Origin of the sequence: Streptomyces sp. NPDC048636, assembly GCF_040650655.1 — a bacterium.
In the GTDB taxonomy this organism is placed as follows: Bacteria; Actinomycetota; Actinomycetes; order Streptomycetales; family Streptomycetaceae; genus Streptomyces.
This window is the reverse complement of record NZ_JBEZHR010000016.1, coordinates 56,565-113,784: the sequence shown is the minus strand read 5'-3', so window position 1 is coordinate 113,784 and position 57,220 is coordinate 56,565. Positions and strand designations below refer to the sequence as shown.

General features: G+C 71.6%; 50 protein-coding genes, 1 pseudogene and 1 riboswitch (2 of these 52 only partly in view). Of the genes and pseudogenes, 35 read left to right on the top strand and 16 right to left on the bottom strand.

Annotated features, from left to right (window positions below):
- The 6 genes from AB0C66_RS31185 to AB0C66_RS31160 all read left to right on the top strand — a co-directional run.
- Positions 1–50: the 3' end of a phosphatase PAP2 family protein gene (locus tag AB0C66_RS31185; RefSeq protein WP_362446120.1), read on the top strand. Its footprint begins 1,510 nt before the window's first position; the window shows 50 of its 1,560 coding nt (coding positions 1,511–1,560); the start codon falls outside the window, past its left edge; its stop codon occupies positions 48–50.
- Positions 51–148: 98 nt separating this feature from the next.
- Positions 149–1,336, top strand: coding sequence for a DMT family transporter (locus AB0C66_RS31180; RefSeq protein ID WP_362446117.1), 1,188 nt, complete (start codon positions 149–151; stop codon positions 1,334–1,336).
- Positions 1,337–1,501: 165 nt separating this feature from the next.
- On the top strand, positions 1,502–3,004 hold the full coding sequence (locus tag AB0C66_RS31175; protein ID WP_362446114.1) for a ricin-type beta-trefoil lectin domain protein: 1,503 nt from the start codon (positions 1,502–1,504) through the stop codon (positions 3,002–3,004).
- A 188-nt stretch (positions 3,005–3,192) separates the two neighbouring features.
- Positions 3,193–4,533, top strand: a complete 1,341-nt coding sequence (locus tag AB0C66_RS31170; protein ID WP_362446111.1) for an MFS transporter — start codon at positions 3,193–3,195, stop codon at positions 4,531–4,533.
- A gap of 30 nt (positions 4,534–4,563) precedes the next feature.
- Complete coding sequence (locus AB0C66_RS31165) at positions 4,564–5,244, top strand: response regulator transcription factor (protein ID WP_362446108.1); 681 nt, start codon at positions 4,564–4,566, stop codon at positions 5,242–5,244.
- On the top strand, positions 5,226–6,647 hold the full coding sequence (locus AB0C66_RS31160; RefSeq protein ID WP_362446105.1) for a HAMP domain-containing sensor histidine kinase: 1,422 nt from the start codon (positions 5,226–5,228) through the stop codon (positions 6,645–6,647). Before AB0C66_RS31165 ends, AB0C66_RS31160 begins: the two co-directional genes overlap by 19 nt.
- Here AB0C66_RS31160 and AB0C66_RS31155 read toward each other — a convergent pair.
- Positions 6,626–7,561, bottom strand: coding sequence for a TAXI family TRAP transporter solute-binding subunit (locus AB0C66_RS31155; RefSeq protein WP_362446102.1), 936 nt, complete (start codon positions 7,559–7,561; stop codon positions 6,626–6,628). The two genes, AB0C66_RS31160 and AB0C66_RS31155, sit on opposite strands and share 22 nt — an antisense overlap.
- Before the next feature lie 79 nt (positions 7,562–7,640).
- Positions 7,641–8,063, bottom strand: coding sequence for an ATP-binding protein (locus tag AB0C66_RS31150; RefSeq protein ID WP_362446099.1), 423 nt, complete (start codon positions 8,061–8,063; stop codon positions 7,641–7,643).
- A 251-nt stretch (positions 8,064–8,314) separates the two neighbouring features.
- On the opposite strand from AB0C66_RS31150, the gene AB0C66_RS31145 reads away from it, so the two are divergent.
- The 3 genes from AB0C66_RS31145 to AB0C66_RS31135 are packed head-to-tail and all read left to right on the top strand — an operon-like array spanning position 8,315 to position 10,312.
- Positions 8,315–9,172, top strand: a complete 858-nt coding sequence (locus AB0C66_RS31145; RefSeq protein ID WP_362446096.1) for a helix-turn-helix transcriptional regulator — start codon at positions 8,315–8,317, stop codon at positions 9,170–9,172.
- 32 nt (positions 9,173–9,204) lie between these two features.
- Positions 9,205–9,477 carry a DUF397 domain-containing protein gene (locus AB0C66_RS31140; protein ID WP_362446228.1) on the top strand — a complete coding sequence of 91 codons (273 nt, stop codon included), beginning with the start codon at positions 9,205–9,207 and terminating at the stop codon, positions 9,475–9,477.
- Between the two features lie 46 nt (positions 9,478–9,523).
- Entirely contained in the window at positions 9,524–10,312 is a 789-nt protein-coding gene (locus AB0C66_RS31135) for an SAM-dependent methyltransferase (RefSeq protein ID WP_362446093.1), read from the top strand.
- 34 nt (positions 10,313–10,346) lie between these two features.
- On the opposite strand, the gene AB0C66_RS31130 is transcribed toward AB0C66_RS31135, so the two are convergent.
- Both AB0C66_RS31130 and AB0C66_RS31125 read right to left on the bottom strand, forming a co-directional pair.
- Positions 10,347–11,762: a HAMP domain-containing sensor histidine kinase gene (locus tag AB0C66_RS31130; RefSeq protein ID WP_362446090.1), complete on the bottom strand. Its 1,416-nt coding sequence runs from the start codon at positions 11,760–11,762 to the stop codon at positions 10,347–10,349.
- Positions 11,763–11,767: 5 nt separating this feature from the next.
- The gene (locus tag AB0C66_RS31125; RefSeq protein WP_362446088.1) at positions 11,768–12,469 is read right to left on the bottom strand and encodes a response regulator transcription factor; all 702 of its coding nucleotides are present in this window, start codon (positions 12,467–12,469) and stop codon (positions 11,768–11,770) included.
- 176 nt (positions 12,470–12,645) lie between these two features.
- On the opposite strand from AB0C66_RS31125, the gene AB0C66_RS31120 reads away from it, so the two are divergent.
- On the top strand, positions 12,646–13,902 hold the full coding sequence (locus AB0C66_RS31120; RefSeq protein ID WP_362446085.1) for a glycosyltransferase family 4 protein: 1,257 nt from the start codon (positions 12,646–12,648) through the stop codon (positions 13,900–13,902).
- Positions 13,903–13,930: 28 nt separating this feature from the next.
- On the opposite strand, the gene AB0C66_RS31115 is transcribed toward AB0C66_RS31120, so the two are convergent.
- Positions 13,931–15,472 (bottom strand): SDR family NAD(P)-dependent oxidoreductase, encoded by a 1,542-nt coding sequence (locus AB0C66_RS31115; RefSeq protein WP_362446082.1) that lies wholly within the window; start codon positions 15,470–15,472, stop codon positions 13,931–13,933.
- 257 nt (positions 15,473–15,729) lie between these two features.
- Here AB0C66_RS31115 and AB0C66_RS31110 point away from each other — a divergent pair, with 257 nt between their 5' ends.
- The 5 genes from AB0C66_RS31110 (at position 15,730) to AB0C66_RS31090 (ending at position 22,116) form a co-directional block, all read left to right on the top strand.
- On the top strand, positions 15,730–17,103 hold the full coding sequence (locus AB0C66_RS31110; protein ID WP_362446079.1) for a glutamine synthetase family protein: 1,374 nt from the start codon (positions 15,730–15,732) through the stop codon (positions 17,101–17,103).
- 3 nt (positions 17,104–17,106) lie between these two features.
- Complete coding sequence (locus tag AB0C66_RS31105) at positions 17,107–18,312, top strand: amidohydrolase family protein (RefSeq protein WP_362446076.1); 1,206 nt, start codon at positions 17,107–17,109, stop codon at positions 18,310–18,312.
- A 149-nt stretch (positions 18,313–18,461) separates the two neighbouring features.
- Complete coding sequence (locus AB0C66_RS31100) at positions 18,462–19,253, top strand: SDR family NAD(P)-dependent oxidoreductase (RefSeq protein WP_362446073.1); 792 nt, start codon at positions 18,462–18,464, stop codon at positions 19,251–19,253.
- 91 nt (positions 19,254–19,344) lie between these two features.
- Entirely contained in the window at positions 19,345–20,406 is a 1,062-nt protein-coding gene (locus AB0C66_RS31095; RefSeq protein ID WP_362446070.1) for a zinc-dependent alcohol dehydrogenase family protein, read from the top strand.
- A gap of 171 nt (positions 20,407–20,577) precedes the next feature.
- Positions 20,578–22,116 carry an MFS transporter gene (locus AB0C66_RS31090; protein WP_362446068.1) on the top strand — a complete coding sequence of 513 codons (1,539 nt, stop codon included), beginning with the start codon at positions 20,578–20,580 and terminating at the stop codon, positions 22,114–22,116.
- A 130-nt stretch (positions 22,117–22,246) separates the two neighbouring features.
- Here AB0C66_RS31090 and AB0C66_RS31085 read toward each other — a convergent pair whose 3' ends face one another.
- From AB0C66_RS31085 to AB0C66_RS31075, 3 genes are all read right to left on the bottom strand, one after another.
- Entirely contained in the window at positions 22,247–22,735 is a 489-nt protein-coding gene (locus AB0C66_RS31085; RefSeq protein WP_362446065.1) for a glutathione peroxidase, read from the bottom strand.
- Between the two features lie 84 nt (positions 22,736–22,819).
- Positions 22,820–23,620 carry a cache domain-containing protein gene (locus tag AB0C66_RS31080; protein ID WP_362446062.1) on the bottom strand — a complete coding sequence of 267 codons (801 nt, stop codon included), beginning with the start codon at positions 23,618–23,620 and terminating at the stop codon, positions 22,820–22,822.
- 10 nt (positions 23,621–23,630) lie between these two features.
- Positions 23,631–24,392 carry a GntR family transcriptional regulator gene (locus tag AB0C66_RS31075; protein ID WP_362446059.1) on the bottom strand — a complete coding sequence of 254 codons (762 nt, stop codon included), beginning with the start codon at positions 24,390–24,392 and terminating at the stop codon, positions 23,631–23,633.
- A 116-nt stretch (positions 24,393–24,508) separates the two neighbouring features.
- Here AB0C66_RS31075 and AB0C66_RS31070 point away from each other — a divergent pair, with 116 nt between their 5' ends.
- The 9 genes from AB0C66_RS31070 to fxsT all read left to right on the top strand — a co-directional run bounded on the left by AB0C66_RS31070 (position 24,509) and on the right by fxsT (position 37,616).
- Complete coding sequence (locus AB0C66_RS31070; RefSeq protein ID WP_362446056.1) at positions 24,509–25,546, top strand: ABC transporter ATP-binding protein; 1,038 nt, start codon at positions 24,509–24,511, stop codon at positions 25,544–25,546.
- Positions 25,547–25,618: 72 nt separating this feature from the next.
- Positions 25,619–26,818 (top strand): ABC transporter substrate-binding protein, encoded by a 1,200-nt coding sequence (locus AB0C66_RS31065; protein WP_362446225.1) that lies wholly within the window; start codon positions 25,619–25,621, stop codon positions 26,816–26,818.
- Between the two features lie 7 nt (positions 26,819–26,825).
- Entirely contained in the window at positions 26,826–27,710 is an 885-nt protein-coding gene (locus tag AB0C66_RS31060) for an ABC transporter permease (RefSeq protein ID WP_362446053.1), read from the top strand.
- 25 nt (positions 27,711–27,735) lie between these two features.
- Positions 27,736–28,551 (top strand): ABC transporter permease, encoded by an 816-nt coding sequence (locus tag AB0C66_RS31055; RefSeq protein ID WP_362446050.1) that lies wholly within the window; start codon positions 27,736–27,738, stop codon positions 28,549–28,551.
- A 51-nt stretch (positions 28,552–28,602) separates the two neighbouring features.
- Positions 28,603–29,160: a hypothetical protein gene (locus AB0C66_RS31050; RefSeq protein WP_362446047.1), complete on the top strand. Its 558-nt coding sequence runs from the start codon at positions 28,603–28,605 to the stop codon at positions 29,158–29,160.
- A gap of 80 nt (positions 29,161–29,240) precedes the next feature.
- The gene (locus AB0C66_RS31045) at positions 29,241–30,368 is read left to right on the top strand and encodes a hypothetical protein (RefSeq protein WP_362446044.1); all 1,128 of its coding nucleotides are present in this window, start codon (positions 29,241–29,243) and stop codon (positions 30,366–30,368) included.
- Between the two features lie 179 nt (positions 30,369–30,547).
- Positions 30,548–32,038, top strand: a complete 1,491-nt coding sequence (locus AB0C66_RS31040; protein ID WP_362446041.1) for a hypothetical protein — start codon at positions 30,548–30,550, stop codon at positions 32,036–32,038.
- Positions 32,035–33,213 (top strand): MoxR family ATPase, encoded by a 1,179-nt coding sequence (locus AB0C66_RS31035; protein ID WP_362446038.1) that lies wholly within the window; start codon positions 32,035–32,037, stop codon positions 33,211–33,213. The genes AB0C66_RS31040 and AB0C66_RS31035 overlap by 4 nt, the downstream gene beginning before the upstream one ends.
- On the top strand, positions 33,210–37,616 hold the full coding sequence (gene fxsT / locus AB0C66_RS31030; RefSeq protein ID WP_362446035.1) for an FxSxx-COOH system tetratricopeptide repeat protein: 4,407 nt from the start codon (positions 33,210–33,212) through the stop codon (positions 37,614–37,616). Before AB0C66_RS31035 ends, fxsT begins: the two co-directional genes overlap by 4 nt.
- A gap of 13 nt (positions 37,617–37,629) precedes the next feature.
- Here the strand turns inward: fxsT and AB0C66_RS31025 are convergent, their stop codons facing one another.
- Together AB0C66_RS31025 and AB0C66_RS31020 are read right to left on the bottom strand one after the other, a co-directional pair.
- Positions 37,630–39,372 carry an HEXXH motif domain-containing protein gene (locus tag AB0C66_RS31025; protein ID WP_362446032.1) on the bottom strand — a complete coding sequence of 581 codons (1,743 nt, stop codon included), beginning with the start codon at positions 39,370–39,372 and terminating at the stop codon, positions 37,630–37,632.
- A 478-nt stretch (positions 39,373–39,850) separates the two neighbouring features.
- Positions 39,851–40,474: a DUF4232 domain-containing protein gene (locus tag AB0C66_RS31020; RefSeq protein WP_362446029.1), complete on the bottom strand. Its 624-nt coding sequence runs from the start codon at positions 40,472–40,474 to the stop codon at positions 39,851–39,853.
- Between the two features lie 496 nt (positions 40,475–40,970).
- Positions 40,971–41,148, top strand: a riboswitch (cyclic di-AMP (ydaO/yuaA leader).
- Between the two features lie 5 nt (positions 41,149–41,153).
- On the opposite strand from AB0C66_RS31020, the gene AB0C66_RS31015 reads away from it, so the two are divergent.
- Entirely contained in the window at positions 41,154–42,371 is a 1,218-nt protein-coding gene (locus tag AB0C66_RS31015; RefSeq protein ID WP_362446026.1) for a transglycosylase family protein, read from the top strand.
- Between the two features lie 156 nt (positions 42,372–42,527).
- Here the strand turns inward: AB0C66_RS31015 and AB0C66_RS31010 are convergent, their stop codons facing one another.
- A complete protein-coding gene (locus AB0C66_RS31010) occupies positions 42,528–42,797 on the bottom strand; it encodes a DUF1876 domain-containing protein (protein WP_362446023.1) in 270 nt (89 codons plus the stop codon).
- Between the two features lie 59 nt (positions 42,798–42,856).
- Positions 42,857–43,477 (bottom strand): annotated as a pseudogene (locus tag AB0C66_RS31005) (phosphoribosyltransferase family protein); the annotation flags it as partial.
- Positions 43,478–43,600: 123 nt separating this feature from the next.
- Between AB0C66_RS31005 and AB0C66_RS31000 the strand changes: the two are divergent.
- Both AB0C66_RS31000 and AB0C66_RS30995 read left to right on the top strand, forming a co-directional pair.
- Positions 43,601–43,840 carry a hypothetical protein gene (locus AB0C66_RS31000; protein WP_362446020.1) on the top strand — a complete coding sequence of 80 codons (240 nt, stop codon included), beginning with the start codon at positions 43,601–43,603 and terminating at the stop codon, positions 43,838–43,840.
- The gene (locus AB0C66_RS30995; RefSeq protein WP_362446018.1) at positions 43,837–44,607 is read left to right on the top strand and encodes a DUF72 domain-containing protein; all 771 of its coding nucleotides are present in this window, start codon (positions 43,837–43,839) and stop codon (positions 44,605–44,607) included. The genes AB0C66_RS31000 and AB0C66_RS30995 overlap by 4 nt, the downstream gene beginning before the upstream one ends.
- 6 nt (positions 44,608–44,613) lie before the next feature.
- On the opposite strand, the gene AB0C66_RS30990 is transcribed toward AB0C66_RS30995, so the two are convergent.
- The 4 genes from AB0C66_RS30990 to AB0C66_RS30975 are packed head-to-tail and all read right to left on the bottom strand — an operon-like array spanning position 44,614 to position 48,928.
- On the bottom strand, positions 44,614–45,438 hold the full coding sequence (locus AB0C66_RS30990) for a carbohydrate ABC transporter permease (RefSeq protein ID WP_362446015.1): 825 nt from the start codon (positions 45,436–45,438) through the stop codon (positions 44,614–44,616).
- Positions 45,435–46,349 carry a sugar ABC transporter permease gene (locus tag AB0C66_RS30985; RefSeq protein WP_362446012.1) on the bottom strand — a complete coding sequence of 305 codons (915 nt, stop codon included), beginning with the start codon at positions 46,347–46,349 and terminating at the stop codon, positions 45,435–45,437. The genes AB0C66_RS30990 and AB0C66_RS30985 overlap by 4 nt, the downstream gene beginning before the upstream one ends.
- A complete protein-coding gene (locus AB0C66_RS30980) occupies positions 46,346–47,776 on the bottom strand; it encodes an extracellular solute-binding protein (protein ID WP_362446009.1) in 1,431 nt (476 codons plus the stop codon). Before AB0C66_RS30980 ends, AB0C66_RS30985 begins: the two co-directional genes overlap by 4 nt.
- 39 nt (positions 47,777–47,815) lie before the next feature.
- The gene (locus AB0C66_RS30975) at positions 47,816–48,928 is read right to left on the bottom strand and encodes a PfkB family carbohydrate kinase (protein WP_362446006.1); all 1,113 of its coding nucleotides are present in this window, start codon (positions 48,926–48,928) and stop codon (positions 47,816–47,818) included.
- A 181-nt stretch (positions 48,929–49,109) separates the two neighbouring features.
- Here AB0C66_RS30975 and AB0C66_RS30970 point away from each other — a divergent pair, with 181 nt between their 5' ends.
- The 8 genes from AB0C66_RS30970 to AB0C66_RS30935 form a co-directional block, all read left to right on the top strand.
- Positions 49,110–49,871: a DeoR/GlpR family DNA-binding transcription regulator gene (locus AB0C66_RS30970; protein ID WP_362446004.1), complete on the top strand. Its 762-nt coding sequence runs from the start codon at positions 49,110–49,112 to the stop codon at positions 49,869–49,871.
- Positions 49,868–51,229 carry a 6-phospho-beta-glucosidase gene (locus tag AB0C66_RS30965; RefSeq protein ID WP_362446001.1) on the top strand — a complete coding sequence of 454 codons (1,362 nt, stop codon included), beginning with the start codon at positions 49,868–49,870 and terminating at the stop codon, positions 51,227–51,229. Before AB0C66_RS30970 ends, AB0C66_RS30965 begins: the two co-directional genes overlap by 4 nt.
- Before the next feature lie 279 nt (positions 51,230–51,508).
- Entirely contained in the window at positions 51,509–52,270 is a 762-nt protein-coding gene (locus tag AB0C66_RS30960; RefSeq protein ID WP_362445998.1) for a DeoR/GlpR family DNA-binding transcription regulator, read from the top strand.
- 76 nt (positions 52,271–52,346) lie between these two features.
- The gene (locus tag AB0C66_RS30955; RefSeq protein ID WP_362445995.1) at positions 52,347–53,702 is read left to right on the top strand and encodes a sugar ABC transporter substrate-binding protein; all 1,356 of its coding nucleotides are present in this window, start codon (positions 52,347–52,349) and stop codon (positions 53,700–53,702) included.
- Entirely contained in the window at positions 53,695–54,660 is a 966-nt protein-coding gene (locus tag AB0C66_RS30950; protein WP_362445992.1) for a sugar ABC transporter permease, read from the top strand. The genes AB0C66_RS30955 and AB0C66_RS30950 overlap by 8 nt, the downstream gene beginning before the upstream one ends.
- Positions 54,657–55,535 (top strand): carbohydrate ABC transporter permease, encoded by an 879-nt coding sequence (locus AB0C66_RS30945; RefSeq protein WP_362445989.1) that lies wholly within the window; start codon positions 54,657–54,659, stop codon positions 55,533–55,535. Before AB0C66_RS30950 ends, AB0C66_RS30945 begins: the two co-directional genes overlap by 4 nt.
- Positions 55,532–56,521, top strand: a complete 990-nt coding sequence (locus AB0C66_RS30940) for a zinc-dependent alcohol dehydrogenase family protein (RefSeq protein ID WP_362445986.1) — start codon at positions 55,532–55,534, stop codon at positions 56,519–56,521. Before AB0C66_RS30945 ends, AB0C66_RS30940 begins: the two co-directional genes overlap by 4 nt.
- Positions 56,522–56,648: 127 nt before the next feature.
- On the top strand, positions 56,649–57,220 hold the start of the coding sequence (locus AB0C66_RS30935) for an FAD-binding protein (RefSeq protein ID WP_362445983.1). The gene runs 805 nt beyond the window's last position; 572 of the gene's 1,377 nt are visible here — the first part of the coding sequence; its start codon is at positions 56,649–56,651; its stop codon lies beyond the right edge, outside the window.

Below are 57,220 nucleotides of genomic sequence, written 5' to 3'. Positions count from 1 at the left end.
CCGCTGCCGCCCGGGCCCCCCATTGGTGGCGGTCCGTACTACGCAGGTAGTACACGGAAGTCTGTGCTCAAGGACGACGACGGGAGCCGCCTCCACCCGCCAAGGTGGAGGGTATGGACGACGACCGATCAGCCCGGGGGGTCACGACGTGACCTCCCTCGCGCTGTCTGTGCTGCTGGCCCTGGCCTCCGCGGTGTGTTACGCCGCCGGAGCCATACTCCAGGAGCATGTCGCGGCCACGACGCCGCGTTTCCCCTCCGCGCCGCTGCGGCGCGGGAGCTGGTGGGCCGCGGTGACCCTGAACGGGACGGGCGCGGTCCTCCATGTGATCGCCCTGGCCTACGGGCCGTTGAGCGTGGTGCAGCCGCTGGGCGCCCTCACCATCGTCTTCGCGCTGCCGATGGCGGCGCTGTTCGTACGCCGCCGGGTGGGCGCGGCGGGGTGGCGGGGCGCGGTGCTGGCCACCGCCGGACTGGCCGGACTGCTCTCGCTGACCGGTCGGACGCGGGCGGAGGCGCTGACCGATCACGAGCGGATCGTGGTGACCGTGGTGACGGTCGGCGCCATCGCGCTGCTGGCCGGGGCCGCACGGCTGATCAGGCTGCCCGGTGTCCGGAGTGTGCTGCTGGCCACGGCGGCGGGCACGGCCTTCGGCATCTCGTCGGTGTTCACCAAGAACGTGGCGGTGGAGTGGAACTGGGACGCGCTGGGCGAAGCGCTGCCCAGCTTCGCCATGATCGGTCTGCTGGCGTCGGGCGGGGTGCTGCTGTCGCAGGCGTCCTACCGCGGCGCCGGGCTGGCCTCACCGCTGGCGACGGCGACCGTGGTCAACCCGGTGGTCGCCACGGTCGTGGGAATGGCCGCGCTGGGTGAGCACTTCCGGTTCGGCACTCCGGGCACCCTGCTGGCCCTGACGGCGGCCGTGGTCGCGAGCGCCGGCCTGGTGATGCTGACGGTGCACGGGGCGGAGGCGGAGGCGAAGCGGACCGAAGCGGCTGGTGCGGTCGTGGCGGTCGACGTGGCCAAGGCGGCTGACGTGGCCAAGGCGGCTGACGTGGCTGACGTGGCTGACGTGGCCGGGGAGTTGGCGGAAGCCGAGCGGACGGGCCCGGCGGTGGCGGACAAGCCCGCCGGAGCCATCGGGACGGCCGGGGTGGCCCGGCCTGTCGACACGGCCGCGGAGACCGGGGCGATCAGGACCACCGGGGCGGCCGGGACCACCGATGTCCCGCTCCGGCTCTCGCGCCAGATCCCCCGTCAGTCCCCGGCCGGGCAGCAGGGCGAGCCGCCGAGTCTGCCGGACTGCGGTGAGGCGATGCTCCAGCCGCACGGCTGAGACGGCGGACGGGGCGGTCCGGACCGATGGGGATGGTCTGGTCCGGCCCTGTCGTATCCCGCGCAATTTCCGGCGTTACCTACAGACACACTGTTGGCCTCCCTGACGATCGATCACGATGGGGTCGCTTACCCTGCCCGTGATCGATGTATCCGGTGATCCCCCTTGTCCCCTGCTGAACAACCCCCCGCCTACGACGAGTTGTCCGACGCACGGCTCGTCGAGTTCATCAGGGCCGGTGCGCCCTCGCCCCATCCGGCGGCGCAGGAGCTCCGCCGCCGCCATCTGCCCCGGGTGCTGGACTACGCCCGGCTCTGCTGCCGTGACGCGTGGTCGGCCGACCAGCTCGCCGCGGGCGCCTTCTCCTCGGCGTTAACCCAGATCTTCCGGACCGAGGAACCCGACGCCCCCTGGCGCCACCGGATGCTGACCCTGGTCCACGAGGCGGCCCGCGACTGGGCCACCGGCGGCTCCCGCGACCGGCTCGACACGGCGTACGCGACCCACCTCGACGAGGGCCGCGACGGCGACCCGTCCCGTCTCCCCCTGGTGCGGGCCTTCGCCGCGCTCCCGCCGGTCACCCGGACCCTGTGGTGGCACACGCTGGTCGAGGGCGACTCCGACAGCACGGTGGCGCGGTACACCGGCCGACGGTCCGCGGACATCCCGCGGCTGGCCAACCGGGCCCGGGAGACCTATCGCGAACTGTGTCTGCGTACCTATCTGGAGCGGGACGCCGACGAGGAGTGCCGGGGCTTCGGACGGATCCTGGAGGTGGCCGCCCGGGGTACGGACACCGCGCACGCCAAGGAGCTCCCCAGCCATCTCACGGAGTGTTCCCGTTGCGCCGCGGTGCTCACGGGCCTGAGAGAGCTGGGGCGGCGGCCCCGTCCGCTGGTGGCCGCCGCCCTGCTCGGGTGGGCGGGCGACCGCTACCCTCCCCCGCCCCCGGCACCCGCGGCCACCGCGCTGGTCCCGTTGGCCACGAGCACCACGGGGGCCGCACGGTCCGGGTCGGCCCGGCTGGTGTTCCAGCGTCCGTTCGCCCGCACCGCCTCGCTGATCCTGTGCGGCGGTGTGGTCCTGGCGGCGGTGATCACCGGGATGGCCACCGCCGGTGACAACGGGGACTCCGGACCGGTGCGGGCCGACCCCACCGCGCCCCCGACCCCGCCGCCCCCGACCCGCTCTCCGTCCCCCTCCCCGTCGGCGAGCCCGAGCGGTACGCCGTCGGCGTCGCCCTCCCCGTCCGAGACCCCCACCGCATCTCCCTCGGCCACCTCGACCGGCCCCTTCATGGCCGTGACCAACGCGGCGACGGGGCAGTGTCTGGACGTCCAGGGAGCGTTCTTCAACGGTGCCGACGTCATCACCGGGGACTGCCGCTCCGACGCCGAGTCCCAGCAGTGGCGGCTCGACCCGGACGGGCTGCTGCGCAACCGCGCCAACCCCGGCTACTGCCTGGACACCCGGGGCCGGATCAGCAAGGGCGTCGGCCTCCGGAGCTGCACCCGCACCCTGGATCTGCTGTTCTTCTTCGACGAGCGGGGACGGCTGCGCCCCCAGCTCGCCTCCGACCACGCCGTCGTCCCCAGCGGCAAGGCGGCCGGTTTCCTCTCCTTCGCCCCACTCGACGCCGACAACGCACAGCGCTGGAGCACCGATTGAGACCCTCGGCCGAGCGGACCGAGCGGGCCGAGACACCCGGCGAGGAGCACCGGCGAGGAGACCCGCTGTGTTAACCGCACGTTAGCTCTCGGTGCCGGAGCTGTACGCCGTGGCCTCCACTGCCGACGCTACGAGCGGTGGCGTCGCCCTCCCCGGGGCCCGCCGGACACCGCTCACCAGGAGGCCACGTGACCGACCACACTCCCCGGCAGCACGCCCGCACACCGTGGCGGGCCGTACTCGGCGGTTCGATCGGAAATCTCGTCGAGTGGTTCGACTGGTTCGTCTACGCCAGTTTCGCCACCTACTTCGCCAGTGCCTTCTTCCCCAAAGGCAATGAGACCGCGCAACTGCTCAACACCGCCGGTATCTTCGCCGTCGGCTTCTTCATGCGCCCCGTCGGCGGCTGGCTGCTGGGCCGGTTCGCCGACCGGCGCGGACGCAAGGCCGCGCTGACCCTCACCGTGACCCTGATGTCGGCCAGCGCCCTGCTCATCGCCATCGCGCCCACCTACGACCAGGTCGGGTACTTCGGCGCGGGGGTACTGCTGGTGGCCCGGCTGCTGCAAGGGTTGTCGGTCGGCGGTGAGTACGCGGCCAGCGCCACCTATCTGACCGAGGCGTCCCAGCCCGGCCGCCGGGGCTTCGTCTCCAGCTTCCAGTACGTGTCGATGACTGCGGGGCAGCTGATCGGCCTCGGCCTCCAGATCGTGCTCCAGCGCACCATGTCCGAGGACGCCCTGCACTCCTGGGGCTGGCGCATCCCGTTCATCGTCGGCGCGGTGGCCGCGGCCGTGGTCTTCTGGCTGCGGCGCAATCTGCTGGAGACCGAGGCGTACGCCGAGGAGGACGGCCACCGCGGCGCCGACCGCGGAACCGTCCGTGAGCTGCTGCGCCACCGCAAGGAAGCGGCGCTGGTGATCGCGCTGACCATGGGCGGCACGGTCGCGTACTACACCTATACGACCTATCTCACCAAGTACCTGTCGAACACGGCCGGGCTGAGCAAGTCGGATGCCTCGCTGGTGAGCTTCTGTGCCCTGTTCCTGTTTATGTTGCTTCAGCCGGTGGCCGGGGCGCTCTCCGACCGGATCGGCCGACGACCGCTGCTGATCAGTTTCGGTATCGGTTCGATGCTCGGCACCGTTCCGCTGATGACCGCGCTGTCGCATACCGACACCTTCGCCGGTGCGCTGCTGCTGTCCCTGGCGGCGCTGGTCATCGTCACCGGCTACACCTCCATCAACGCGGTGGTGAAGGCCGAGCTGTTCCCCACCCATGTCCGGGCGCTCGGGGTGGCTCTGCCGTACGCGCTGGCCAACGCGCTGTTCGGCGGCACCGCGGAGTATGTGGCGCTGTGGTTCAAGAAGAGCGGGATGGAGTCCGGTTACTACTGGTATGTCTCGGCTTGTGCCGCTGTGTCGCTCATCGTCTACCTGACCATGCGGGAAACCCGGGACACCCTGCTCACCCGCGGCCGGACCGGTGGCCGGACGGCCTCCGGGAAGCCGCAGACGACCTCTGTGTGACCCCGCACCCCGCCGCTTACCCTTACGCCCATGCACGTTCTCCTGGTCGAAGACGACAACCGGCTGGCGGCCGCGCTGACCGCCGCGCTGGCCCGTCTGGGCCACCAGGTCGTCCGCGCCGGGCGCGCGGACGACGCGCTGCGGCTGAAAGACGGAGCCGACTTCGTCCTGCTCGACCTGGGGCTGCCCGATATGGACGGACTGGAGGCGCTGCGCAGGCTGCGCCGCGCCTCCGCCGTCCCGGTCATCGTGGTCACCGCCCGCTCCGAGGAGCGGGACGTACTGCGGGGGCTGCGCGGCGGGGCCGACGACTACCTCGTCAAACCGTTCCGCACCAGCGAGCTGATCGCCCGGATGGAGGCCGTGCTCCGGCGCGGCACCCGGCCGCTCACCGCCACGGACCCGGTGGTGGCGGCGGGCGGTGTCCGCATCGACCTGGCGGCGCGGCGGCTGGAGGTGGACGGCAGGCCCGTCACCCTCACCCGCCGGGAGTTCGACGTCCTGGCCCTGCTCGCCCGTGAACCCGGCGTGGTCCGCAGCCGCGAGGAGATCCTCGACGAGGTGTGGGGCGATCTGCTGCTGTCGGCCTCCCGGTCCCTCGATGTGCATATCGCCGGGATCCGCGCCAAGACCGGTTGTCCGGGTCTGGTGGAGACGCTGCGCGGTACGGGCTACCGGCTGGGAACCGGCGAATGCACCTCCGGATCCTGACCGTCTACACCGTCCTGATCGCCTGCCTGGTGACGGCGCTGGCGGTGCCGTTCTCCCTGGCGTACTCCTCGCACCGCACCGGGAAGCTGCTGCTGGAGCGGCGGGCGGACGCCACCCGCTTCGCCGAGCTCGCCGACCAGGCGATCCGCGAGGGCGACACCGCCGGACTGGCCCAGGAGGTCTCCCGCTACCACGCGCTCTACGGCACCGCCGTGGAGATCCGCGACCGGGACGGCACGCGGATCGCGGGCGGTGGGGCCTGGGACCGGGGCGAGGCCGAACGCGCGCTGTCCGGCCGCACCACGGGCAGTCTGCCGCTGGTCACCCCGTTCGGTCCGGACTCGGCGGTGGTGGCCGAACCGGTCGGCCGGGACGCCCAGGTCTTCGGGGTGGTGGTGATGCGGGCGTCCACGACCGCGGCCCGGCGGGATGTCGCCCTGGTCTGGGCCGCGGTGGCGGCGGGCTCGGTGGTCGCGGTGCTCTGCGCCCTGATCGCGGCGCGGCGGCTGGCCCGCTGGATCCTGCGGCCGGTGACCGAGCTGGATGTCACCACCCGCGCCATCGCCGAGGGCCGGATGGATGCCCGGGTCGCGGCGGGCGGCCGGGGCCCGGCCGAGCTGCGTCTGCTGGAGCGGCGGTTCAACGCGATGGCCGACGCGGTCTCGGCCGCCCTCGAGCGGCAGCGCGCCTTCGTCGCGGACGCCTCGCATGAGCTGCGCACCCCGCTGACGGTGCTGTCGCTGCGGCTGGAGAACCTGGAACCGCATCTGGAGAGGAGCGGCGACGGGGAGTTCGCCGAGGCCCTCGCCGAGGTCGACCGGCTGGCCCAGCTGCTCGAGGATCTGCTGGAGCTGGCCCGTGTGGAGGCGGGCGCGGCGGCTCCCGAACCGCTCGCGCCCGCGGCGCTCGCCACCCGGCTGGTCACCTGGCGCGAGGTGTACGCGGCGCGCGAGCTGACGCTTTCCCTCAACCTCGACGGCGCAGGCGGCACAGCCGACGCGGACGGCATCGACGGCGGTACGGCGGACGAGCGCACCTCACTGCCCGCGGCGGCCGGGCGGATCGCCGATATCGCCCTGGACAACGCGGCGAAGTTCGTACCGCCGGGTGGCACCGTGACCGTCTCCCTGGACAGCGGGGCGCTCCGGATCGCCGACGACGGCCCCGGGCTCGAACCCGAGCAGCTGGCGGCGGCCCCCGGCCGCTTCTGGCGCTCCCCCGGCCACGGGAACATCCCCGGCAGCGGCCTCGGTCTCGCCATCGCCGCGGAGCTGGCCCGCGCGGCGGGCTGCACGCTGGTGCTGCGGCCCGCCGCCCCGCACGGCCTGGTGGTCGAGCTGCGGCTGCCCGACGGACCGGATCCGGACCCGGCCCCCCGCGCTCAGCCGTACACCTCGCGGTAGTACGCCGCCGCGCCCCGGTGCAGCGGGACGGTGCCGGTGCCGATGGCGTACCGCTCGTCGAGCCTGCTGCCCGGCGCGTCCGGCACCGGCAGCCGGTCCCGCCGGTCGAAGAGCACGGCGGTGAGCGCGCGGGCGGTGGTGGCCGCGAGAGTGGCGCGGCAGACGAGATAGCTGGGCGTGCCCACGGTGGCGGTCGGGCCGCGCAGCCCGTAGATCCCGGCGGGGATGGAGGCGCTCTCGTAGACGGAACCGTGGCGGCGGCGCAGCGCGGCCGCCAGGCCGTCGAGCGGGATCAGCCGCACCGGGCGGCGCTTGGCGAGCTGGGCGATGGTCCGGGTCGGCGCGCCACCGGACCAGAAGAAGGCGTCCACCTCGGCCGCCGCGAGCGCGTCGGCGGATTCGCCGAGCCCGAGCCGTACCGTCCGCCCGGCGCGCACCCCGGCCGTCTCGAGCACCCGCCCCGCGGTCACCGAGGTGCCGGACTCGGCGGCGCCGAGGGAGACGGTCCGCCCGGTGAGGTCGGAGGGGCGCCGGATCGACGAGTCCGCGGGCACCACCAGATGCAGATAGTTGAGATACAGCCGGGCGAGCGCGGTGACCGGCACCGGCCGCCGGAAGGGACCCCGGCCCTTGGCGGCGTCGGCCGCGCTGTCGGCCAGCGAGAGCGCCACATCGGCCCGGCCGTCGCCGAGCATCCGGAGGTTCTCCACACTCGCCGCGGTGGGCAGTACCCGGACGTCGATCTGCGGATGCGCCCGGTGCACCTCGTCCGCCAGCCGACTGCCGAAGATCGCGTACGGCCCGCCCCGCGGCCCGGTGGCCAGCCTGACTCTGCCGGGCGGCTCGGCCTCCTCGCACCCGGCCAGCCCGACCGCCGCAACCGCCAGGAACACCCGGCGGGACACGCCCTGCACCCGCCGATGCTAACCCGCACCACGCTCCGCGCCGTAAGGGCGGGAGGGTCGCAGGGCCGTCGGCGGCGGCTTTCTGGCGTCAGACCGGGGTGGCGCTCAGCTGGGCCCAGACGACGCGGCCACCGCCCGCGGCGGGGCGGTCGCCCCAGGCTTCGGAGAGCGCCCGGACCAGGGCGAGGCCGCGGCCGCTCTCGTCCTCCACGCCCGCGTCCCGCGGGGTGGGGCCGAGGGGCCCGCCGCCCTGGTCGGTGACCTCGACATAGAGCGAGCGGCGCTCATGGGCGCGCAGCACGCACAGGATCTGGTCGCTTCGGGTGTGCACCAGGGCGTTGGTGAACAGCTCGGACATCACCAGCTCGGCGGCGTCGCAGACGTCCTCGCAGAAACCCCAGAGCGGCAGTTGGGAGCGGACCCGGCCACGGGCGGCGGCGACGGAGGCGCCACGGGCGGGCAGTCGGAAGATCTCCTGGCGAAGGGCGGCGTCATAGCACTCGGCGCTCACGAGGGGGGCCATCGTCGGGCGTTGACGCAATGCCACGGCCATTTGCCTTCCGTCTCGCTGTGGGGGCTCAGAAGAGCACAAGTCCGCTTTCCGGCCACCCTGTTGGCCCGGACAGTACGTCACTATCCACGCTGAAACCATCAGTTGGCAAGAGGCGTTCTGCGAAATGCAGAATAGCCAGAGCACTCTGTTCCACCCATCCCGCACGTGGCACACTGACTCTCGACAATGACCGTCCGAGGAGGTACGACGTGGGTGAAGCGCGGTCTGCCCCGACCGTCGGGCAGATGGTCCTCGGCATGCGGCTGCGGGACCTACGCGAGAAGGCCGGCGTCGGTTATGAGGAAGCCGCCAGGGCGCTGCACGTCAACCAGACCACGGTCCGCAGGATGGAAAAGGCCGAGGTCGGCCTGAAACTCCCGTATGTCGAGAAGCTGTTGCAGACCTATGGGGCCGAGCAGGAGGAGATCGACGCCTTCCTCGCGCTCGCCGAGGACGCCAACAGACCCGGCTGGTGGCACCGGTTCCGCGATGTGCTGCCCGACTGGTTCAGCCTCTATGTGAGTCTGGAGGGCGCGGCCAGCCGTATCCGCGCGTACGAGCCGCACTTCGTACCCGGTCTGCTCCAGACCGAGGGGTATGCCCGCGCCCTGCTGACCATCGGCTTCCCGAACGGCAGCGAGCAGGAGATCGACCGCCGGGTCGCCCTGCGGATGGAGCGCCAGGAACTGCTGACCCGGCCCGACGGCCCGCATCTGTGGGCCGTGATGGACGAGACGGTGCTCCGTCTCGGCATCGGCGGGCCGGAGGTGATGCGCGCCCAGATCGACCGGCTCATCGAGGCCACCCGGATGCCGAACGTCACCCTTCAGGTGGTGCCGTTCTCCGCGGGCCCGCACCCGGGGATGGGCGGCCCGTTCCAGCTCTTCCGGTTCCAGGTCCCGGAAATGCCGGACATCGTCTACGCCGAGGGCCTGACCGGCGCCGGCTATCTCGACCAACGCGCCGATGTGGCCGCCTACCTGGAGGCTCTTGACCGTATGGGCACCCAGGCCACACCGGCGCGGAGCACGGAGGTCTTCCTCCGTGAGATGCGCAAGGAGCTCTGACCGTGGATCACGTCGACAACGTCTACAACGGCATGCCGGCCAAGCAACTGGGGGCAGAAGGCTGGCGGAAGCCCTGGAGCGGCCCCAACGGGGGAGCCTGCCTCGAAGTGCTGAAGCTGACGGACGGGCGGGTGGCACTGCGCCAGTCGACCGACCCCGACGGGCCCGCCCTGATCTACACCCACCATGAGATCGAGACGTTCATCCGGGGCGCCAAGGCCGGTGCCGCGGACTTCCTGCTGGGGCGGGCGGAACCCAACCTGACGTCGCCCAAGGGGACCGGCACGGAGCGGAGGGCCGCATGACCGAGAGCGCGGACATTTCGACGGGGGCAGGAGAATCACAAACATCATGAACATCGACACCACGAGGCCGCACCCGGCGCGGATGTACGACTACTACCTCGGGGGCAAGGACCACTACGAGGTCGACGAACAGGCCGCGGCCCACGTCCTCTCGGTCTTCCCGGGGATCAAGACCTGCGCCCGGACCAACCGGGCCTTCATGCACCGCGCCACCCGCTGGCTCGCGGGCGAGGCCGGGATACGCCAGTTCCTGGACATCGGCACCGGCATACCCACCGAACCCAATCTCCACCAGGTCGCCCAGACCGTCGCCCCGGACGCCCGGATCGTGTACGCGGACAACGATCCGATCGTGCTGGCGTACGCGCAGGCTCTGCTGCACGGCACACCGGAGGGCCGCACCGCCTACCTCCAGGCCGACGTACGCGAACCCGAGCGGATCCTGAAGGCACCCGAGCTGCATGAGACGCTCGACCTGAGCCAGCCGCTGGCCCTGTCGTTCAACGCGCTGTTCCACTTCGTCCCGGACGAGTTCCGGCCGTACGAACTGGTCCGGCAGTTCATCGACGCACTGCCCTCGGGCAGCTTCCTGGTGCTCTCGCACGCCACTCCGGACTTCGCCCCGGAGACCTGGCGCAAGGTCCAGGACATCTACACCCAGGGCGGTATCCCCGCGCAGGTGCGGTCCCGGCAGGAGGTCGAGCGGTTCTTCGACGGGCTCGAGCTCATCGCACCGGGCGTCGAGGAGCCGCACCGGTGGAAGCCGGACGGTGAGGTGCCGGACCTCAGCAGCGCTGATGTCTCCTTGTGGGTGGGGCTGGCCCGCAAGCCCTGAGCCGTGCTCCCGTCGCATGCGCCATGGACGAGGGTCAGGACTCCGCGGGCCGCATCGGGCGGTCGCCGACCGTGAAGCCCAGCACCGCTCCACCGCCCGGCCGCGGCCGGGCGAAGACCGTACCGCCGTGTGCGAGGGCGATCTCGCGGACGATGGCGAGGCCGAGTCCGGAGCCGGGCAGGCTGCGGGCGCCCGGGGCCCGGTAGAAGCGGTCGAAGACCCGGTCGCGGTCCTCCTCGGCGATACCGGGGCCGCGGTCGCGGACCTCCACCCGGCGGCCGGTGATCACCACCTCGACCGGTTCGGTGCCCTCCTGGTCGAACTTGGCGGCGTTCTCCACCAGGTTGGAGATCGCCCGCTGGAGGGCGGCCGGACCGCCCTCGACCCGGGTGTCGCCCGCCGTCCGTACGGTGATCTCCCGGCCGGTCCGGCGGCGGGCGAGGGTGGCGGCGGTGGTGGCCACCGCCGCCAGCGACACCGCTGTCCGCGGTTCGTCGTCCTTCTGACCGGCGGCCAGCTCCACCAGTTCATTGACCAGATCGGTCAGTTCGCGGGTCTCCCCCGCCAGGTCGGCGAGGAGATCCTCGCGCGCGGACGGCGGCAGCTCCTCGAAGCGGCGCAGCAGCGAGACATTGGTGCGCAGCGAGGTGAGCGGGGTGCGCAGTTCATGTCCGGCGTCCTGGACCAGCCGCCGCTGGTCGTCCTTGGAGCGGGCGAGCCGGCCCAGCATGCCGTCGAACGCCCGGCCCAGACGGCCCACTTCGTCCTGTCCGGTGACCGGTACGGCCACCTGCATCCGGCCCGTCGCCGCGACGCCCTCGGCGACCCGGGTGAGCCGCACCAGCCGCCGGGTGATCCGCCCCGCCAGCCACCAGCCGGCGAGTCCGGCGGCGGCGATGACGGCGGCGATGAACAGCGCGGTGCGCTTCTGGAGTTCGCGCAGCAGATCCTCGGTGTCGCTGATCTGCTGAGCCACCTGGATCGCCCCGGTGCCGTCGCCGACGGCCACGGTGGCCATCCGGTACTGCTCGTCGCCGATGCCGATGTTGCGCCGCGCCACGGTCCCGGCCGTTCCGGAGGCGGCGGTGGCCCGGTCCTCGGAGCCGACCGGCAGCGGGGGTTTGCCCGGGTCGTGGACGGTGCCCCGGCCGTTGATCACCTGCACGTCCATCCGGCTGATCCGGCGCAGCTCGCCCCGCAGGTCGTAGGGGACCGGCACCTCGGAGGGGTACTCGCTGAGCACCACCTTCTCCCCCTGGACCTCGGTCCGCAGATCGCGGACGACATCGTCGAAGGCCGACTGCTGGTCCACCCGTACCAGACCGGCGGCGGCGTCATAGCTGAGACCGCCGACCAGCAGGGTGACCACGGAGGCCACGGCCGCGAAGGACAGCGCGAAGGTGGTCCGCAGACTGGGCCGCGGACCGCGGGGCCGGGAGGGGCGGCGCAACTCTCTCACTCCTCCCGCAGGGTGTAACCGACGCCGCGCACGGTGTGGATGAGCGGCTCGGCGCCCTCCAGGTCGACCTTGCGGCGCAGATAGCCGATGTAGACGGCGAGGTTCTTGGAACCGGGGCCGAAGTCATAGCCCCAGATGCGTGCGTAGATGGTGGTGTGGTCCAGGACGATGCCCGCGTTGCGCGCCAGCAGTTCCAGCAGGTCGAACTCGGTACGGGTGAGCTCCAGTTCCGTACCGCCGCGCCAGGCCCGCCGCGCCGAGGGGTCAAGGCGCAGATCCGCGACCTCGACCACCCCGTCGACGGCCGGTTCACCGGGCGCCTCGGGAGCGGGGGCGGCGCGGCGCAGCAGGGCCCGCAGCCGGGCGAAGACCTCCTCGATCTCGAAGGGCTTGGCCACATAGTCGTCCGCGCCCGCGTCCAGACCCTCGATCCGGTCGGCGGTCTCGACCCTCGCGGTGAGCATGAGGATCGGTGTACGGTCCCCCTCGGCGCGCAGCACCCGGCACACCTGGAGCCCGTCCACCCCCGGCATCATCACATCGAGGACCACCACGTCCGGATGGTCGCGGTGCGCGGCGGCCAGCGCCTCGATGCCGTCGGGGACGGCGGTGACCCGGTACCCCTCCAGGGTCAGGGCACGCTCCAGGGCATGGCGGATGGCGCGGTCGTCCTCGGCGAGCAGCACGGTGTTCATCACCACCCGAGTCTGCCAAGAGCCACCGGGCGCCGATTGCGCCCACCCCTCCCGGGCAGCGCTTCTTACCCTGCTCTCACCTTGTTCTCGTGACCGGCTTACCGAATCCGGAGATGGTGTCGAACACGTTCCGGGGGAAACCCGTCCCGCCGATGCCACCAGCCGGAGAAAATCACCGTATGAAGATCGTATTCCTGCTGCACAACGCCTACGGGATCGGCGGAACGATCCGGACCACGCTGAACCTCGCCGCTGCGCTGGCCGATCGCCACGAGGTCGAGATCGCCTCGATGCAACGGCACCGCGAGACGCCGCGGTTCACCGTGGACCCCCGGATACGGCTGGTCCCGCTGGTGGACACGCGCCCGGAGAGCGCCGACGCCCGGGATCCGCGGTTCGGTGAACCGGCGCGGGACTTCCCTGTCCACGAGAAGCGGTACGAGCAGTACAGCAGGCTGATCGACGAGCGGGCGGCGGAGTATCTGCGCGGCTGCGGTGCGGACGTACTCGTGGGCACCCGGCCGGGCGTCAATGTCTACCTCGCCCGCTTCGGCCCGCGCGGCGCGCTGCGCATCGCCCAGGAGCATCTGCGGTTCGAGGCGCACAGCAAGCGGCTGCGGACGGAGCTGACACCGCACTACCGCGCGCTCGACGCCGTGGTCACGACGACCGAGGCCGACTCCGCGGTCTACCGGGAGCGGATGCCGCTGCCGTGGTCGCGGATCCTGGCGATACCGAACAGCGTTCCGGAACCAGATGTTCCGCCCTCCGAGGGCACCGAGCCGGTGATCGCGGCGGCCGGCCGGCTGGTCCGTGGCAAACGCTTCGACCTGCTGATCGACGCCTTCGCCGAGGTCGTGGAGAAGCATCCGGACTGGCGGCTGCGGATCTACGGCGGTGGAGCGGAGAAGGACCGGCTGCGTGAGCGGATCACCCAGCAGGGGCTGACGGGCAGCGCCGAGCTGATGGGGCCGCGCTCCCCGATCGAGGCGGAGTTCGCCAAGGCGTCGCTGGTCGCGGTGGCCTCGGACGCCGAGTCGTTCGGCATGACCATCGTCGAGGCGATGCGCTGCGGGGTGCCGGTGGTGAGCACCGACTGCCCGCTCGGCCCCTCCGAGATCATCCAGGACGGGGCCACCGGGCGGCTGGTGCCGACCGGCGACAAGCACGCGCTCGCCGGTGCCCTGCTGGAGCTGATCGATGACGCCCCGGCCCGGCGGGCCATGGGGGCAGCGGCGCTGGAGTCCGCGCGGACCTACGACCCGGCACCGATCGCCTGGCGCTATGAGCGGCTCTTCGAGGAGCTGGCCGCCACCCGTGGCGCCCGCTCCCGGGCGCGCGCCCGGGCCGCGCTGCGGTCCCGCGCCGGACGGCTGCTGCGCCGCTGCGCCGCGGTGTTCCGCCGCCGCCCGGGGACGGCGGCGGCGGGCGGATGAGCGTCGCGCAGACGCGCCCGACGGCCGGTTACCAGGTCGTCGGCGCGTAGTCCTTCAGGAAGCAGCCGTAGAGGTCCTCGCCCTGCTCACCCCGGACGATCGGGTCATAGACCCGGGCCGCGCCGTCGACGAGGTCGAGCGGGGCGTGGAAGCCCTCGGCGGCCAGCCGCATCTTGTCGGGGTGCGGCCGCTCATCGGTGATCCAGCCGGTGTCGACGCTGGTCATCAGGATGGCGTCGGCCTCGAACATCTCGCGGGCGCTGGTACGGGTGAGCATATTGAGCGCGGCCTTGGCCATATTGGTGTGCGGATGCCCCGCGCCCTTGTAGCCGCGGCCGAACTTGCCCTCCATCGCGGAGACGTTCACCACGTACTTGCGCCGGGCGGGCGAGGCGGCCATCGCCGGGCGCAGTCGGCTGACCAGGATGAAGGGCGCCGTCTCGTTGCACAGCTGCACTTCGAGCATCTCGACGGGGTCGACCTCGTCGACCCGCTGGATCCAGGTGTTGGTCGCGTCCAGGTCCGGTATGAGCCCGCCCGCGTCGATCGCGGTACCGGCCTCGATCCGGGCGGGTGAGGCGGAGCCGCTGGTGAGGGCGAGGGCGGTGAGGTCCTGCGGGGTCAGCGCGCCGTCCCGTGGACGGCGCGGCCCCGGCAGCGCCGTCTGGGAGCCGCTGCCGAACGCCCCGAGGACCGTGGCCTCGGGCAGCTCCCCGGCGGGCAGCGGCGCCGACTCCCCGGCGATCAGCTCCGCGTACGCCTGGGGCGTACGGCGCACCGTCTGCGCGGCGTTGTTGATCAGGATGTCCAGCGGACCCGCGGCGCTCACCGTGTCGGCCAACCCGATGACCTGGGCCGGGTCCCGCAGATCAATACCGACGATCTTCAGCCGGTGCAGCCACTCACCGCTGTCGGGCATCGCCTTGAAACGGCGGATGGCGTCGTTCGGGAAGCGGGTGGTGAGGGTGGTGTGCGCGCCATCACGCAGCAGCCGCAGCGCGATATACATCCCGATCTTCGCGCGCCCGCCGGTGAGCAGTGCGCGCCGTCCGCTGAGATCGGCCCGGGCGTCACGGCGGCCCCGGTTCTCGGCGGCGCACTCGCGGCAGAGCTGGTGGTAGAACGCGTCGACCTCGACATAGCGGGTCTTGCAGACGTAGCAGGAGCGGGGGCGGTCCAGGATGCCCGCGATCTCCGTCGTCACCGAGCTGCTGAGGGCCAGGCCGAGCGTCTCGTCGTCGATCCGGTCGGCGGCTCCGGTGGCGGTGGCCTCGGTCACCGCCTTGTCGTTGGCGGTCTTCGCGGCCCGCCGCTCCTGGCGGCGGCGCTGCTTCACGGTGCGGTAGATCCCGGCGGTGGCGCGCCGCACGGCGATGGCGTCGGGGTGGTCGACCGGCAGCCCGTCGAGCTCCGCGAGCACGCTCAGACAGGTCGCCAACCGCTCGGGGTCGATTCCGGCCGCTCCGGCGACGGCCTCGGCCGCCTCCGCCGTCCCTGCCGCCTCCGCCGCTCGTACTGTCCTGGGATCGACGCCCGTCGTCCCGGCCCGGCCGTCGTCAGTCACCGTCATCGCCGCTGCCGCTTTCTGGTATCGCCGTTTTCCCTGGTGTAACGGCGGAACTGTACGAAAGCGGCGCCGGATGCGCCAATCGCGGGCCGGTCCCGGAGGCGTCCCGGGCCGTCGGCCCGACGATGCCGAGCGGTGGTGCGCCGATCCCGAAAGGTGACTGACCGTCACCCTCCCTCCCTGATCGGGACGTTCCGTCACCCCTCACCCGGTCCGAGGCAATACGCTCGGGGCAGAGGCGGCGACAGAGGAGGAAGTGCATGGCGACGGGCGATCGGGAGCGGGCGTATGCGCGGGCTCGGCAGGAGGCCGAGCGGCTGGCCGCGGACGGGGTCGGCGGGATCGCGCTGACCTGGGTGGACAACGCGGGTCTCACCCGGGTCAAGACCGTGCCCACCGCACGGCTCCCGCACGCCGTGCGCCGCGGCGTCGGCATGTCGCCGGTCTTCGACGTCTATCTGGTGGACGACTCCATGACCACCAGCCCCCATATCGGCGGTCCCGACGGCGATCTGCGGCTGTTCCCCGATCTCGACCGGCTCACCCCGCTGGCCGCCCAGCCCGGCTGGGCCTGGGCACCGGCCGACCGGTACGACCAGACGGGGGCGGTGCACCCCACCTGCCAGCGGCTGTTCGCGCGGCGGATGACGGAGCTGGCCCGGGAGCGGGGGCTCACCCTGCGGATGGGGTTCGAGACGGAGTGGGTGGTCACCTCGGACGACCCGTCGGACGACCGGCCCTCACGGGACGAGCCGCCCTACCCCACCGCGGGCCCGGCGTACGGGATGGCGCGGGTGGTCGACCTCTCCGGCTATCTCGCCGATCTGCTCGGTGCCCTCCGGGCCCAGCGGGTAGAGGTGCTCCAGCTCCACCCGGAGTACTCGCCGGGGCAGCTCGAGGTATCCGTGGCCCCCTCGGACCCGGTCGGCGCCGCCGACCTGGCCGTACTGGTACGCGAGACGATCCGGGCGGTATCGGGGCGGGCCGGGCTGCATCCGCTGTTCGGCCCGGTGGTGCGGGCGGGCGGAGTGGGCAACGGCGGCCATCTCCATCTGAGCCTGTGGCAGGACGACCGCAATCTGTGCCGGGACGGCGACGGCCCTCACGGTATGACGGCGACGAGCGAGGCGTTCCTCGCCGGGGTGCTGCGGGCGCTGCCCGCCCTGCTCGCGGTCGGCGCCCCCTCCCCCGCGAGCTATCTGCGGCTGGAGCCCTCCCGCTGGGCGGGGGCGTACCAGTGCTGGGGGCTGGAGAACCGGGAGGCCGCGCTGCGGTTCATCACCGGCGCGCCGGACGACCCGGGGGCGGCCAACGCCGAGGTCAAATGTGTCGACCCGGCGGCCAATCCCTATCTGGTGACGGGTTCGGTGATCGCCGCCGGGCTGGCCGGACTGGACGCCGGGCTGACGCTGCCCGCCCCGGTGGCGGGCGACCCGGTGGTCCAGGGGCGGGAGCGGCGGCTGCCCACCTCGCTGCCGGAGGCGCTGAAGGAGTTCGAGGGCTCCGGGGTGCTCCGGGAGGCGATGGGCGATCCGCTCTTCGAGTCCATCGCGGCGGTGCGCCGGGCGGAGTCCGAGCTGTTCGCGAAGGCGAGTCCGCAGGAGATCGCGAACGCGACCCGCGGGCGGTACTGAACGGTGGCCGCCGCCGAGACGCCGGACCCGGCCGAGCTCCCGCTGCCGCCGCTGGTGGACCACCACTGCCACGGGGTGGCCCGCTCCGAGCTGGATTCGGCCGCGTTCGAGGCGTTCCTGACCGAGTCCGACGCGCCCGCGGCGCTGGGCACCACCTTCTTCGACAGCCAGCTGGGCTTCGCGGTGCGCCGCTGGTGCCCGCCGCTGCTCGGACTGGAACCGCACTGCCCGCCCGCCCGGTACCTCGCCCGGCGGCACGAGCTGGGGGTGGGCGAGGTGACCCGGCGGCTGCTGGCGGCGTCCGGGATCGGTGAGTTCCTGGTGGACACGGGGCTGCCCGGGGACCTCACCACACCACGGGAGCTGGCCGCGGCGGCGGGCGGTACGGCCCATGAGATCGTCCGGCTGGAACAGCTGGCGGAGCGGACCGCCGACACCGCGCGCACCGCGGACGACTTCCTGACCGGGCTGGCGGACGGGGTGCGCGAGGCGGCCCGGACGGCGGCGGGGTTCAAGTCGGTGGCCGCGTACCGCTACGGGCTGGACCTCGCGCCCGATCCCCCGGCCCCGGCCGCCCTCCACACCGCGGCCGAGCACTGGCTGGCCCGCCGGGCGGACGGCGGCGCGGAGGGAGGCGGGGCCGCGGCCCGGGTCACCGATCCCGTACTGCTGCGCCATCTGCTGTGGTCGGCCGCGCACACCGGGCTGCCGCTCCAGCTGCACACCGGGTTCGGGGATCCGGATCTGCGGCTGGACCGCTGCGATCCGCTCGCGCTCACCGACTTCATCCGCGCGGTACGGCCCACCGGCTGCACGCTGATACTGCTGCACGGCTATCCGTATCACCGCGGCGCGGGCTATCTGGCCGCCGTCTTCCCCCATGTCTACGCCGATGTGGGGCTGGCCCTGACACACACCGGGGCGCGGGCCGGGGCGGTGCTGGCCGAGATGCTGGAGCTCGCCCCGTTCGGCAAGGTGCTGTTCTCCACCGACGCCTACGGGCTGCCCGAGCTGTACGTGGTGGGCGCGCGGCTGTTCCGGGAGGCGCTGACGACGCTGGTGAACGGCTGGGTGGCGGAGGGGGCCTGGGCACGGCGGGACGCCCACCGGGTGGCGGCGCTGCTCGCCGCGGACAACGCCCGCCGGGTGTACGGGCTGGGAGCCGCGTCCGGCCGGGACACCGGGACCGGCGGCCGGACCGTCTCCTGAGCCGGGCACCCCACCGCACCGGAGGACCGGGCCGGAGCGCGCGCCCGGCCGTGGCGCACCGCTGCCCCCGTCTCACCCCGGGTGGCGAGGGAAGGGGGCGCGGGCAGTACGGTGCCCGGACGAACCCGTCAGTAACCGGAGGAGATCGCATGCGGATCAGCGGTACGACCGTCCTGCTCACCGGGGCCACCGGAGGTATCGGCCGGACACTGGCCCGCGCACTCGCGGCCAAGGGCGCCAAGCTCCTCCTCACCGGGCGGCGCGAGGAGGTACTGCGTCCGCTGGCCGAGCGCCTCGGCGGGCGGGCGCTGGTGGCCGACCTCTCCGACCGCGAGGAGCTCGAGCGGCTCGCGGAGGAGGCGTCGGACGCCCGGATCCTCATCGCCAACGCCGCGCTGCCCTCCAGCGGACCGGTCCTCGACTACGGGACCGACCAGCTCGACCGCGCCCTCGAGGTCAATCTCCGCGCTCCGCTGCTGCTTTCCCGGCTGATGGCCCCCACGATGGTGGCCGAGGGTTCGGGCCATCTGGTGATGATCGGTTCGCTGTCGGGCCGGGCCGCCTCCCCCGGCGCCGCGCTCTACAACGCGTCCAAGTTCGGGCTGCGGGGCTTCACCCTGGGGCTGCGGCAGGATCTGCACGGTACGGGTGTCGGGGTGTCGCTGGTGCAGCCCGGATTCGTGGGCGACGTGGGGATGTTCGCGGAAGCCGGTGGGGCTGCCCCGGCCGGGGTGCGGACCGTCTCCAGCCGCCAGGTGGCGGCGGCGACGATACGCGCCATCGAGCGCAATCGGGCCGAGGTGAACGTCGCCCCGGTGGAGCTGCGCTTCGGCAGTGCCCTCGGCGGACTCTTCCCCGGTCTGTCCGAGCGGGTCCAGCGGCGGGTCGGGGCGGACAGGACCACCCGCCAACTCGCCGACGGACAGCGCGACAAGCGCTGAACCAGGGGGCGCGGTACGCACACGCCGATACCCGCCGGTTGTGGTGTAGGTTCGAGCGCCCCCACCGGGTGTTCGAGCGAGGAGCGGGTCGATGCGTGCTGTGGTGTTCGATGACTTCGGGCACAGGCCCGAGGTCCGGGTCGTCGAGGACCCCGCCCCCTCCCGGAGCGGTGCGGTGATCCGCGTCGAGGCGACCGGGCTCTGCCGCAGCGACTGGCACGGCTGGATGGGCCACGACCCGGAGATACGGCTGCCGCATGTGCCCGGCCATGAACTGGCGGGCGTGGTCGAGGAGGTGGGCCCGGACGTCCTCAACTGGAACCCGGGGCAGCGGGTCACCGTCCCCTTCGTCTGCGCGTGCGGGCGCTGTGCCGCCTGTGCGGAGGGCGCCCAGCAGGTGTGCGAGCGGCAGACCCAGCCCGGCTTCACCCACTGGGGGTCGTTCGCGGAGTTCGTGGCGATCGAGAACGCCGATGTGAACCTGGTCGGTATCCGCAGTGAACTGTCGTTCACCACGGCCGCCGGGCTCGGCTGCCGCTTCGCCACCGCGTTCCGTGCCGTGGTGACACAGGGCCGGGTCGCCCCGGGCGAATGGGTCGCGGTGCATGGCTGCGGCGGTGTGGGGCTCTCCGCGGTCATGATCGCGGCCGCGGCCGGGGCGCGGGTGGTGGCGGTGGACATCTCACCGCGGGCGCTCGCCCTGGCCGGGCGGTTCGGGGCGGAGGTGTGTGTGGACGCGGCGTCCACCCTGGGATCGGTGGCCGAGGCGGTCGCGGACGCGACGGGCGGCGGGGCCCATGTCTCCCTGGACGCGCTGGGCTCCCCGCGGACCTGTGCGGCGTCGATCAAGTCGCTGCGCCGCCACGGTCGCCATGTCCAGGTGGGACTGCTGCCCCCGGCAGCCGGGACGCCGATGCTCCCGATGGACCGGGTGATCGCGCTCGAGCTGCATCTGCTCGGCAGCCACGGGATGGCCGCACACGCCTACCGGCCGATGATGGAGATGGTCGAGGCCGGATCGCTGCGGCCGGATCTGCTGGTCACCGATGTCATCGGACTGGACGAGGTGCCCGAGGCGCTGTCCACGATGGCGGCGGGCGCCAAGGGCGGGGTCACCGTCATCGAACCGGGCCGGCCGCCCCGGAGACGCTGACCGGAGCGGAGAAGCCGACCGCAGGGGTGGCGCTGGCCGCGGCGGGTGGCGCGGGCGCCGAGGGTGGCCGCTTTACGCCGGATGCCCGCGCTCAACACGCGTAACCGAAGCCTTTGCGTTGCGATGAGGTGCGGGCTACTTTCATAGAGTACGAAACGGTTTCGTTTCTCTATGCCCCGTTCCGCCTCCCGCCCGGAGGGCACCGCCATGCGCCAGACCACCACCGGCACCTCGACCGAACCGACCACTCCGACCTCCCCGCCGGCCGACCCGGTCCGGCACCGCTGGTGGATCCTCGCCGCCATCGGCGTCGCCCAGTTGATGGTGGTCCTCGACGCCACCGTCGTGAACATCGCCCTGCCCTCGGCACAGCGCGACCTCGGCTTCTCCGACGGCAACCGCCAGTGGATCGTCACCGCCTACTCCCTCGCCTTCGGCAGCCTGCTGCTCCTCGGCGGGCGGCTGGCCGACCTCTTCGGCCGCAGGGCCGTCTTCCTCACCGGCGTGGCCGGGTTCGCCGCGGCCTCGGCGCTCGCGGGCGCGGCGAGCGGGTTCGGACTGCTGGTCACCGGCCGCGCCCTCCAGGGCCTCTTCGCCGCACTGCTCGCCCCCGCCGCGCTGTCGCTGCTCAACACCACCTTCACCGACCCCAAGGAGCGGGCGAAGGCGTTCGGCGCGTACGGGGCCATCGCCGTATCCGGCGGCGGTATCGGGCTGCTGCTGGGCGGGGTGCTCACCGAGCATCTGAGCTGGCGGTGGACCCTGTACGTCAACCTCGGCTTCGCCGCCCTCGCGCTGGCGGGCGGGGCGGCGTTCCTGCGCCGCGGCGCGCCCGCCGACCGGCCCCAACTCGACCTCCCGGGCACCGTTCTGGTCTCGGCGGGGCTCTTCGGACTGGTCTACGGCTTCTCCAACGCCGAGAGCCACTCCTGGTCCTCCCCGCTCACCTGGGGGTTCCTGCTCGCCGGGGCCGTCCTGCTGGTCCTCTTCACCCGCTGGCAGACCCGTACGCCCCATCCGCTGCTGCCGCTCCGGGTGCTGCTGGACCGTGACCGCGGCGCGTCCTTCCTCGCCATCGGGCTCTCCGGCGCGGGTATGTTCGGTGTCTTCCTCTTCCTGACCTACTACCTCCAGGGGAGCCTGCGGTTCAGCCCCGTCCAGACCGGTCTGGCGTTCCTTCCGATGATCGGCGGACTGATGGTCAGCGCACAGCTCTCCACCGCCGTCCTGGTCCCCCGTGTCGGCCCCAGGGCGGTGGTGCCGCTGGGCATGGGGCTGACGGCCATCTCCATGGTGTGGCTGACCGGTCTCGGCCTCGACAGCGATTACGCGGTGGCCGTGCTGCCACCGCTGCTGCTGTCCGGGATCGGCCTCGGTCTGGTGATGCCCCCGGCGATGGCCATGGCCACCGAGCGGATCGGCGCGGACGACGCCGGGGTCGCCTCCGCGGCCGTCAACACGATGCAGCAGATCGGCGGTTCCATCGGCACGGCGCTGCTCAACACGCTGGCGGCCGAGGCCGCGGCCGACTACCTGGCGGAGCACCGGCCGGGCCCGGCCACCGCGGCCCGGGCCCAGTTGCACAGCTACGAGGTCGCCTACTGGTGGTCGGCGGGCATCTTCGTCGCGGGGGTGCTGCTCACGGCGCTCCTGTACCGCACGGGCCGGACGGGCAAGGACGCCGAGACGCCGGTGGCCGTACCGGTGTGAGCCGGTACGGCCCCGCCGCCGTGCCCCGGCATCCGTAGCGGACCGGTCCGGTCACCGGCGGCCTGTCCTCACCGGCGTCCTGCCCTCACCGGGCGTCCGTTCCCTCACCGGCGTCCGGGCGTTCCGCGGGCTAGCCGCGCAGCTGGGTCTCGATCGCGGCGACCAGCTCCGGGGCCTCCGGCTCGGTGCGCGGGCGGAACCGGCCGACGACCTCACCGCCGGGCGAGATCAGGAACTTCTCGAAGTTCCACTGCACATCCCCGGCCTCCCCGGCCGCGTCCGCCACCCGCGTCAGCTCGGTGTAGAGCGGATGCCGCTGCTCGCCGTTGACATCGACCTTCTCCAGGAGCGGGAAGCTGACGCCGTAGGTCGTGGAGCAGAAGGTCTGGATCTCCTCGCTGGAGCCCGGCTCCTGCCCCGCGAACTGGTTGCAGGGCACGCCCAGCACGGTGAAGCCGCGCTCGGCGTAGCGCTGCTGCAACCGCTCCAGCCCCTCGTACTGCGGGGTGAGGCCGCATTTGGACGCCACATTGACCAGCAGCACCGCGGTGTTCTGGTGCGCGCCGAGCGAGGTGGGCTCGCCGGACAGGGTGCGCAGCGGAATGTCGTACAGGCTCATCGGGTCAACCACCTTTGTCGTTCCTCCGGTACGCACAATCTATGTGCTCCGCGACCGGAGGCGGCGCCAGGTGCCGCCGCGCGATCACTTCCCGGGGTGGTCCTCGGCACCGGGGTTCGTGACCAGGATGAGTGGAATGTCCCCGCAGGGCCGCAGCCGCCGTCCGCCGTACTCGACGCCTTCGGCGGGACCGGTGGGGACCGCCGCGAAGTCCGGGCCCTTGAAGAGCGCGCCGGTGAGGTAGTCGGCGCAGGTCGACGCGGCGACCCGGCCGCGCGCGTTGACCAGGAAGGCGGGGGCGGGCAGCCGCTGCATCACCGGCATCACCGCGGCCTCGAAGTGCGAGAGATACACATCGGCCGCCGCCACCCCCATGAAGCGGCCGTCGACGGTCACGGGAACGGAGAGGGTGAGGCTGTACTCGTCGGAGCAGAGGTAGTCCACATACGGTCCGGCCACCGCGCGGCGGCCGGTGTCACGGGCCAGTGCGAACCAGTCCCAGTGGGTGTAGTCGGAGTACGCCGAGTGCTCCGGGTCCAGGTCGAGCAGGAGCGGGCGCACCTCACCGCCCGCCCCGATCTGCCACCACTCCAGCCACACCGATGCGTCGGCGAGCAGATGCGGGGCGGCCACGAACCCGGCGCCGGAGACCAGTTCGAGCCGGGTGAGCCGGGATTGCAGTCCGGGCCGGAGTTCGGCGAGATCGTTGGTGACGGGCCGCTGCCCGCCGCCGCCGACGGAGGTGAGCAGCGCCGCCGCGTCGTCGCTGATCCCCCGGACGGCGTCGAACACGCCCTCCAGGGTGTCGCGGACGCGGGCCGCCACATCGGCGGCCGTCACCAGGAGGTCCGGCCCGGCACCTGCGGGACGGGGGCTGCTACCCATAGGTGTTCTCCTAGGGAGGGGTTCCGTCGGCGGAGCCGGTGGTGGCGAGGCGGAGTTCGACCAAGCGCGCCACGCACAGCTGGACGCACGCCTCGGCCAGGGCTCTGGCCTGCTCGTCCGCCCCATCTTGCAGGGTGCAGATCACAGCGCGGTGACGATCGCACACGTCCTTCAGACACTCGTCGTCCGCGAGCACCAGGGAGAGCAGCGCGCCCACTTCCGTCTGGATGGCTATCGCCTCGCGGGTCAGCCGTGCGGACTGGGCGGCGGCGGCCAGCTCCACATGGAAGCGGCCGTGCACCCGGCTGCGCGCCGGGGGGTCGGCGGCCTCGGCCAACTGGTCGACGGAGCGGCTGAGTTGGATCAGTTCGCCGGGCTCGGTGCGGTGGGCGGCCAGCCGGGCCGCGGCCCCGGAGACGGCGGCCCAGTGGTCACCGAGGTCGCGCAGCTCCTCGGTGCTCCAGCCGATGAGCAGTCCGCGCAGCCGCTCCTCCGCGGGCCCTTCGGGAACGGTGACGAAGCTGCCGCCGCCGCGGCCCCTGCGGGTGGTGACCAATCCTTGCTGACGCAGGGCCATGAGGGCTTCACGCAAGGTGACGGTGGAGACACCGAGCCGTGCCGCGAGGTCGGACTCACCGGGCAGCTGCTCGCCGTCCGCCAGCAGCCCGAGCTCTATGGCGTCCCCCAGCCGCCGCACCACGGCGTCCACCCTGGCCAGGCTGTCGACGGGTGCGAAGACGCCCTGCCGGGCACCGCCGAAGTCTCGCGTCACGGCACTCACCCCCAGTTCATTGACTCAGGCTTTACCTTAACGGGGTCTTGTAATTAGACCTATGACTTCATAGTTTTACGAACCAACGTCCCGCGGCATCAGAAAGGTTCCCGCCCATGGAGGGGAAAGCCATCCGACTACAGAGCCTGCGCAAGTCCTTCGGGAAGACGGAGGCGGTCGCCGGAGTCGACCTGGAGATATCGGACGGCGAGTTCTTCTCGATGCTGGGGCCCTCCGGATCCGGCAAGACGACAGTGCTCCGGATGATCGCGGGCTTCGAGCCGCCCACCGGCGGCACCATCGAACTGGCCGGACGGGACGTCACCCGGCTCGCCCCCTTCGAGCGCGATGTACACACCGTCTTCCAGGACTACGCGCTCTTCCCGCATATGACGATCGAGCAGAACGTGGCCTATGGACTGAAGATCCAGAAGGTCGCCAAGGCCGAACGGCTGCGCCGGGCCCACGAGGCCCTGGCCGATGTCCGGCTCGAAGGGCTCGGCGGCCGCAGGCCCGCCCAGCTCTCCGGTGGCCAGCGACAGCGGGTGGCGCTGGCCCGGGCCCTGGTCAGCCGCCCGCGGGTGCTGCTGCTCGACGAACCGCTGGGCGCCCTCGACCTCAAGCTGCGCGAGCAGATGCAGATCGAACTCAAGGAGCTCCAGCGCGAGGTCGGCATCACCTTCGTCTTCGTCACCCATGACCAGGACGAGGCGCTGACCATGAGCGACCGCATCGCGGTCTTCAACCGGGGCCGGGTGGAACAGGTGGGCACCCCCGCCGAGATCTACGAACGCCCCGCCACCCCCTTCGTCGCCGGTTTCGTCGGCACCTCCAACCTGCTCACCGGCGCCGCCGCGGAGCGGGTGGTGGGTGAGACCGGCACCTTCAGCATCCGCCCGGAGAAGATCCGGGTGCTGAAGGAGGACCGGGACGGCGGGATACCGGACTCCTCCGGCGCCGTCGGCACCGTGGCCGAGGTCGTCTACCTCGGCGACGCGACCCGTTTCCTCGTCGACCTCGACGCCGGGGGGCGGCTCACCGCCCTCCAGCAGAACCTGGAGACCTCCTCCGAGGACGTCGCGGCGTACCGCGGCTCTCGGGTCAGGCTCCAGTGGCAGCCGCGCCACACCGTCCGGGTCCCGGACGCGCTCTGAGCCCGCGGGCCGCGCCCGCCCTGCCAACTTCACCCCTCCCCCCGCCCCTTCTCGTGGAGATTTGTCGTGCGCATGCCATATGCACTGCCTCATGCACTCAAGGCCGTCGCCGCGGCCGGAGTTCTGCTCCTCGCCACCGCCTGCGGCTCATCCGGTACGTCCTCGTCGTCCGGCGGCTTCGACCCGCCGGACCTCAAGCCGCGTCAGCAGCTCGGCAAGTCCGAGGGCAAGGTGAACCTCATCGCCTGGGCCGGATACGTCGAGGACGGCAGCAACGACCCGAAGGTCGACTGGGTCAGCGACTTCGAGAAGCAGACCGGCTGCCAGGTCAGCTCCAAGACCGCGGCCAGCTCCGACGAGATGGTCAGCCTGATGAAGACCGGTCAGTACGACGCGGTCTCCGCCTCCGGCGACGCCTCACTGCGACTGATCGCCTCCGGTGACGCCGAACCCGTCAACACCAAACTCGTCCCCCACTACAAGGACGTCTTCGACGGGCTGAAGAAGAAGGACTGGAACTCGGTCGGCGGTGTCCCCTACGGCATTCCGCACGGCCGCGGCGCCAACCTCCTGATGTACAACACCAAGAAGGTCTCCCCGGCCCCCGACTCCTGGTCCGCCGTCTTCGACAAGGCCTCCGCCCACAAGGGCAAGGTCACCGCGTACGACTCGCCGATCTATATCGCCGACGCCGCGCTCTACCTGATGAAGAGCAAGCCGTCGCTGGGCATCAAGAACCCCTACGCCCTGGACCAGAAGCAGTTCGACGCGGCCGTCGATCTGCTCAAGGACCAGAACGGCAACATCGGCGAGTACTGGAGCGACTACCTCAAGGAGATCTCCGCCTTCAAGAGCGGCAACTCGGTGGTCGGCACCAGCTGGCAGGTGATCGTCAACGCCACCCAGGCCGAGAAGGCCCCGGTCAAGGCGGTGCTGCCGAAGGAGGGCGCCACCGGCTGGTCCGACACCTGGATGGTCTCCGCCAAGGCCAAGCACCCCAACTGCGCCTACAAGTGGATGGACTGGATCATCTCCCCGAAGGTCAACGCCCAGGTGGCCGAGTACTTCGGCGAGGCCCCGGCAAACGCCAAGTCCTGTGCCCTGACCGCGGCGAAGGACCACTGCGACACCTTCCACGCGGCGGACGAGGGGTACTGGAAGAAGGTCCACTTCTGGACCACCCCGGTCGCCCAGTGCCTCGACGGCCGCAAGGACGCCACGTGTGTGCCCTATGCCAAGTGGGTCCAGGCATGGACCGAGATCAAGGGCTGAGCCTCAGATGACCAAGACCGCGCCGGCCGCCGGATTCGTCCGGCGGCTCGCCGGGACCCTGCACCGCCGGCCCCGGCTCCAGCTGTCCCTGCTCCTCACCGCACCGCTGACCTGGCTTGTCCTCGCCTATCTCGGCTCGCTCAGCGCGCTGTTCCTCTCCGCGTTCTGGACGACGGACAGCTTCACCTCCAGCGTGGTGAAGGTCTGGAACACGGACAACTTCACCACCCTGTTCCAGAGCGACGTCTACCGCCAGGTCGCCCTGCGCAGCGTCGGCGTCGCCCTCGCGGTCACCGTGCTGTGCGCGGTGATCGCCTTCCCCGTCGCCTTCTACACCGCCCGGATCGCCAAGCCCCGCTGGCGGCCCCTGCTGGTGGTGGCCATCCTCACCCCGCTGTGGGCCAGCTATCTGGTCAAGGCGTACGCCTGGCGGCTGATCCTCGCCGAGGGCGGGCTGCTGGACTGGCTGCTCGGCCCGGTCGGGCTGGACGGACCCGGCTATGGACTGACCGCCACCGTCCTGGTGCTGACGTATCTGTGGCTGCCGTACATGATCCTGCCGATCCACGCCGGACTGGAACAGCTGCCGGACAATCTGCTGGACGCCTCCGCCGATCTCGGGGCCCGCACCGGCCGTACCTTCCGTTCGGTGGTGCTGCCGATGCTGCTGCCGTCCATCGCGGCGGGCTCGGTCTTCACCTTCTCGCTCAGCCTCGGCGACTACATCGCCGTACAGATCGTCGGTGGCAAGACCCAGCTCATCGGCAATCTCATCTACTCCAACATCACCCTCGACCTGCCGCTCGCCGCGGCCCTGGGCACCGTACCGGTGGTGATCATCGTGTGCTATCTGCTCGCGGCGCGCCGCACCGGCGCCCTCAGCAGCCTCTGACGGCCCGCATACCGAAGGCGCTTCGATGAATCTCTCCCGCCCCGCGCGTATCACCCTGCGCATCGCCGCCGGGCTCGGCTTCGCGGTCATCTATGTGCCGCTGCTGCTGGTCCTGGTCAACTCGCTCAATCCCGACCGCAGTTCCGGCTGGCCACCGCCCGGGCTGACCTTCCACTGGTGGGCCGACGCCTGGCACAGCACCGGCGCCCGTGACGCGGTGTGGACCTCGGTCAAGGCCGGTCTCGGCGCCACCGCGATCGCCCTCGTCCTCGGCACCCTCATCGCCTTCGCCGTCCAGCGCTTCCGCTTCTTCGGCCGGGAGACCCTCTCCTTCCTGGTCGTGCTGCCGATCGCACTCCCCGGCATCGTCACCGGTGTGGCCCTCAACACCGCCTTCCGTACGGTCCTCGAACCGCTCGGGGTCGGCCTGGGCATGTTCACCGTGGTGGTCGGCCATGCCACCTTCTGCATCGTGGTGGTCTTCAACAATGTGATCGCCCGGCTGCGCCGGATGGCCGGATCCTATGAACAGGCCGCCATGGACCTGGGCGCGAACACCTTCCGCGCCTTCGTCGACATCACCTTCCCGCTGGTGCGTTCGGCCCTGGTGGCGGGCGGTCTGCTGGCCTTCGCCCTGTCCTTCGACGAGATCGTGGTGACCACCTTCACCGCGGGCCCCGGTATCCAGACCCTGCCGATCTGGATCTTCTCCAATATGGCCCGCCCCCAGCAGGCCCCGGTGGTCAATGTGGTCGCCGCCGTCCTCGTGCTGCTGTCGGTCATCCCCATCTACCTGGCCCAGCGACTGTCCTCGGACACCGCGACCGGCAGCAGAATCTGAGGGAACGTCACACGATAGGGTTCCGCGAGGGAGCGCGGAGGGGGGCCCGGGGTGGCGCGGGACGGGGACGGCGACGCGGAGACGCTGGCCACCAGACTGCTCATCGTGGAGTACGAGCAGGTGAAGGAGGAACAGCGGGCGCGGATCGGGTTCCGGGACAATCTGCTGTACGCCACGCTCGCCTCGATGGCGGCCATCGTCACCTTCACCTTCCAGAACGACGGTCAGCCGGAGTTGCTTCTGCTGCTGCCGCTCGCCTCGGTGGTGCTGGGATGGGCGTATCTGGTCAACGACGAGAAGATCTCGGCCATCGGGCGCTATGTGCGCGGGGATCTGGGGCCACGGCTGGCGGCGCTGGCGCCGGGGACCGCCCGGGTCTTCGGCTGGGAGACGGCCCATCGCGACGACCACCGCAGGGTCTCCCGGAAGCGGCTGCAACTCGCCGCCGACCTGCTGTTGTTCTCGGTGGCGCCGATGGCCGCCCTGATCGTCTGCTGGTCCGCCGAGCCGCTGCGTCCATGGCTGGTCGCGGTGTCCGTGGCCGAGGTGGCGCTGGTCGGCGTGGTCACGGCGCAGATCGTGCGCTACGCCGATCTGCGCCGTCCGTGATGTGACCGTTTACATCGACGCCCGGCCCGCGGTGGCGCACCATGGTGGGTTCGGGTCGGAACGGTACCGAGGGGGAAACGGTGACGGGTGGAGCAAACGGGGCGCCCGCGCGGGCGGATGTGGTGGTGCTCACCGCGCTGGAGGTGGAGTACCGGGCGGTGCGCGCCCACTTGGAGGAGTTACACCTGGTGCGGGCCGAGCGGGGTGCCCTGTTCGAGGTGGGCACCTTCCGCGCGGGGGCGGTCGAGCGGCGGGTGGCGACCCATATGACGGGCCCGGGAAATCCGGGCGCGGCGGCCGCGGTCGAGCGGGCCGCGGCGCTGTTCGCACCCCGCGCGCTGCTGTTCGTCGGGGTGGCCGGGGGACGCAAGGATGTGGCGCTGGGCGATGTGGTGGCCGCGGACGCGGTGTACGACTACGAAACCGGCAAGGACACCGAGGGCGGTTTCCTGCCCCGGCAGAAAACCCATCAGTCGGCATACGGTCTGGTGCAGTTGGCCCGGATCGTCACCGCGGGTGATGAGTGGCAGCGGCGGATCCACCCGGCGGACGGCTCACCGCTCCCCCGCGCCCATGTCAAACCGGTCGCGGCGGGCGGACGGGTGGTGGCGCACCACCGCTCGGACACCGGCCGCCGGCTGGCGGCGGCCGCGGGGGACGCCGTCGCGGTGGACATGGAGGGGTTCGGCTTCCTGGCGGGGGCCTATCTCAATCAGCATCTGGACGCCCTGGTGATCCGGGGAATCTCCGATCTGCTGGGTGACAAGGGCGAGGCGCATGACGAGCGCTGGCAGCCGGTGGCGTCCCGGCATGCCGCCGCCTTCGCGTTCGAGCTGATCGGACGGCTGCCCGGGGCCGCCTGTCCGGCCTCCGCGGCGCCCCCTGCGCGTGCGTACGCCGTGGCGGCGCCGCCACACCGTGCGGCCAAGCCGACCATTCATCAACTTGGTGTGCTGGCCGATGCCTTGCTGGACATTCCCGGGATGACCTCACCCGTCCGCTGGCAGCAGCTGCTCGATGAGCTGCCCACCGTCGGCACCTCGGTCAGCCGCCAGTCGGCGAGCCGGGCCGAGGCGCTGGCCCTGCTGCGGACCTGTGCGGCGCACGGCGCGCTGCCGGAGCTGGTGGCGGTGGTGTCCGTGCTCGCGCCGGAGGCTCCGGCCACGGCCGAACTGGCCCGGCGGATCGAGGAACTGGGCCCGGCGTGACCGGGCGCCCGACGGGTGCCCCCGGCACCTACCGGGGGCGCGGGGGTGTGTCGCCGGGGGCGTGCGGGGCATACAAGTTGTCCGGAGCCCGGGCGGGCGGCGCCCGCCTGTGGCAGGGTCTCCGGCGGGGGATCACCGGCGGCGGGGACCGGTGAGACGGGCTCGGGGGAGGGCACGGCATGGCGGCCACGGGGGAAGGCGGCCTGGCGTCGGTCGGCAATCTGGTCACGGCGCTCAAGGAATTCCGCTGTCTGACGGATCCGGATTCCCGCGCGCTCTGTCTGGAACTGGTCGCCATGGAGCTGGAATCGGCCGTACCGGTGCGCAGCCACCGGGTGACCGACTACTTCCTGGTCGAACTGGCCCGGGAGTGTCTGGACGATGTGCGGGTGATGCGGGCGCTGCGCGCGTCGCTCGCGGTGATGGCCTCCGACGCGGCCGCGATGAAGCAGCTCGACGCGGTCATGGAGCAGATGACGGCCCGTCCGGCGCTGCCGGTGCCCGCCACCTCGGTGCTGCGGTCCTTGCTGGAGGAGCTGGAGATCGGACATCTGGGGCAGCTGTGCCGGGCCGCCGCGGGCCCGCTCCAGGACGTCCCTCCGGTCACCGGCCCCTGGCACGCCTTCGAGGTGCTGAGCCGGATGAACGCCCAGCCGGGCAGTCTGCCGCCGGGGCTGGCCCTGGTGGAGTATCTGGCCGTCTCGGCACAGCCGTTGCGGACGGCGGACACGCTGCGGGCGTGGGCCGATGAGCGGGCCAGGGAGCTGTCCCTGACCTCACAGCTCAGATCGCTGCGCCAGCAGGTGGGCCATGCCGCCCCGGCCGAGCCGGTGGACGCCTACCTGGTGATCCGGCTGCTGCCGCAGGAGGAGCCGGGCCGCTATGAACTCTCCTCCTGGCACCAGTACGACCCCACCGGCTGGCATCCGGCCCGCGGCCCGGTCACCCAGGTCACCGCCGCCACCGCGGAACGGGCCGTCCAGGACCTGGTGTACGCCGCGGTGGAGGAGTGGGACGACGCCCGCTGTATCCATGTGGAGTTCATGCTGGGCCCCGACGATCTGAACCTCCCGGTGCATCTGTGGCGGCAGGAGCTGGACAGCGATCTGGCCACACCGCTCTGCATGGACTTTCCCGTGGTGATACGGAGCCTGGAGCGCTGCCAGACCCGGCGCTGGCACCGGTCCTGGAAACAGCGCTGGCAGATCTTCGCCGACCAGCCCCAGCACTCCAAGCAGCTGATCATCGACGGCCCGGACCCGGACAGTCCGCGCTCGGGCGACCCCGGCGGGCTGCTGGCCCGGCTCAAGGCCGATCCGTATGTGGTCGCGCTCGTCCTGAACTCGCCCCCGGGGACCACCCCCGAAGGTACGTACGAGGCGCTCGCGGCATGGCGGGCCGGGATCCCGGTGGTGACCTGGGACCGCCGTCAGGCCCGGGCGCCCGACCTGGTCCACCGGCTCGGACAAAAACCGGCCGAGGCCAGCGGGAACCTGGCACGGCTCCGCGAAGCCGTGACAGAGTTACGTCTGGACGCCCATACGATCGACGCCGCGGAGCGGGAGCATCACCCGGGACAGCATGTGATGCTCGTCTGGGACGACCCGACCCGTCCCGTGGAGCCGGTGGGGCGGTTGACGGGGCCGGACGAGGGGGTGGGGAGCCGATGAGCGACGCGGAGTCCGCGCGACGGCGCAACGGGCGGGTCCACGGCGACCCGGGGTCCGCCGCCGCTCCCCCGCCGTCCACCGTGCCCCGTCCCTGGTGGATCTACCAGGGCACCGGCCGCCCGCTGCACGACGTCGACCTCGAAGAGATCCTTCCGCCGCCGCCTCCCTGGCGCACCTTCGGCGGGGTCTCGGCCTGCCCTCCGGACGACGGCCTCCCCGCCGCCGCGTTATCGGATCCGGACGGGGCACCGACCGAACCCCCGGCACCTCCGGAGGAAGAGCAGGACGCGGCCCGGCGGCTGGGCGCCACCCCACTCGGTCTGCGGGCCGGCGCCGAGGAGGCCGACGTCGTCAACGCGGCGCTGATCCTGCGGCGTCCGCTCCTGGTGACCGGACGCCCCGGCACCGGCAAGTCCACCCTCGCCTACCGCATCAGCCGGGAGCTGGGGCTCGGCCGGGTGCTGCGCTGGCCGATCACCACCCGCACCACCCTGCGGGCAGGGCTCTACGGCTACGACGCCGTCGGCCGGGTGCACGCCGCCGCGGCAGGACAGGCGGCGGAGGCGGACCCCCAGGAACCAGGGCCGGAGGACATCGGGGACTTCCTCCAACTCGGGCCGCTGGGCACGGCGATGCTGCCGTACCGCCTCCCGCGGGTGCTGCTCATCGACGAGTTCGACAAGAGCGATATCGATCTGCCCAACGATCTGCTCGACATCTTCGAGGCCGGCGAGTACGCCATCCCCGAGCTGGTGCGCGTCCGCCGCCGCCGGCCCGCCGTATCGGTCCTCACCGACGACCCCGGCCGCGGTACCGTCATCGCCTCGGGCCGGGTGCGCTGCCGCGCCTTCCCGGTCGTGGTCATCACCAGCAACGGGGAGCGGGAGTTCCCGCCCGCGTTCCTGCGCCGCTGTCTCCAGCTGCGGCTGCCCGATCCGGACGCCGACCGGCTCGCCGCGATCGTCGCCGCCCATCTGGGCCGGGCGGACGATCCGCGCGCCCAGGAGCTCATCCAGATGTTCCTGGAGCGCAGTGAGCTCGAAGGAGGGCTCGCCGCCGACCAGTTGCTCAACGCGGTGTATCTGGTGACGTCCCAGTCGCAGGTACCGGGCCCCGAGTGGGAGGAGCTACTGCACGCCGTCTGGCACCGGCTGGACGCAGCAGGCTCGGCATGACATACGACCCAGGCGGCGGATCCCCAGGACCCGGCCCGCGGGGCCTGGACTGGCGGCAGATCGCCGACGCCGTATGGCTGGCCGTCTGCAGGGCGGAGACCGACCACGGACCGGGCCGGACCGGTCCCGGACCCCTTCCCGAGACCCCGGAGGCGGACGCACCGCCGTCCGGTGACGGCCCGTCCGGTGAACCGCCGCCGGAGCGCGAGGCGGAGGAGGAGCGGGCGGCCGAACCCGACCCGGCCCTCTTCGCGCCCCGGCCCGCCGAACTCGCCCCGGCCGGGGACCATCCGGCCGCCGAGGCGGAACCGGCCGTCGCCACCGAGGTGGTCATCCCCTCGCCGCGGCTGTCCGTCACCGGACCGATGATCGCCGAGCGCGCCCTGTCCCGGGCGCTGCGTCCGCTCAAGCGCACCGCGCCGTCGCCGGTCGCGCTGGAGGTCGACGAGGAGGCCACCGCCGAGCGCGCGGCGCGCGAGGGACTGTGGGTGCCCGAGTGCGTACCGGTGCGGGAGCGCTGGATGGACGCGGTCCTGGTGCTGGACTGCGGGAGTTCGATGGTGGTGTGGCGGCGTACGGCGGCCCGGCTGGTCACCGTGTTGCAACGCACCGGCGCCTTCCGGGACGTACGGGTGCACCGGCTCGACAGCGACCGCGCGTTACCCGACGACGGCGAGGGCGGTACGGCCGGGTCCGGCGAGCCCCCCGGGGGCGGTTCGCCCGTGTCCGGGATGGCGCCGCGCGACAAGCGGGCGGTGCTGGTGCTCACCGACGGCATCGGCGCGGCCTGGGCCGATGAGAGCGCGCAGCGCGCCCTGGCCCGCTGGTCGCGCCGCGCCTCGGTGGCCGTCCTGCACGTACTGCGCCAGGGGCGCTGGGCGCACACCGGGGTGGCACCGGAGCGGGTGCGGGTGCGGGTTCCCTGGCCGGGCGCCCCCAACGCCGCCTGGCGCCCGGCCGACGGCGGCCGCTGGCCGGGAGGCGCGCCACCCGTACCGGTCCTGGAGCTGGACGCGCGGTGGATGGCCGGCTGGGCCCAGCTGGTGGCCCGGCCCTCGGCGAAGGGACAGGAGACGCTGGCCCTGCTGCCCGGGGCACCGGCCGAGCGCTTCGAGCGCGAGCCGGAACCGAGCGCGCTGGACCGGGTCTTCCGGTTCCGTGGGTCGGCCTCGCCCAGCGCCTTCCGGCTGGCGTCCCGGCTGGCGGCGGCCCCGTTGAACATCCCGGTGATGGAGTTCGTACAGGGCATCCACCAGCCGGAGGGCAGCCCCGGCGATCTGGCGGAGATCCTGCTGGGCGGGCTGCTGCGCAAGGTGGCGGCGGGCGATCCGCTGGACGAGACGGGGATCGGCTACGAATTCCACAGCGGGGTGCGGGAGCTGCTGCTGTCGGCGGGGATGCGGGACGAGTCGCTGTATATCCTGCGCAGTGTGCTGGACCGGCTGGGAAAGCGCTGGAAGCCGCTGCATCTGCTGCGCGATCTGCTCAACCACCCTTCGGAGCCGGTGCGGGACCTGCCCACCAGCGAGCGGCTGCTGCCGTACCTGAGGCTCCAGGAGCAGGTCTACCAGGCGCTGTCGGGGCCGTATCTCGAAGGTGCGCGCTCCTTTCGCGCTCTTGTCCTCGCCCATCAGACGGTAGCCCCTACGGGCGAACGGCCCCCGGAACCCGTTGATGAAGATTCCCCCAGGGGAAAAAATGTGGTCCCCGAAGCGGCTGAGGCGGTTGCCGTGACTGACGCCCTCACTCCCCGATCCACCGCGCGTTCCGACGCCGACGATCCATCCGACCCGCCGGCGCACCGCGCGCCGGGCCCGGCGGGAGAGCACCTGAGAGGAAGTTTCGTGTCCGTGACCGCTGCCCGGTCCCTGCCCGACGTGGAGGAGCGCCGTGCCGGGGATCCCCCGTCCATCTGGGGCAATGTGCCGCCCCGGAACAACAACTTCACCGGACGGCAGACGCTGCTCGACATGCTCCATGAGCGGCTGCGCAGCGAGGGCACGGCGGCCGTGCTGCCGGAGGCCCTGCATGGACTCGGCGGGGTCGGCAAATCCCAGATCGCCCTGGAGTACGTCCATCAGCACGCCGCCGACTATGACGCGGTGTGGTGGATCCCGGCCGAGCGCACCGAGCAGATCCGCCAGGCGCTGGTGCAGCTCGCCGAGCGGCTCGGCCTCCAGGCGGGTATGGAGGCCAACACGGCCGTACCGACCGTGCTGGACGCGCTGCGCACCGGGCGGCCCTGCCGCAACTGGCTGCTGGTCTTCGACAACGCGGAGGAGCTGGAGACGGTCCGCCCGTTCTTCCCGGCGGGCGGCCCCGGCCGCATCCTCGTCACCTCGCGGAACGCCCAGTGGTCACGGGCCGCCCGCACGGTGGAGGTGGATGTCTTCGAGCGCGAGGAGAGCATCGAGCTGCTGCTGCGCCGGGGGCCCGAACTGCCGCGCGATCAGGCGGACCGGGTGGCGGACGCGCTCGGGGACCTGCCGCTGGCCATCGAGCAGGCGGCGGCCTGGCTGACCGAGACGGGCATGCCGGTCGATGAGTATCTCCAGGTGTTCGAGGACGAGCGGTCCGATGTCTCCACCCGCCGCAGCGAACTGCTCGCGGCGGGCGTACCGGTCGACTACCCCGAACCGGTCGCCGCCGCCTGGAACATGTCGCTGCGCAGGCTGGCCGAGACCCATCCCGGGGCGCTCCAACTGCTCCAGATGTGCTCCTTCTTCGCCCCCGAGCCGATCTCCCGGCGGCTGTTCTCCGGGGTCCGGGGGGTCTCGCTCTCCCCCGAACTGTCGGAGGTGCTCCAGGACCCCATCAAACTGGGTCATGCCATCCGGGAGATCAACCGCTACGCCCTGATCAAAATCAATCACCGCAGTAACACCATCGAAATGCACCGGCTGGTGCAGGCGGTGCTGATCGGCCAGATGTCCCCGCAGCAGCAGGCGGATATGAAGCACAGCGCCCATGTGCTGCTCGCCTATGGGGACCCCAATGACGTGGCGCCGCCCAACTGGGGCCGGTACGCCGATCTGCTGTCGCATGTCCGGGCCTCCCGGGCGATGGAGTGCGACGACAAGTGGGTGCGGCAGATGGTGCGCAACCTCGTCCGCTTCCTCTATGTCTGGGGAGACCACGAGGGCGCGCTCGAACTGGGCAGCCAGGTGCGGGAGAAGTGGGTCGAGTCCCTCGGCGAGGACAGCCCCGAGTCGCTGGCGGTGTCCCGGACCCTGGGCCATGTCCTCACCGTGCTGGGCCACTTCGAGCGGGCCCGGCAGATGAACAGCCGTACGCTGGAGCTCCAGCGCGCCACCGAGGGCGATGACCACGAGAACACCCTCGTCACCCTGGGCGCGGTGGCCAGCGACGCGCGTTTCCAGGGCGAGTTCGGGCGCTCGCTGGAGCTGGAGCGGGACCGCTGGAGCAGGACCCGGAGGCTGTTCGGCGAGGAGGACCCGTACACCATCGCCGCGGCGAACGACTACGCCCTGGGGCTGCGGACGGCCGGTGACTACGCACGCGCCCGGGAGGTGGACGAGAGCGCCCACGGCATCGCCCAGGTCATCCTCGGCGAGGACAGTCTGCTGACCATCCTGCTGGAGACCAACGTCACCATCGATGTCCGCGAATGCGGTGACTACATGGCCTCCCGCGGCATGCTGGAGCAGACCTGCGCGCGGATCCGCAGGGTGCTGCCGCAGAACGCCCCGATCGGGGTGTACGCCCTGCGCAACCTCGCCGTGGCGCGCCGCAAGGCGGGCGACCACGAGGGCGCCCTGGAGATCAGCCAGGAGGTCCTGGAGCGCTATCAACTCCGGTACACCGAGCCCAATCTCAACATCACCACCACCTCGCTCAACCTGTCGATGGACCTTCGGCAGACGGCCGATCTCGACGGCGCCCGTGAACTCGGCCGGAAGTGTCTGGAGGACATGCGGGCAGCCCTGGGGCCGCGTCATCCGGTTGCCCTGAGCGCGGCGCTCGACCTGGCCATCACCCTGCGGCTGCTGGGTGAGACGGAGGAGGCGCTCCGGATGAACAAGGAGACGCTGCCGCTGCTGGTCGAGCGGCTGGCGGCGGGCCACCCGGTCTCCCTGGCCTGTGCGATCAACCTGGCCAGCGATCACTTCACACTGGGGGACTACGAGGAGGCCCGGCGGCTGGACACCGACACCCTGGCGGCGTGCCGGTCACAGCTGGGCGAGGACCACCCCACCACCCTGGCCTGCGCGCTCAATCTGTCCGGCGATCTGCGGGCGCTGGGCGAGGGCAGATCGGCCGAGGAGCTCCATCAGGACGCGCTCACCCGGATGCGGCGGGTGCTCACCGCCAGCCATCCGGCCACGGTGGCGGCGGCCCGGGGCATCCGCGCGGACTGCGATGTGGAGGCCATGGCCTTCTGAGCCGCGCGGCGAGTCATCCGGTATGGGTACCGATCCACTCCGCGAGGGCGAGCGGATCGGTGCCGGGGCCGGGCTGCGCCGTCCCCGTGTCACGTAACTCCCGGTGGACGGCGAGCACCAGCTCGGGGCGGCTCAACAGCGCCTTCCGCGCGGTGCCGTCCGGGACGCTGAGCGCGAGCCCCGCCCATGCGAAGAGATCGTCCGGAGACTTCTCCAGCCGGGCCCGGTAGCCGTCGAGCGCGGCCTCGGGGCGGTCCGCGACCCAGTCCAGATCGGCCCCGTCGGGGGTGCTGCCGTCGGGAAGCGTGGCGCCCCCGTCCTCGTGGAGCCGGGCGAACGCGACCGGATCGCCGAGCCGGTGGCGGACGAGCGCGGGGCGCGGCGGGGTCTCGGTGGGGGCCGCCCGGACCGAGGTCATGGGCAGGGCCCGCGGCGGGAGGGTGCCGAGCCGCCGGGCCCGGGCCCATTCGGCGGTCCGTGCGCGATCGGGCCGGAGGTGGCGCAGCCGGTAGACGAGTTCGGCGTCGAGCAGTACCTCGTCCGCCCATCGCCGCGGCAGCGGCGGTACGGGTTCGGCCAGCCATCCGGCGAGCCGTGCGTCGGCGAGCCGAAGGAACCTTTCGCCGAGGGGGGTGAGCCGGGCGTGCGCGAGGAGCGTACGCAGCCCCCGGGCGGTCTGCGCACGGCGCAGGGCGAACTCGAACGCGGCGGTGTCCCGGGCCGGTCCGGCGTCGGCGCGATGCCACCGGTCCTGCCAGAACCCGGTGACGCCCAGGAAGGCGTACACACCGTGGAAGAGCCCGCGCAGCGGTCTGGGGTCCAGCCGCCAGGGCGCGTAGTGGACCTCCTCAAGACCCCCTTCGATCAAGGGCACCAGATCCATCAGGGCGCTGAGCTTGATGTGCTGGGCTTCGTGCACCAGCGACGCGGCCAGGGCGAGCGGATCCGACGGCCGGCCGAGCAGAACGCATCCATGCGCTTCCGGGGACGAGGCGCTAAACAGGTCGGGGTGGGCGGTGTACTCCACCGGGACCAGCGATCCCAGGCATGCGGCGATCCCGCCCGGGTCCACCTGAGCCTGTTGGGCGACCAGCCGCCAGGCGCCGTCGAAACACGTCCGCCAGTGGTGCCACTCGTCGTCGCCGAGTCTTCGCGGCGGGGTGATGCGGAGGAAATTGCGATAGGGGTCGACATCGTCGAGAAAGGGGGCGCTCATATGCCCGTGGTGTTCGCCGTGCAATCGCCGGAGGCCATACCAGCCCGGCGCATTCCCGGCGCGGTCGAATGGCAGCGGGACCGTATGCGGTCCGGCGGTGAGCGCGGTCTCCCCGTGCGGGGTACGGAAGACCTCGGCGGTTTCCGCCGTCCGGTCCGGAAGGCGGACGAATCCGAGGGCGGGCAGCATCACCCCGCCCTCGCGCACCGCCACCGCGATACGGAAGTCGATCCCCGCGAGAAGTGCGGCCGAGGCCGCCATGGCGTACAGATAACCGGTTTCGGTCCACAGCGGCGTGGTCACCGCTTCCCGGCCACGCAGCCTGCGCAGACAGCGGTTGAGCCAGGCACCCGCCTGGGGGTGCAGCAGTATGCGCTCCACGGCGGCCGGGGCCGCTCGCTCCGCCCGGATGAGGAGCCGCCACGGCTCCCGGACCTCGGGGAGCGGGCCCGGTAACGCGGGGTGGTCGGAGGCGATGCCGACCAGGGCGCGCAGCAGGAGCATGGTCCGGCTGCGCTGCCCGGATCGCAGCTCGGCCACCGACGACGCATCACCCGAACCCCGTCCCAACGCGGTGAAGCACCGCTCCGAAAGGCGGTGAAAGGAACGCTCAGCCGTCATGGCCACCTTGTTCCGGGAAGCGAGGGATGCGGCACTATTCCGGGATTCCTTCGCTTACACAATTCTGTCCGGAAGTGGCGGCGGTCACGAAGGTCGGCGGAAATTGGACCGTGTCGAGCAGCCGCTGGGTCACCGAAGAGAGCCCGTCGCCCCGGTCAAGGTCTTCGAGGGTCGCTCCCGAAAGGTCCAGCAACTCCGTCTCGACCCCGGTCGCGGCTCGCTCCATGACACCGTCCCCCTCCGGACGCTACACACCGGCTCACGTGAGGCACCCCTCATGGTGACCTACCCATTTTGATTGCGAAAGGGTGAACACAGCCAGTCGGCGCCTGGCTTGTCAAGATTTTCGGACACCTCTACGCGAGGTGACATCGGTCCGGCATGCCGCTGTCAGATGTCAGGTGCCCGCTCCGGAACGGACCGCTTCGACATCGAAGACCCCTCCGCAGACACGGAAGGAGTGCGCTGCGGTCTTCATGGCGCGGAAGGAGTCCGGCGGATAGGCCAGGATGCTCGTGGCGGACTTCCGGCACGGGGTGTCGGTCACGCCCTCGTTGAGGGTGTGCAGAACGGCGGACGCGCTGCCGCCCGGAGGCAGCGGGACGGTGGAGTGCGAGGGGCCGCGCCGGGTGGCGGGGGCGCCTATCCGGGTGCCGTCGGCGTCGAGCAGGGACACCCCCGGGAAACCGGTGAGAGTGCAGGCCGCGGTCGAGGTGTTGGTGAGGACCAGCGGCAGATACACATTGCCCGCGGCCACGTCCTTGCGGCCCACCGTCAGCTTCAGCCGCTCGGTGGAGCAGATGCCACGTACGGACGGGGCGAGGGCCGCGGACGGGGCGAGGGCCGCGTCCGCGGCGCGGGCGGCGTCCGGGCCGCCGGAGCGCGTCCAGGCCCCCTCCCCCGGGTCGGTGCCGCAGCCGGTGGCCGTGGCCAGCGCGCCGACGAGAAGCGCGGATAAGACCAGCGGCCGGGAGCGGGCCGGTGCCGTACGCCGTGCTGTCGTGCCGTGCCGTTGCCCCATGGTGAGCGACCTCCCCAGGTCAGCCAGGTGAGCGGGGCACCGGCCGCGAGGGCGGGTGCCCCGATGCTTCCCGTCCATCCCCCTTGGCTCACCCTTCCCCGCTTTGCCGCCCTTATGTCACCCGGTGCATTGGCCGCATTCCGCTAGCAATGACACATACAGCACAGCACGCCATTATCGGTCGAATCCAAAATTAGTGATGCAGGTCACAGAGAATGACGCCAACTGATCGATTTCCAGGCCGAGATCATCGAGCGGCAGTGGATTCCTTTGCGCCGTAACGTTTCTGACGGGCAATGAGCAGCAAGCACTCTCGCTCTCCGGAGGAGACCCGGCGCGCAGAGTGACACCGGACGAGCGGCCCGGAGCCCGGCGCCTTGATCAAGATCCCGAGACCTTGTCGTAATCAAAACGATGCGCTTACTGTGCGGCTCTCGTCGCATTCCATGCGGCGGGCCTCCTCCGCCGGAGCGCCGAGTCCTGCCGTCGGCCGAGGGGTGACACGACGACCTGTCACGGCAGGAGCGGGGGAACCAGGTAGGCGCCGTACCGCGTGGACCGCGCGATACGGCTTGGGGTGAAGACGCACCACGGGACCATGGCCCCGTACGTGTGCGGCCGGGCAACTCCAGCCCGAACCCGACAGCTCACCTCGCAGGCGTAGGAGAGGAAGAGCTCAATGGCTGCACGCGGACGTCACCGCCGGCCTAAGCCTCGTCGCGTCTCCCGCGCCCACCTCGCGATCACCGCGGGCGGCGCCGGAGTGGCACTGCCGCTCATCGGCGTCGGCCAGGCAAGCGCCGCCTCCGTCGACACCTGGGACAAGGTGGCGGAGTGCGAGTCCGGCAACGACTGGAGCATCAACACCGGCAACGGCTACTACGGCGGTCTCCAGTTCTCCCAGAGCACCTGGCAGGGGTACGGCGGCGGTTCCTACGCCGCCCGCGCCGACCTGGCCACCAAGGGGGAGCAGATAAAGGTCGCCGAGAAGGTGCTCGCGAGCCAGGGCCCCACCGCCTGGCCCGTCTGCTCGGTGAAGGCCGGGCTGACCCGTGGCGGACCCGCCCCGGACGTCTCGACCGGCTCCGGCGGCTCAGGTGCGCAGACCCCGAAGGCGACGCCCGAGCCCACACCGAAGGCCACCCCCGAGGCGGCCCCGAAGTCCACTCCCCGGAAGTCCGCTCCCAAGGCCAGCACCAAGGCCGTTCCGCAGTCGGACTCGTACACCGTGGCCGGGGGTGACACCCTGTCCCGGATCGCCGGTGCCGAGCATGTCGACGGCGGATGGGAGGCGCTCTACGACGCCAACCGCCGGACCGTCGGCGACGATCCGAATCTGATCCTTCCCGGCCAGCGGCTCACCCTCGACACCCAGGGCGGAGAGCACCGGGCCGCGCAGGCCAAACCCCAGCCGCAGCAGAAGCAGCAGTCCCCGCAGAAGCAGCGCACCGACGCCAAGAAGGCGACCGGTTCCGACTCCGCCGCCCGTTCCTCCTTCACCACGCCGGTCGCCAGCACCCAGCTGGGCACCGCCTACGGGGTGGCCGGCAGCAGCTGGTCGAGCGGCCACCACACCGGCGCCGACTTCCCCGTACCCGTGGGCACCACGGTGCGTGCGGTGGGCCCGGCCGAGGTGGTCGCGGCGGGCTGGGGCGGGTCGTACGGCTACCAGGTCGTGCTGCGCCACTCCGACGGGATGTACAGCCAGTACGCGCATATGTCGGCGCTGTCCGTCCAGGTCGGCCAGGCGGTCAAGGGCGGCCAGCAGATAGGCAGCTCCGGTTCGACCGGCAACAGCACGGGACCGCATGTGCACTTCGAGGTGCGCACCGGTCCCGACTACGGCTCGGACGTCAATCCGCTGAGCTATCTGCGTGCCAAGGGCGTCTCCATCTGAGCGGGGCCCCGCCCCTGATGGCCCGAGAAACCGAAGTGGCTGCCCGGACGGCACCCCGTCCGGGCAGCCCCGCGCGTCCGCACGGCACCCTCATGCCGCGGCGGACGCCTCCGCTCCCCGCGGTCCTCGTCGCGGCGTTTCCCGTCGCGACCCGGCCTACATCGTCAGATGTGCCTTGGTGTGGGTGAGTTCCTCGATGTCTCCGCCCGCCTTGCCGATCAGCCGGTGGGCGAGGTTGCTCAGTGCCCTCGCCGCCGCGATCTCCTCGCCGACCCTCGGCTGTGCCGGGTCGTCGGGGTTGCGGCTGGCGCGGCCCTGGGCCAGCATCTCCGTGCCGTCGTGCATTCTCAGCCTGACCACCGCTTCGGTCAGGGGGCCGACCTCACGGAATTCCATCTGTATGTCGCATCCCACGATCGTCTCCATCGCGATCACCTCCTGCCTCACCTTCCAGGATGCGCCTCCCCCGGCTCTCCGGTCGACCCGGACAGCAACTCCACCACCTCGGCGTCCCCGGTCTGGGAGAAGTCCTGGTACCACTCCCCGACCGCCGAGAACTCTGGCGGCGAGGACAGACACACCACCTCGTCCGCGTCCTCGCGCAGCGCCACCACCGCGTCCGGCGGCGCGACCGGCACGGCCAGGACGACCCGGGCCGCCCCCTGGGCGCGCGCGACCCGGCACGCGGCACGGGCGGTGGCGCCGGTCGCGATCCCGTCGTCCGCGATGATCACCGTTCGGCCCTCGACCGGGACGCGCGGCCGTCCCCGGCGGAACCGCCGCGCCTGCCGGACCAGCTCCGCCTGCTCGGTCCGCTCGACCTCCCGGAGGTCCTCCTCGTCGGCCCGGCTCATCCGCACGATCGCCTGGTGCACCACCCGCACCCCGCCCTCGCCGATGGCGCCGAAGCCCAGCTCCCGGTGGTAGGGGACGCCGAGCTTACGGACGATGATCACGTCCAGCGGGGCCCGCAGGGTGCGGGCGACCTCGAAGGCCACCGGCACCCCGCCCCGGGGCAGCCCCAGGACCACGGGCTTCTCCTCGCGCAGCGGCCGCAGCGCCTCGGCGAGGCGCCGTCCGGCGTCCACGCGGTCGGTGAAGATCATCGCTCACCCCCGGCACACGGGCTCTCCTTCGAATCAAGCGGACAATGCCCCGCGCCGCAAACGGGCGGACCGGACCGGGACCGGATCCGCGCGCCGCCGCCGTACCGGAGGCACCCTGGAGACATGAGGAACACGACGCATCCGGTCGACTCCGGGTACCCCGTCTTCGTCGAACCCTTCGACGAGGACAGCCGCTACCGGCGGGTGCGGCTGCGGGGCCTCGGCTGTGAACCTCTCGAACGGGAGGAATTCGAGCCGACGGTCCGCAGGGCCTTCCCGGACATCGACTTCGGCGACCCCGAGCAGGTCCACTGGGCCGACCGGCCCGGACAGTGGCCGGCCTGGCACCCGGGCGAGGCATGACCGTCCTGGTCGGCACCTCGGGCTGGCAGTACAAGGACTGGCGGGGCGATCTCTATCCGGCCGACTGCCCGCAGCGGCTGTGGCTGGAGGAGTACGCCCGCGCCTTCGCCACGGTGGAGAGCAACAACGCCTTCTACCGGCTGCCCGGCCACGACCAGTTCGCCACCTGGCGGGAGCGCACCCCCGACGGTTTTGTGATGGCGCTCAAGGCCAGCCGCTACCTGACCCACATCAAGCGGCTGCGCGACCCCCAGGAGCCGGTGGAGCGGCTGATGGCGCACGCCCGGGGCCTCGGCGACCGGCTCGGCCCCGTACTGCTCCAGCTGCCGCCCACCCTGCGCGCCGATCCCGCGCTGCTGGACACCTGTCTGCGCTGCTTCCCCGCCGGGACCCGGGTGGCGGTCGAACCGCGCCACACCTCCTGGTGGACCGATGAGGTGCGCGGGGTACTGGAGCGGCGCGGCGCGGCACTGTGCTGGGCGGACGCCGGATCGCGCCCGGCCGCCCCGCTGTGGCGCACCGCCGGGTGGGGCTATCTGCGCTTCCACGGGGGCCGCGCCCATCCGGCCCCGCACTACGGCGCCCAGGCGCTGGCCACCTGGGCGCGGCGGGTGGACGAGACCTGGCCGGGCGGCGCCGAGGTGTACGCGTTCTTCAACAACGACACCGGCGGGGCGGCGGTGCACGACGCCGTCGCGTTCGCCCGGTCGCTGTCCCGGCTGGGCCGGGAGGTCAGCCGTACGCCCGCCCGGCTGCCGGTGGGATAGCCGGGCTCACTCCTTGACGGCGCCGCCGAGCATCCCCTCGATGAAGCGGCGCTGGAGCGCCACATAGACGACGACCACCGGCAGGGCGATGAGCACCGAGGCGGCCGCCAGCAGGGCCGCGTCGGAGCTGTGCTGGCCCTGGAAGAAGGCGAGCCCCAGTGGCACGGTGCGGTGGGCCTCGTCGCTGACCATCACCAGTGCCATCAGGAACTCGTTCCAGGTCCACATGAAGGTGATGACCACCATGGTGGAGATCGCGGGGCGGCCCATGGGCACCAGTACCCGCCACAGGGTGGTCCAGGTGTCCGCGCCGTCGATCCGGGCCGCCTCGATCACGGCCCGGGCGCTGCCCCGGAAGTAGGTGCGCATCCAGAACACACCGAAGGCCAGGGACTGCGCGGTCTGCGGCAGGATCAACGCCCAGTAGGTGTCGGTGAGTCCGGCCCAGCGCAGATCGAAGTAGAGCGGGACGACCAGGGCCTCCTGGGGCAGGGTGAGCCCGACGACGAAGAGGTAGAACAGCACGGTGGAGCCGGGGAAGCGCATCACGCCGAAGGCGTACGCGGCCAGCACGGCCAGCACCGTCGTGGCCGCCACCACCACAGCGGTGACCAGGACCGAGTTGCCGAGGTAGGTGCCGAAGTGGCCACGGCTCCAGGCGTCGGTGAAGTTGCTCCAGTGCAGTCCGTCGTCGGGCAGCGAGAACCCGGTGTCCAGGGAGTCCTGCGCACCGAAGGCGGTGGACAGGATGCCGATCACCGGGGTGAGCGCGATGACGGCGAACAGGGTCAGGATGCCGTAGGTGACGCCGCGTTCCAGTCGTGTGGTCATGACCGCCGCCCTTCGACGAGCCGGGAGACCGTGACGGTCAGGACGAAGATCAGCACGGTGAGGGCCACCCCGACGGCGGCGGCCGAGCCGACCTGGTTGGTCTCGAAGGCCCGGTGGTAGACCTCGTAGGCGGGTACGGAGGTGGCGTTCCCCGGGCCGCCGCTGGTGGTGATGTAGATCAGGTCGAAGTTGCGCAGCCCCGCGATGATGGTCAGGGTCAGCGCCACCGCGATCTGCGGCCGGAGACCGGGCAGGGTCACGCTGAGGAACTCCCGCACCGGCCCGGCACCGTCCATCCGCGCCGCCTCGTACAGTTCGCGCGGGATCCGCTGGGCCCCGGCGAGGAAGAGGATCATGCACAGCCCGGTGCCGACCCAGGTGCCGACCACACCGACGGCGGGCAGCGCCCAGGTGTAGTCGCCGAGCCAGGGGCGGGCCAGCGAGCCGAGGCCGACCGCCCGGAGGGTGTCGTTGAGCAGCCCGTCCGGGGCGAGGATGGAACGCCAGGCCACGCCGACCACGATCAGCGCCAGCACCTGGGGCAGGAACAGCACGGTGCGGAAGAAGGTCATCCCGCGCACCCGGACCCGGGACATCACCGCGGCCAGCAGCAGTCCGATGGCCACCGGCAGCGCCGAGTAGAAGAGGAGCAGCAGCAGCGCGTGGGCGAACGGGGCGCGCAGTGCGGGATCGCCGAACAGATCGCGGTAGTTGTCGAACCCGGCCGGGGCGGCGACGCCCAGCCCGTCCCAGTGCACGAAGGACAGCCACACCGACTGGCCGAAGGGGTAGAGCAGGAAGACGGCGTACACCACGAGGGCGGGCAGGATGTAGAGATAGCCGATGGCGCGCGGTTCACCGGGCGCCCGCCGCCGGTAACCACTCCTCGGTGTGGTGCCGGGGGCCTTCATTTGGTGCCCGCCGGGTCCGGCTCGGCCGCGTGGCGTTCCCGCTGTTTCGCCAGGAAGGTGCCGTAGTCCTCCTGGAGTGTGGTGGCCAGCTTCCCGGGTGAGGTCTTGCCGCTGACGACGCCCTGGAGGGCGGCCGAGAGGGTGTCGTAGAAGGTGGGCGTGGAGTAGTCCAGGTACGGCACGAGGCCGTCGGCGGCGCTGAGCCGCTTCCAGCCGTCGATCATCTGGCCGTCGACGGTGTCCGGCGCCACGTCGGCGGCGGCCTTGCCGGGTACGGCGGGCAGCACCCCGTGGCGGGTCATGACGTCGGCCGCGTGGGCGTCGGTGATGAAGTCCAGGTAGGCGGCGGCCACTTCGGGGTGGCGGGAGCGGGAGGTGATGGACCAGGCGAGGCCCTGGCCACCGGTGGTGACGGGGTCGCCGCCGGCCTTCGCGGGCGGTGGTGGCATCAGACCCAGTGTGTCGCCCATGGTCTTCTTCAGATCGGCCAGCTGCCAGGTGCCGGTGAGCAGATAGGCGCCGTCGCCGGAGGCGAACTTCTTGGCCGCGTCGTCGTAGCCGAGGCCGTTGGCGCCCTTGGGCAGATAGCCGCGGTCCATCCAGTCGGTGAGGGTGGCCGCGGCGTCCTTGGTGGCGGCGTTGTCGAAGCCGCCGCCGCGGCCGAGGACGGTGTCCCGGGTGCCGCTGGCGTCGAACTGGTCCTGGAGCACACCGAAGGTGTGGATGGCCGGGTACTTGTCCAGGTTGCCGAACTGGACCGGCAGTTCACCGCGGTCCTTGAGGGTCGCCAGGCCGTCGGTGAAGTCCCGCCAGGTCTTCGGAGGCTCGAGTCCCGCCTTCTTCAGCAGGTCCTTGTTGTAGTAGAGCCCGATGTACTCACCGGTCTGGGAGATGCCGTACAGCCGGCCGGTGCCGAAGTCGGTGCCGTCGGCGGAGACCCGGTTGAGGTTGAGCAGGGTGGTGGGGTAGCGGGTGTTCCAGTCGTAGATCCCGGCGTAGTTGTCGAGCGGCGAGAGCAGTCCGGCCCGGACGAAGGAGACCATGTCGGGATAGCCCTGGTTGGCCTGGATGACATCCGGCGGGTTGTTGCCGGACACGGCCAGTTTGAGCGTGGTCTTCAGATCGGTGAAGCTGCGCGCCACCCGCTTGATCCGCACATTGGGGTACTTCCGCTCGAACTCCTCGTTGAGTTGCGTCAGTTCGCCGTTGGTGCCGCCGCGGATCTCCTGGTCCCAGACGGTCAGCGTGACCTTCCCGGCCTTCGCCGGATCCGGTACGGCGGTGGCCGCGCCGGTGCCGGGACCGGCGGCCCCCGAGCCGTCGGTGCCGGGCACACAGCCCGCGGCGAGCAGGACGAGGGCGGCGGTGAGCACGGCGGGCGCGGCTCCGGTGTGCCGTCGGCGCGCCCCGGTACCGGGGATTCCCATGGAGATCTCCTTCAGGCGGTGAGCAGGACCCGCGGGGTGTCAGGCGCCCCGGAAGCCGATGGTGGGCAGGGCCCTCAGCCGTGGCCAGTCGCGCACTCCGGGCGGTATCAGCCCGGAGAGGAACCCGTAGCGGTGGGCCAGTTCACGGGCGGCCGCGGAGCCGCCGCGGGCCGAGCGCTCGGCGCGGTTCCACCACGCGGCCACCTCCGGCCAGCCGGGTGCGGCCAGGGAGCCGCCGAAGTGCTGGACGGAGAGGGCGGCGGTGAGGTTGGCGAAGGCGAGCCGGTCGGTGAGCGGCCATCCGGCGAGTGTTCCGGTCATGAATCCGGCCACGAACACGTCTCCGGCGCCGGTGGGGTCGAGCGCGTCCACGGCGAGCCCGGGCACCTCGGCGCTCTCGCCGGTGACCGAGTCGACGGCCACGGCGCCCTCGGGGCCCTTGGTGACCACGGCGATGGGCACCCGTTCGGCCAGCGCGCGCACCGCCCGCCCGGGGCTGTCGGTGCCGGTGTAGCGCTGGGCCTCGGTGGCGTTGGGCAGGAAGGCGTGGGCATGGGGCAGATCGGGGAGGGCGGCGAGGTCCCAGCGCCCGCTGTCGTCCCAGCCGACATCGGCGAAGATCTCGCTGCCCTGGGCGTGCGCCTGGCCCACCCACTCCTGAGGCCGTCCCGGTTCGAAGGAGGCCACGCAGGCGCGGGTGCGGGGCGGGGCGCCGGGCACCGCGGGCGGCGGGGCCGGATGCTCATGGGTGACCATGGTGCGTTCGCCCTCGTACGCCATGGAGACGGTGACCGGGGAGTGCCAGCCGGGGACGCGGCGGGAGGGGCTCAGATCGACGCCCTCGCCGTTCTCCAGGCTCTCCCAGCAGTAGTCGCCGTAGACATCGGTGCCGAAGGCCGCGGCCAGGGTGGTGTGCAGGCCGAGCCGGGCCAGTGCGGTGGCCATATTGGCGATGCCACCGGGGCTCGAGCCCATCCCGCGCGCCCAGCTCTCGGTGCCGCGCACCGGGGCGTGGTCGAGCCCGGTGAGGATGATGTCCAGGAACACGGTGCCGGTCAGATAGACGTCGTGCACGGGGTCCCCGGGGGCGCGCAGCGGCGCGAGCGGATCGATCGGGTGGATCGGATCGGGTGTTCGGGCCGTGGAGCTCACCAACGCGCCTTTCTCTGGGTCGGGGGGCGGGAGAGCCGGGAGGACGAGTGCGGGTCTCCGGGGGGCGGAGGCGGAACGGAGGGTGTCCCGGGTGTGAGCGACACCCTGCACCTGCCCGACGACGAATGCAAGAGGTCGGTCACACTCGCGCAAACTCGCTCATGTGGAGTAGGTTGCCCCCATGCTGCGAGAGACCCGCCACGAGAAGCTGCTGAGCATCCTCGGCGAGCAGGGCGTGCTCCCCATCGGGGAGATCGCCTCGCGTCTGGACATCAGCGAGGCCACCGCCCGCCGGGACATCACCGAGCTGGGCCGGGCCGGGCGGCTCACCCGGGTCTACGGCGGCGCGGTGGCCGCACCCACCCCGGACGAGGAGCGCCCGTTCAGCGAGGTGGAGGTCGACGACCTGGCCGAGAAGCAGGCGGTCGCCCGCCGGGCCGCGGAGCTGGTCGCGGACGGCGATGTGGTGCTGCTGGACATCGGCACCACCACCCTCCAGCTCGCCAAGCGGCTGCGGGGACGGCCGGTCACCATCGTCACCAGCAACCTCGCCGTCTACGACGAACTGCGCGACGACCCGCACATCACACTGATCCTGCTCGGCGGTCAGGTGCGCGCCAACTACCGGTCCGTGGTGGGCTTCCTCACCGAGTCCAATATCCGGCAGCTGCATGTGGGCCGGCTCTTCCTCGGCGCGAGCGGGGTGCTGCCGGACGGCAGTGTGCTGGACAGCACCCATGTGGAGGTGCCGGTGAAGCGCGCCATGCTCGAGGCCACCCGCGAGGTGGTGCTGCTGGTCACCACCGGCAAGTTTCCCGGCGAGACCGGTCTCGCCCGGATCTGCGGGCCCCGCCAGATCGACACCCTGATCACCAACACAACATCCGATCCGGCCACGCTCGCCGTGTTCCGCGAGGCCGATGTGGAGGTACTGACCGTATGAGGCTGACTGTGCTGGGCGGCGGCGGTTTCCGTATGCCCCTGGTGTACCGGGCACTGCTGGACGACACCGGGGACGCGGCCGGGCGCTGCACCGAGCTGGTGCTGTACGACACCGACCGGACGCGGCTCGACGCCATCGGCGCGGTCCTGGCCGAGCAGGCGGCGGGCCGTACCACCGCCCCCGCCGTACGGGCCACCACCGACCTCGACGAGGCGCTGCGCGGCGCCGACTTCGTGTTCTCCGCGATCCGCGTCGGCGGCCTTCAGGGGCGTGCGCACGATGAGCGGATCCCGCTCGCCGAGGGGGTGCTCGGCCAGGAGACCGTCGGGGCGGGCGGGGTGCTCTACGGGCTGCGTACGCTGCCGGTGGCCGTCCGGATCGCCGAGCGGATCGCGGCCGTGGCCCCGGACGCCTGGGTCATCAACTTCACCAACCCCGCGGGCATGGTCACCGAGGCGATGCAGCGGGTGCTGGGCGACCGGGTGATCGGGATCTGTGACTCACCGGTGGGGCTGTGCCGCCGGGCCGCGCGGGCGCTGGGCGCCGACCCGGACCGGGCCTCCTACGACTACGTCGGGCTCAACCACCTCGGGTGGCTGCGCCGGGTGGTGGTGGACGGCCGCGACCGGATGCCCGAACTCCTCGCGGACCCCGGCCTGTTGGAGTCCTTCGAGGAGGGCAAGCTGTTCGGCGCCGACTGGTTGCGCGCGCTGGGCGCCCTGCCCAATGAGTATCTGCACTACTACTACTTCAACCGCGAGGCGGTGGCCTCGATCCGGCAGGCCCCGGCCACCCGCGGGGAGTTCCTCCGGGAGCAGCAGGCCCGTTTCTACGCGTCGGCGGCGGACGGGGGCGCCGGGGCGCTGGAGACATGGGAGCGGACCCGGCTGGAGCGTGAGGCCACGTATATGGCGGAGAGCCGGGAGGCCACCGGCGGCTGGCAGCGTGACACCTGCGATCTGGACGGCGGCGGCTACGACCGGATCGCGCTGGCCCTCATGCGCGCCATCGCCCGTAACGAGCGCACCACGCTGATCCTCAACGTCCGCAACCGCACCGCGGTACCGGGTCTGGACGCGGACGCCGTGGTGGAGGTGCCGTGTCTGGTGGACGCGGGCGGCGCACGTCCGCTGGCGGCCGGGGCGGTGGCCCCGGACCAGCTCGGGCTGATGCTCTCGCTGAAGGCGGTGGAGCGCTCGACCATCGAGGCGGCGACCGGAGCGGGTGCCCGTGCGGGCAGCGCCCGCGGCGCCGCGCTGCGGGCCCTCGCCCTCCATCCGCTGGTGGACTCGGTCTCCGTGGCGGCCCGGATCCTCGACACCTCGGGGGCGCTCGGCCACGAGGTGCCCCGCTCCTGACACATGTCCGAACGGGCACCGATCCCTCGTCGGCCACGCCCGGTCGGGCCCCGGCCGATGCCCTCCGACCGGTGAACGGGCACCAAGCGGGCCCACCGGGCGGCGGATCAGGCAGCCACGATCCGCACACTTCGCCTCTTCACACCGACTGACCTGCTGAGATAACGTTCAAGAAACGGGCACATACGGTCACGATCTCTTCGGCGTCACCACTGGCCACGTGATGACGGGCTTGTAAAACTTCCACGCAAGCCAAAGAACGACGCAGGGAGATGCGCAATGGACGCGGAGGAACGCCGTCGGGAGATCCTCGACACGGCCCGCCGCGCCGGTGTCGTCGACGTCGGCAAACTCGCCGCGGACCTCGGTGTCTCCAAGGAGACCGTGCGCCGCGACCTGCGGGTGCTGGAGGAACACGGTCTGGTGCGCCGCACCCACGGCGGCGCCTATCCCGTGGAGAGCGCGGGGTTCGAGACCACCCTTGCCTTCCGCACCACCATGCACGTCCCGGAGAAGCAGCGGATCGCGGAGGCCGCGGCCGCGCTTCTGGGCGACGCCGAAACCGTCTTCGTGGACGAGGGGTTCACCCCGCAACTGATCGCGGAGGCCCTGCCCCGGGACCGCCCGCTCACCGTGCTGACCGCCTCCCTCACCACCGCCGGTGGCCTCGCCGGGCGGGAGAACACCACGGTGCTGCTGCTCGGCGGCCGGGTGCGCGGCGGCACCATGGCCACGGTCGACCACTGGGCGACCCATATGCTCGCCGGATTCGTCATCGACCTGGCCTTCATCGGCGCCAACGGCATCTCCCGGCAGTACGGCCTCACCACCCCCGATCCGGCGGTCAGCGAGGTCAAGGCGCAGGTGGTCCGGGTCTCCCGGCGGAAGGTGTTCTCCGGGGTGCACACCAAGTTCGGCGCCGTCAGCTTCTGCCGGTTCGCGGAGGTGTCCGACTTCGAGGCGATCGTGACCGACACCGGGCTGCCCCTGACCGAGGCACACCGCTACTCCCTGCTGGGTCCACAGATCATCCGCGCCTGACGCCGCGTCACCGCCGCGGCACGGCACCGCTGTTACTCCCCGCCGACTCCCCCACGTCCCTTCGATTGGACCTGTCATGCCCGTCCTGACTCTTCGTGCTGCCCGGATACCACTGGTGGCCCTGACCGCGGGAGCGCTCCTCGCCGGGTGCGCCGGTATGGGGGGCGGTGGCTCCGGCGGCAAGACCATCAATGTGCTGATGGTCAACAACCCCCAGATGATGGAGTTGCAGAAGCTCACCGCGAAACACTTCACCAAGGAAACCGGCATCAAGGTGAACTTCACGGTGCTGCCGGAGAACGACGTCCGCGACAAGATCAGTCAGGACTTCGCCAATCAGGCCGGTCAGTACGACGTGGCCACCATCAGCAACTTCGAGGTCCCGTTCTACGCCGAGAACGACTGGCTGCTGCCGCTGGACAAGCGGGTGGCACACGACCGGACCTTCGACCAGAAGGACGTCCTCCCCCCGATGCGCCAGTCGCTGACCGCCGAGGACGGACGGCTGTACGCCGAGCCGTTCTACGGTGAGTCGTCGTTCCTGATGTACCGCAAGGACGTGTTCGCCGAGAAGAACCTCACCATGCCCAAGCGGCCCACCTGGCGGCAGGTGGCGAAGCTGGCGGCCAAGGCCGACGGCGCCCGCGACGGGATGAAGGGCATCTGTCTGCGCGGACTGCCCGGCTGGGGCGAGCTGATGGCGCCGCTCACCACGGTCGCCAACACCTTCGGTGGCACCTGGTTCACCAAGGACTGGAAGGCGCGGCTCACCTCCCCCGAGTTCACCGAGGCCACCAAGTTCTACGTCGACCTGGTGCGTGAGCACGGTGAGGCGGGCGCCGCCCAGTCCGGGTTCGCCGAATGCCTCAACAACCTCACCCAGGGCAAGAGCGCCATGTGGTACGACGCCACCTCGGCCGCCGGATCGCTGGAGGCCGCCGGCTCCCCCGTCAAGGGCAAGATCGGCTACGTCCAGGCACCGGTGGAGAAGACCAAGAGCTCCGGCTGGCTCTACACCTGGGCCTGGGGAATCCAGAAGGCGTCCCGCACCCCCGACAACGCCTGGAAGTTCGTCCGCTGGGCGTCCAGCAAGCAGTACGAGTCCCTGGTGGGCAAGACCTTCGGCTGGGCCAACGTCCCGGCGGGCAAACGGGCGTCCACCTACGCCAACCCCGACTACCGCAAGGCCGCCGGAACCTTCTCGGAGGTCACCCGCGAGGCCATCACCAGCGCCCGGCCACGTGACCCGGGTGTGCAGCCGCGGCCCACCATCGGCATCCAGTTCGTCGACATCCCCGAGTTCTCCGACCTCGGCACCAAGGTCGCGCAGGAGATCAGTGCCGCGATCGCCGGTAAGCAGTCCGTCGACGAGGCGCTGGAGAAGTCGCAGAAGCTGGCCGAGAAGGTCGGCGAGGAGTACCGAGATGAGTAATCCCACGACTGCCGCCCCCGTGCGCGGCCCGCGCCCACCGGCCGTGGCCACCGATCCGCGGCCCACCCCCAAGGTGTCCCGCAACCGCGCCCGCGAGTGGGCCACCCGGGCGCCGCTGATGCCCGCGCTGATCTTCCTGATCGTGGTCACCCAGCTGCCGTTCGTGGCCACGCTGGTGATCTCGTTCTTCGACTGGAACGCGTTCCGGCCCAACCGCCGCGAGTTCACCGGTCTGGACAACTACCGGACGGTGGCCAGCGACGAGGCGCTGCGCGAGTCCATCATGACCACCGTGCTGCTGACCGCCACCGTGGTGATCGTCAGCGTGGTGCTGGGGCTGATGCTGGCGCTGCTGCTGGACCGGAAGTTCCGTGGCCGCGGGCTGGTGCGCACCATGCTCATCGCGCCGTTCCTGCTGGTCCCGGTGGCCTCCGCACTGCTGTGGAAGCATGCCCTCTACAACCCTGAGTACGGGCTGTTCAACGGGGTACTCCACTGGCTGGGCGGACCCCAGCCGGAATGGATCTCCGATATGCCTCTGGTGGCCGTGGAGATGTCCCTGGTGTGGCAGTGGACACCCTTTATGATGCTGATCCTGCTGGCCGGACTACAGAGCCGACCGCTGGACATGATCGAGGCGGCCCGGCTGGACGGCGCGGGCAGCTGGCAGATCTTCCGCTATCTCACCCTGCCGCATCTGCGCCGCTACCTGGAGCTGGGCACCCTGCTGGGGTCGATCTACATCGTGCAGAACTTCGACGCGGTGTTCACCCTGACCCGTGGCGGTCTGGACACCGCCAACCTCCCGTACACCATCTATGAGACCTTCTACAACGCCCACGAGTACGGGCTGGCATCCGCGGCGGGCGTGCTGGTGGTGATCGGCACGATCGTCATCGCCACCTTCGCGCTGCGTGTGGTGTCGTCCCTGTTCCGTGAGGAGGCGTCCCGCGCATGACCACGTCGACCGCACCGGCGGCCATCACCGCCGTTCCCCCGATCGCCCGCCGGGCCAGGCGCCGCGGTGCCGCGCTCGGACTGCTGGCCTGGTTCACCGGGATCGTGTTCGTCCTGCCGGTGCTCTGGATGGTGCTGACCTCCTTCCACTCCGAGTCGGACGCCGCCACCAATCCGCCGTCGGTGGCCGCCTCGCTCACCCTGGACGGCTACCGCGAGTTCTTCGGGGCGGGCGGCGGGGCGAGCCCCTGGCCGCCACTGCTCAACTCGCTGGGCGCGAGCGTGTTCTCCACCGTCTTCGTCCTGGTGCTGGCGCTTCCGGCGGCGTACGCGCTGTCCATCCGGCGGGTGCGCAAGTGGACGGATGTGATGTTCTTCTTCCTGTCCACGAAGATGCTGCCGGTCGTCGCCGGTCTGCTCCCGGTGTTCCTGTTCGCGAAAGACACCGGCTTCCTGGACAACATCTGGCTGCTGGTCATCCTCTACACCTCGATGAATCTGCCGATCGCGGTGTGGATGATGCAGTCCTTCCTGGCCGACATCCCGGTGTCCGTGATCGAGGCGGCACAGATGGACGGGGCACGGCTGCCCACCGTCCTGGTGCGGGTGATCGCCCCGATCGCCGGTCCCGGTATCGCCGCCACCTCGCTGATCTGCTTCATCTTCAGCTGGAACGAGATGCTCTTCGCCCAGGTGCTGACCGGTGTGGTCGCCCAGACCGCCCCGGCGTTCCTGACCACCTTCGTCACCAGCCAGGGGCTCTTCCTCGCCCAGGTGTGCGCCGCGTCGGTCGTGATTTCCCTGCCGGTGCTGGCCGCCGGTTTCGCCGCCCAGGACAAGCTGGTCCAGGGCCTGTCCCTAGGAGCCGTCAAATGAGGGCCGCCGTCATCGAAGCTCCCGGAAAGGTCACCGTCGAGACCGTTCCGGACCCCACGCCGGGACCCCGCGAGGTGGTGGTCGACGTGGCGGCGTGCGGTCTGTGCGGCACCGATCTGCACATCCTCCAGGGCGAGTTCGCCCCCACGCTGCCGATCGTCCCCGGCCATGAGTTCGCCGGCCAGGTGGTGGGCGTCGGCAGCGGCGTCACCGAGCTGGCGGTGGGCGACCGGGTCGCGGTGGATCCTTCCCTGCACTGTCATGAGTGCCGCTACTGCCGGATCGGCCGGGGCAATCTGTGCGACAACTGGAACGCCATCGGGGTCAGTGTCCCCGGCGGCGCCGCCGAGTTCGCCGTCGCGCCGGTGGCCAACTGCGTGAAGCTGCCGGACCATGTGGACACGGCCGACGCGGCCCTCATCGAACCGCTGTCCTGCGCGGTGCGCGGCTATGACGTGCTGCACGGCAACCTGGGTGCGGAGGTGCTGATCTACGGCTCGGGCACCATGGGTCTGATGATGCTGGAGCTGGCCAAGCGGACCGGCGCCACCAGTGTGGACATGGTGGACATCAACCCCGAACGGCTGGCCACCGCGGGCACCCTGGGCTGTTCCCGGTCCGCCGGTTCGCCGGACGAGCTGGAGCAGCCGCGCGGCTGGGACGTGGTCATCGACGCGACCGGCAACCAGGCCGCCATCCAGGACGGCCTGGGCCGTGTCGCCAAGGCCGGAACCTTTCTCCAGTTCGGTGTCGCCGACTACGCGACCCGGGCCACCATCGAGCCGTACAAGATCTACAACCAGGAGATCACCATCACCGGTTCGATGGCCGTGCTGCACAGCTACGAGCGGGCCGCCGGGCTGTTCGCCTCGGGCGTCCTGGACCCGGAGATCTTCATCAGCCACCGGCTGCCGCTCGAGGCCTACCCCGCCGCGCTGGACCAGTTCCAGTCCGGCAAGGGCCGCAAGATCGTGGTGGTGCCGTAGCACGCTCCGGCACATCCGGCACACGAGTGGGGAGGGCGGTTCGCCCTCCCCACTCGGCGTGGTTGACGCACCCTCCCCCGGCCTCCAGGCTTGGCCCGATGCGATCTTGGGCCAGGAAGGGCGAGGGATGAACGGCGCGGCGGTAGTGGTGGGCGGAGGGCTGGCGGGGACGCTGGCGTTAGGCGCGCTGATCGGACAGGTCGGCACGGTCACCGTCATCGAACGGGACCGCTATCCGGCGGATCCGGTGTTCCGCAAGGGCGTCCCGCAGGGACGCCATCTCCATGTCTTCCTCAGCGGCGGTCAGCGGGCCCTGGACACGCTTCTTCCGGGCACACTCACGGAGTTGGCGGCGGCGGGCGCGCACCGGATGGAGGCGCCGCGCGATGTGATCACCCGAACACCCAGCGGCTGGCAGCGCCGTTTCCACGAGGGAAAGCACTCCTTGCTCAGCTGCACCCGCCCGCTGTTCGACGCCACCGTACGGGCCCGGGTGCTCGCCGAGGCGGCCCGCTCCGGCACCCGGGTGGAGGTGCTCGAGGCGACCGAGGCCGTCGGGCTGCTCGGGACGGCGGACCGGGTGACCGGGGTACGGGTGCGGGCGCGCGACGCGGAGCGCGCCGAGCGCGAGATCCACGCCGATCTTGTCGTCGACGCCTCCGGGCGCTCCTCGCGCGCTCCCCAGTGGTTCCAGGAACT

Coding starts and splice junctions, on each gene's coding strand:
- AB0C66_RS30970 (WP_362446004.1), top strand. CDS start 49,110: ATGCTGCGAGAGACCCGCCACGAGAAGCTGCTGAGCATCCTCGGCGAG.
- AB0C66_RS30940 (WP_362445986.1), top strand. CDS start 55,532: ATGAGGGCCGCCGTCATCGAAGCTCCCGGAAAGGTCACCGTCGAGACC.
- AB0C66_RS30995 (WP_362446018.1), top strand. CDS start 43,837: ATGACCGTCCTGGTCGGCACCTCGGGCTGGCAGTACAAGGACTGGCGG.
- AB0C66_RS31000 (WP_362446020.1), top strand. CDS start 43,601: ATGAGGAACACGACGCATCCGGTCGACTCCGGGTACCCCGTCTTCGTC.
- AB0C66_RS31115 (WP_362446082.1), bottom strand. CDS start 15,472: ATGACGGTGACTGACGACGGCCGGGCCGGGACGACGGGCGTCGATCCC.
- AB0C66_RS31070 (WP_362446056.1), top strand. CDS start 24,509: ATGGAGGGGAAAGCCATCCGACTACAGAGCCTGCGCAAGTCCTTCGGG.
- AB0C66_RS31065 (WP_362446225.1), top strand. CDS start 25,619: ATGCCATATGCACTGCCTCATGCACTCAAGGCCGTCGCCGCGGCCGGA.
- AB0C66_RS31100 (WP_362446073.1), top strand. CDS start 18,462: ATGCGGATCAGCGGTACGACCGTCCTGCTCACCGGGGCCACCGGAGGT.
- AB0C66_RS31120 (WP_362446085.1), top strand. CDS start 12,646: ATGAAGATCGTATTCCTGCTGCACAACGCCTACGGGATCGGCGGAACG.
- AB0C66_RS30965 (WP_362446001.1), top strand. CDS start 49,868: ATGAGGCTGACTGTGCTGGGCGGCGGCGGTTTCCGTATGCCCCTGGTG.
- AB0C66_RS31160 (WP_362446105.1), top strand. CDS start 5,226: ATGCACCTCCGGATCCTGACCGTCTACACCGTCCTGATCGCCTGCCTG.
- AB0C66_RS30955 (WP_362445995.1), top strand. CDS start 52,347: ATGCCCGTCCTGACTCTTCGTGCTGCCCGGATACCACTGGTGGCCCTG.
- AB0C66_RS30990 (WP_362446015.1), bottom strand. CDS start 45,438: ATGACCACACGACTGGAACGCGGCGTCACCTACGGCATCCTGACCCTG.
- AB0C66_RS31010 (WP_362446023.1), bottom strand. CDS start 42,797: ATGGAGACGATCGTGGGATGCGACATACAGATGGAATTCCGTGAGGTC.
- AB0C66_RS31040 (WP_362446041.1), top strand. CDS start 30,548: ATGGCGGCCACGGGGGAAGGCGGCCTGGCGTCGGTCGGCAATCTGGTC.
- AB0C66_RS31090 (WP_362446068.1), top strand. CDS start 20,578: ATGCCCCGTTCCGCCTCCCGCCCGGAGGGCACCGCCATGCGCCAGACC.
- AB0C66_RS31035 (WP_362446038.1), top strand. CDS start 32,035: ATGAGCGACGCGGAGTCCGCGCGACGGCGCAACGGGCGGGTCCACGGC.
- fxsT (WP_362446035.1), top strand. CDS start 33,210: ATGACATACGACCCAGGCGGCGGATCCCCAGGACCCGGCCCGCGGGGC.
- AB0C66_RS31055 (WP_362446050.1), top strand. CDS start 27,736: ATGAATCTCTCCCGCCCCGCGCGTATCACCCTGCGCATCGCCGCCGGG.
- AB0C66_RS30950 (WP_362445992.1), top strand. CDS start 53,695: ATGAGTAATCCCACGACTGCCGCCCCCGTGCGCGGCCCGCGCCCACCG.
- AB0C66_RS31020 (WP_362446029.1), bottom strand. CDS start 40,474: ATGGGGCAACGGCACGGCACGACAGCACGGCGTACGGCACCGGCCCGC.
- AB0C66_RS31110 (WP_362446079.1), top strand. CDS start 15,730: ATGGCGACGGGCGATCGGGAGCGGGCGTATGCGCGGGCTCGGCAGGAG.
- AB0C66_RS31015 (WP_362446026.1), top strand. CDS start 41,154: ATGGCTGCACGCGGACGTCACCGCCGGCCTAAGCCTCGTCGCGTCTCC.
- AB0C66_RS31165 (WP_362446108.1), top strand. CDS start 4,564: ATGCACGTTCTCCTGGTCGAAGACGACAACCGGCTGGCGGCCGCGCTG.
- AB0C66_RS31060 (WP_362446053.1), top strand. CDS start 26,826: ATGACCAAGACCGCGCCGGCCGCCGGATTCGTCCGGCGGCTCGCCGGG.
- AB0C66_RS30985 (WP_362446012.1), bottom strand. CDS start 46,349: ATGAAGGCCCCCGGCACCACACCGAGGAGTGGTTACCGGCGGCGGGCG.
- AB0C66_RS31080 (WP_362446062.1), bottom strand. CDS start 23,620: ATGGGTAGCAGCCCCCGTCCCGCAGGTGCCGGGCCGGACCTCCTGGTG.
- AB0C66_RS31095 (WP_362446070.1), top strand. CDS start 19,345: ATGCGTGCTGTGGTGTTCGATGACTTCGGGCACAGGCCCGAGGTCCGG.
- AB0C66_RS31085 (WP_362446065.1), bottom strand. CDS start 22,735: ATGAGCCTGTACGACATTCCGCTGCGCACCCTGTCCGGCGAGCCCACC.
- AB0C66_RS30945 (WP_362445989.1), top strand. CDS start 54,657: ATGACCACGTCGACCGCACCGGCGGCCATCACCGCCGTTCCCCCGATC.
- AB0C66_RS31135 (WP_362446093.1), top strand. CDS start 9,524: ATGAACATCGACACCACGAGGCCGCACCCGGCGCGGATGTACGACTAC.
- AB0C66_RS30980 (WP_362446009.1), bottom strand. CDS start 47,776: ATGGGAATCCCCGGTACCGGGGCGCGCCGACGGCACACCGGAGCCGCG.
- AB0C66_RS31140 (WP_362446228.1), top strand. CDS start 9,205: ATGCCGGCCAAGCAACTGGGGGCAGAAGGCTGGCGGAAGCCCTGGAGC.
- AB0C66_RS30960 (WP_362445998.1), top strand. CDS start 51,509: ATGGACGCGGAGGAACGCCGTCGGGAGATCCTCGACACGGCCCGCCGC.